55 protein-coding genes, 1 tRNA gene and 1 riboswitch (1 of these 57 cut by a window edge) are annotated in these 54,985 nt (G+C 71.0%); of the genes, 23 read left to right on the top strand and 33 right to left on the bottom strand.

Going from position 1 to position 54,985, the window contains the following annotated elements:
* The 3 genes from ACFWZ2_RS25300 to ACFWZ2_RS25290 form a co-directional block, all read left to right on the top strand.
* Positions 1-63, top strand: partial view of a PTS transporter subunit EIIC gene (locus tag ACFWZ2_RS25300; RefSeq protein ID WP_384549297.1) — the end only. The gene continues 1,251 nt to the left of window position 1, outside the view; only the last 63 of its 1,314 coding nucleotides appear in the window; the start codon falls outside the window, past its left edge; its stop codon occupies positions 61-63.
* Between the two features lie 255 nt (positions 64-318).
* On the top strand, positions 319-1,584 hold the full coding sequence (locus ACFWZ2_RS25295) for a PTS transporter subunit EIIC (RefSeq protein ID WP_384549295.1): 1,266 nt from the start codon (positions 319-321) through the stop codon (positions 1,582-1,584).
* 166 nt (positions 1,585-1,750) lie between these two features.
* A complete protein-coding gene (locus tag ACFWZ2_RS25290) occupies positions 1,751-2,659 on the top strand; it encodes a hypothetical protein (protein ID WP_384549293.1) in 909 nt (302 codons plus the stop codon).
* On the opposite strand, the gene ACFWZ2_RS25285 is transcribed toward ACFWZ2_RS25290, so the two are convergent.
* Positions 2,656-3,408: an MBL fold metallo-hydrolase gene (locus tag ACFWZ2_RS25285; RefSeq protein WP_384549292.1), complete on the bottom strand. Its 753-nt coding sequence runs from the start codon at positions 3,406-3,408 to the stop codon at positions 2,656-2,658. The two genes, ACFWZ2_RS25290 and ACFWZ2_RS25285, sit on opposite strands and share 4 nt — an antisense overlap.
* Positions 3,409-3,616: 208 nt before the next feature.
* Between ACFWZ2_RS25285 and ACFWZ2_RS25280 the strand changes: the two genes are divergently transcribed.
* On the top strand, positions 3,617-4,078 hold the full coding sequence (locus ACFWZ2_RS25280; RefSeq protein ID WP_384549290.1) for a type II toxin-antitoxin system PemK/MazF family toxin: 462 nt from the start codon (positions 3,617-3,619) through the stop codon (positions 4,076-4,078).
* Between the two features lie 90 nt (positions 4,079-4,168).
* Here the strand turns inward: ACFWZ2_RS25280 and ACFWZ2_RS25275 are convergent, their stop codons facing one another.
* From ACFWZ2_RS25275 to clpS, 10 genes are all read right to left on the bottom strand, one after another.
* Complete coding sequence (locus ACFWZ2_RS25275) at positions 4,169-5,122, bottom strand: PLP-dependent cysteine synthase family protein (RefSeq protein WP_384549288.1); 954 nt, start codon at positions 5,120-5,122, stop codon at positions 4,169-4,171.
* 12 nt (positions 5,123-5,134) lie between these two features.
* On the bottom strand, positions 5,135-5,413 hold the full coding sequence (locus ACFWZ2_RS25270; protein ID WP_098242789.1) for a MoaD/ThiS family protein: 279 nt from the start codon (positions 5,411-5,413) through the stop codon (positions 5,135-5,137).
* 118 nt (positions 5,414-5,531) lie between these two features.
* Positions 5,532-5,642, bottom strand: a complete 111-nt coding sequence (locus ACFWZ2_RS25265) for a putative leader peptide (protein ID WP_317987168.1) — start codon at positions 5,640-5,642, stop codon at positions 5,532-5,534.
* A 66-nt stretch (positions 5,643-5,708) separates the two neighbouring features.
* Positions 5,709-6,503 carry an ABC transporter ATP-binding protein gene (locus ACFWZ2_RS25260; RefSeq protein WP_384549285.1) on the bottom strand — a complete coding sequence of 265 codons (795 nt, stop codon included), beginning with the start codon at positions 6,501-6,503 and terminating at the stop codon, positions 5,709-5,711.
* Positions 6,500-7,501 carry a FecCD family ABC transporter permease gene (locus tag ACFWZ2_RS25255; RefSeq protein ID WP_384549397.1) on the bottom strand — a complete coding sequence of 334 codons (1,002 nt, stop codon included), beginning with the start codon at positions 7,499-7,501 and terminating at the stop codon, positions 6,500-6,502. The genes ACFWZ2_RS25260 and ACFWZ2_RS25255 overlap by 4 nt, the downstream gene beginning before the upstream one ends.
* 86 nt (positions 7,502-7,587) lie before the next feature.
* Positions 7,588-8,550, bottom strand: coding sequence for an ABC transporter substrate-binding protein (locus tag ACFWZ2_RS25250; protein ID WP_384549283.1), 963 nt, complete (start codon positions 8,548-8,550; stop codon positions 7,588-7,590).
* Positions 8,551-8,594: 44 nt separating this feature from the next.
* Positions 8,595-8,745, bottom strand: a riboswitch (cobalamin riboswitch).
* A gap of 22 nt (positions 8,746-8,767) precedes the next feature.
* Positions 8,768-9,190 carry a Mov34/MPN/PAD-1 family protein gene (locus ACFWZ2_RS25245; RefSeq protein ID WP_384549281.1) on the bottom strand — a complete coding sequence of 141 codons (423 nt, stop codon included), beginning with the start codon at positions 9,188-9,190 and terminating at the stop codon, positions 8,768-8,770.
* A 135-nt stretch (positions 9,191-9,325) separates the two neighbouring features.
* Positions 9,326-10,813, bottom strand: a complete 1,488-nt coding sequence (locus tag ACFWZ2_RS25240; RefSeq protein WP_384549279.1) for an amino acid permease — start codon at positions 10,811-10,813, stop codon at positions 9,326-9,328.
* Between the two features lie 361 nt (positions 10,814-11,174).
* Positions 11,175-11,777 carry a DUF2017 domain-containing protein gene (locus ACFWZ2_RS25235; RefSeq protein ID WP_384549277.1) on the bottom strand — a complete coding sequence of 201 codons (603 nt, stop codon included), beginning with the start codon at positions 11,775-11,777 and terminating at the stop codon, positions 11,175-11,177.
* Between the two features lie 11 nt (positions 11,778-11,788).
* A complete protein-coding gene (clpS, locus tag ACFWZ2_RS25230) occupies positions 11,789-12,103 on the bottom strand; it encodes an ATP-dependent Clp protease adapter ClpS (RefSeq protein WP_384549275.1) in 315 nt (104 codons plus the stop codon).
* A gap of 90 nt (positions 12,104-12,193) precedes the next feature.
* Here clpS and ACFWZ2_RS25225 point away from each other — a divergent pair, with 90 nt between their 5' ends.
* On the top strand, positions 12,194-13,522 hold the full coding sequence (locus ACFWZ2_RS25225; protein ID WP_384549273.1) for a nicotinate phosphoribosyltransferase: 1,329 nt from the start codon (positions 12,194-12,196) through the stop codon (positions 13,520-13,522).
* Between the two features lie 86 nt (positions 13,523-13,608).
* A complete protein-coding gene (locus ACFWZ2_RS25220) occupies positions 13,609-14,193 on the top strand; it encodes an isochorismatase family protein (RefSeq protein ID WP_384549271.1) in 585 nt (194 codons plus the stop codon).
* A 32-nt stretch (positions 14,194-14,225) separates the two neighbouring features.
* Here ACFWZ2_RS25220 and ACFWZ2_RS25215 read toward each other — a convergent pair whose 3' ends face one another.
* Both ACFWZ2_RS25215 and ACFWZ2_RS25210 read right to left on the bottom strand, forming a co-directional pair.
* Complete coding sequence (locus ACFWZ2_RS25215) at positions 14,226-14,570, bottom strand: hypothetical protein (protein WP_384549269.1); 345 nt, start codon at positions 14,568-14,570, stop codon at positions 14,226-14,228.
* 147 nt (positions 14,571-14,717) lie between these two features.
* Entirely contained in the window at positions 14,718-17,084 is a 2,367-nt protein-coding gene (locus ACFWZ2_RS25210) for an immune inhibitor A domain-containing protein (RefSeq protein ID WP_384549395.1), read from the bottom strand.
* 539 nt (positions 17,085-17,623) lie between these two features.
* Here ACFWZ2_RS25210 and ACFWZ2_RS25205 point away from each other — a divergent pair.
* Positions 17,624-17,908, top strand: a complete 285-nt coding sequence (locus ACFWZ2_RS25205) for a hypothetical protein (RefSeq protein WP_384549267.1) — start codon at positions 17,624-17,626, stop codon at positions 17,906-17,908.
* Positions 17,909-17,955: 47 nt separating this feature from the next.
* Here the strand turns inward: ACFWZ2_RS25205 and ACFWZ2_RS25200 are convergent, their stop codons facing one another.
* Together ACFWZ2_RS25200 and ACFWZ2_RS25195 are read right to left on the bottom strand one after the other, a co-directional pair.
* Positions 17,956-18,660 carry an RDD family protein gene (locus tag ACFWZ2_RS25200; RefSeq protein ID WP_384549265.1) on the bottom strand — a complete coding sequence of 235 codons (705 nt, stop codon included), beginning with the start codon at positions 18,658-18,660 and terminating at the stop codon, positions 17,956-17,958.
* Between the two features lie 101 nt (positions 18,661-18,761).
* Positions 18,762-20,234, bottom strand: a complete 1,473-nt coding sequence (locus ACFWZ2_RS25195; protein ID WP_384549263.1) for an RDD family protein — start codon at positions 20,232-20,234, stop codon at positions 18,762-18,764.
* Positions 20,235-20,502: 268 nt separating this feature from the next.
* Here ACFWZ2_RS25195 and ACFWZ2_RS25190 point away from each other — a divergent pair, with 268 nt between their 5' ends.
* Positions 20,503-20,988, top strand: a complete 486-nt coding sequence (locus tag ACFWZ2_RS25190) for an SsgA family sporulation/cell division regulator (RefSeq protein WP_384549261.1) — start codon at positions 20,503-20,505, stop codon at positions 20,986-20,988.
* A gap of 49 nt (positions 20,989-21,037) precedes the next feature.
* Here the strand turns inward: ACFWZ2_RS25190 and ACFWZ2_RS25185 are convergent, their stop codons facing one another.
* Complete coding sequence (locus ACFWZ2_RS25185) at positions 21,038-22,459, bottom strand: FAD-binding oxidoreductase (protein WP_384549259.1); 1,422 nt, start codon at positions 22,457-22,459, stop codon at positions 21,038-21,040.
* Between the two features lie 108 nt (positions 22,460-22,567).
* Between ACFWZ2_RS25185 and ACFWZ2_RS25180 the strand changes: the two genes are divergently transcribed.
* Positions 22,568-24,088 (top strand): tetratricopeptide repeat protein, encoded by a 1,521-nt coding sequence (locus tag ACFWZ2_RS25180; RefSeq protein ID WP_384549257.1) that lies wholly within the window; start codon positions 22,568-22,570, stop codon positions 24,086-24,088.
* Here ACFWZ2_RS25180 and nthA read toward each other — a convergent pair.
* From nthA to hppD, 4 genes are all read right to left on the bottom strand, one after another.
* Positions 24,085-24,672: a nitrile hydratase subunit alpha gene (nthA, locus tag ACFWZ2_RS25175; RefSeq protein WP_384549255.1), complete on the bottom strand. Its 588-nt coding sequence runs from the start codon at positions 24,670-24,672 to the stop codon at positions 24,085-24,087. The genes ACFWZ2_RS25180 and nthA overlap by 4 nt on opposite strands.
* On the bottom strand, positions 24,669-24,947 hold the full coding sequence (locus tag ACFWZ2_RS25170; protein WP_384549253.1) for an SH3-like domain-containing protein: 279 nt from the start codon (positions 24,945-24,947) through the stop codon (positions 24,669-24,671). Before ACFWZ2_RS25170 ends, nthA begins: the two co-directional genes overlap by 4 nt.
* Positions 24,940-25,221, bottom strand: a complete 282-nt coding sequence (locus tag ACFWZ2_RS25165; RefSeq protein ID WP_384549251.1) for a hypothetical protein — start codon at positions 25,219-25,221, stop codon at positions 24,940-24,942. The genes ACFWZ2_RS25170 and ACFWZ2_RS25165 overlap by 8 nt, the downstream gene beginning before the upstream one ends.
* Before the next feature lie 98 nt (positions 25,222-25,319).
* Positions 25,320-26,477, bottom strand: a complete 1,158-nt coding sequence (gene hppD / locus ACFWZ2_RS25160) for a 4-hydroxyphenylpyruvate dioxygenase (RefSeq protein ID WP_384549249.1) — start codon at positions 26,475-26,477, stop codon at positions 25,320-25,322.
* A 121-nt stretch (positions 26,478-26,598) separates the two neighbouring features.
* Between hppD and ACFWZ2_RS25155 the strand changes: the two genes are divergently transcribed.
* The 6 genes from ACFWZ2_RS25155 (at position 26,599) to ACFWZ2_RS25130 (ending at position 31,656) form a co-directional block, all read left to right on the top strand.
* On the top strand, positions 26,599-27,069 hold the full coding sequence (locus ACFWZ2_RS25155) for an Lrp/AsnC family transcriptional regulator (protein WP_055549677.1): 471 nt from the start codon (positions 26,599-26,601) through the stop codon (positions 27,067-27,069).
* An 81-nt stretch (positions 27,070-27,150) separates the two neighbouring features.
* Positions 27,151-27,798: an ABC transporter permease gene (locus ACFWZ2_RS25150; RefSeq protein ID WP_384549393.1), complete on the top strand. Its 648-nt coding sequence runs from the start codon at positions 27,151-27,153 to the stop codon at positions 27,796-27,798.
* Positions 27,791-29,089: a betaine/proline/choline family ABC transporter ATP-binding protein gene (locus ACFWZ2_RS25145; RefSeq protein WP_384549247.1), complete on the top strand. Its 1,299-nt coding sequence runs from the start codon at positions 27,791-27,793 to the stop codon at positions 29,087-29,089. Before ACFWZ2_RS25150 ends, ACFWZ2_RS25145 begins: the two co-directional genes overlap by 8 nt.
* On the top strand, positions 29,086-30,000 hold the full coding sequence (locus tag ACFWZ2_RS25140; protein ID WP_384549245.1) for an ABC transporter permease: 915 nt from the start codon (positions 29,086-29,088) through the stop codon (positions 29,998-30,000). The genes ACFWZ2_RS25145 and ACFWZ2_RS25140 overlap by 4 nt, the downstream gene beginning before the upstream one ends.
* On the top strand, positions 29,997-30,965 hold the full coding sequence (locus ACFWZ2_RS25135) for a glycine betaine ABC transporter substrate-binding protein (protein ID WP_384549243.1): 969 nt from the start codon (positions 29,997-29,999) through the stop codon (positions 30,963-30,965). Before ACFWZ2_RS25140 ends, ACFWZ2_RS25135 begins: the two co-directional genes overlap by 4 nt.
* A gap of 73 nt (positions 30,966-31,038) precedes the next feature.
* Entirely contained in the window at positions 31,039-31,656 is a 618-nt protein-coding gene (locus ACFWZ2_RS25130; RefSeq protein ID WP_384549241.1) for an ArsR/SmtB family transcription factor, read from the top strand.
* Between the two features lie 148 nt (positions 31,657-31,804).
* On the opposite strand, the gene ACFWZ2_RS25125 is transcribed toward ACFWZ2_RS25130, so the two are convergent.
* The 4 genes from ACFWZ2_RS25125 to ACFWZ2_RS25110 form a co-directional block, all read right to left on the bottom strand.
* Complete coding sequence (locus ACFWZ2_RS25125) at positions 31,805-32,611, bottom strand: S16 family serine protease (RefSeq protein ID WP_384549239.1); 807 nt, start codon at positions 32,609-32,611, stop codon at positions 31,805-31,807.
* A 105-nt stretch (positions 32,612-32,716) separates the two neighbouring features.
* The gene (locus tag ACFWZ2_RS25120; RefSeq protein WP_384549237.1) at positions 32,717-33,358 is read right to left on the bottom strand and encodes an IclR family transcriptional regulator; all 642 of its coding nucleotides are present in this window, start codon (positions 33,356-33,358) and stop codon (positions 32,717-32,719) included.
* 328 nt (positions 33,359-33,686) lie between these two features.
* On the bottom strand, positions 33,687-35,486 hold the full coding sequence (locus ACFWZ2_RS25115) for a DEAD/DEAH box helicase (RefSeq protein ID WP_384549235.1): 1,800 nt from the start codon (positions 35,484-35,486) through the stop codon (positions 33,687-33,689).
* A gap of 124 nt (positions 35,487-35,610) precedes the next feature.
* Positions 35,611-37,056, bottom strand: coding sequence for an MFS transporter (locus ACFWZ2_RS25110; RefSeq protein WP_384549233.1), 1,446 nt, complete (start codon positions 37,054-37,056; stop codon positions 35,611-35,613).
* 195 nt (positions 37,057-37,251) lie between these two features.
* On the opposite strand from ACFWZ2_RS25110, the gene ACFWZ2_RS25105 reads away from it, so the two are divergent.
* The 3 genes from ACFWZ2_RS25105 (at position 37,252) to ACFWZ2_RS25095 (ending at position 39,569) form a co-directional block, all read left to right on the top strand.
* The gene (locus ACFWZ2_RS25105; RefSeq protein ID WP_384549231.1) at positions 37,252-37,848 is read left to right on the top strand and encodes a hypothetical protein; all 597 of its coding nucleotides are present in this window, start codon (positions 37,252-37,254) and stop codon (positions 37,846-37,848) included.
* 222 nt (positions 37,849-38,070) lie between these two features.
* Positions 38,071-38,733, top strand: a complete 663-nt coding sequence (locus ACFWZ2_RS25100; RefSeq protein ID WP_384549229.1) for a hypothetical protein — start codon at positions 38,071-38,073, stop codon at positions 38,731-38,733.
* Between the two features lie 293 nt (positions 38,734-39,026).
* Entirely contained in the window at positions 39,027-39,569 is a 543-nt protein-coding gene (locus ACFWZ2_RS25095) for a GtrA family protein (RefSeq protein WP_384549227.1), read from the top strand.
* A 32-nt stretch (positions 39,570-39,601) separates the two neighbouring features.
* On the opposite strand, the gene ACFWZ2_RS25090 is transcribed toward ACFWZ2_RS25095, so the two are convergent.
* Entirely contained in the window at positions 39,602-40,174 is a 573-nt protein-coding gene (locus ACFWZ2_RS25090; RefSeq protein WP_384549225.1) for a TetR/AcrR family transcriptional regulator, read from the bottom strand.
* A 79-nt stretch (positions 40,175-40,253) separates the two neighbouring features.
* Between ACFWZ2_RS25090 and ACFWZ2_RS25085 the strand changes: the two genes are divergently transcribed.
* From ACFWZ2_RS25085 to ACFWZ2_RS25075, 3 genes are all read left to right on the top strand, one after another.
* Positions 40,254-40,451: a hypothetical protein gene (locus ACFWZ2_RS25085; RefSeq protein WP_384549223.1), complete on the top strand. Its 198-nt coding sequence runs from the start codon at positions 40,254-40,256 to the stop codon at positions 40,449-40,451.
* A 97-nt stretch (positions 40,452-40,548) separates the two neighbouring features.
* Positions 40,549-42,171 carry a class I adenylate-forming enzyme family protein gene (locus ACFWZ2_RS25080; RefSeq protein ID WP_384549221.1) on the top strand — a complete coding sequence of 541 codons (1,623 nt, stop codon included), beginning with the start codon at positions 40,549-40,551 and terminating at the stop codon, positions 42,169-42,171.
* Positions 42,172-42,285: 114 nt separating this feature from the next.
* Positions 42,286-42,357: transfer RNA gene (locus ACFWZ2_RS25075), tRNA-Cys, on the top strand.
* Positions 42,358-42,443: 86 nt separating this feature from the next.
* Here the strand turns inward: ACFWZ2_RS25075 and ACFWZ2_RS25070 are convergent.
* From ACFWZ2_RS25070 to ACFWZ2_RS25040, 7 genes are all read right to left on the bottom strand, one after another.
* A complete protein-coding gene (locus ACFWZ2_RS25070; protein WP_384549219.1) occupies positions 42,444-43,013 on the bottom strand; it encodes an AAA family ATPase in 570 nt (189 codons plus the stop codon).
* A gap of 42 nt (positions 43,014-43,055) precedes the next feature.
* The gene (locus ACFWZ2_RS25065; protein ID WP_384549217.1) at positions 43,056-45,356 is read right to left on the bottom strand and encodes a xanthine dehydrogenase family protein molybdopterin-binding subunit; all 2,301 of its coding nucleotides are present in this window, start codon (positions 45,354-45,356) and stop codon (positions 43,056-43,058) included.
* Positions 45,353-47,263: a 2Fe-2S iron-sulfur cluster-binding protein gene (locus tag ACFWZ2_RS25060; protein WP_384549215.1), complete on the bottom strand. Its 1,911-nt coding sequence runs from the start codon at positions 47,261-47,263 to the stop codon at positions 45,353-45,355. Before ACFWZ2_RS25060 ends, ACFWZ2_RS25065 begins: the two co-directional genes overlap by 4 nt.
* Positions 47,260-48,165, bottom strand: a complete 906-nt coding sequence (locus ACFWZ2_RS25055) for an FAD binding domain-containing protein (RefSeq protein WP_384549213.1) — start codon at positions 48,163-48,165, stop codon at positions 47,260-47,262. The genes ACFWZ2_RS25060 and ACFWZ2_RS25055 overlap by 4 nt, the downstream gene beginning before the upstream one ends.
* 343 nt (positions 48,166-48,508) lie before the next feature.
* A complete protein-coding gene (locus ACFWZ2_RS25050; RefSeq protein WP_384549212.1) occupies positions 48,509-50,134 on the bottom strand; it encodes a beta-N-acetylhexosaminidase in 1,626 nt (541 codons plus the stop codon).
* 97 nt (positions 50,135-50,231) lie between these two features.
* Positions 50,232-50,540, bottom strand: a complete 309-nt coding sequence (locus tag ACFWZ2_RS25045; RefSeq protein WP_384549210.1) for a DUF3039 domain-containing protein — start codon at positions 50,538-50,540, stop codon at positions 50,232-50,234.
* 15 nt (positions 50,541-50,555) lie between these two features.
* Positions 50,556-51,731, bottom strand: coding sequence for an MFS transporter (locus tag ACFWZ2_RS25040; protein ID WP_384549208.1), 1,176 nt, complete (start codon positions 51,729-51,731; stop codon positions 50,556-50,558).
* A 123-nt stretch (positions 51,732-51,854) separates the two neighbouring features.
* On the opposite strand from ACFWZ2_RS25040, the gene ACFWZ2_RS25035 reads away from it, so the two are divergent.
* Positions 51,855-52,748, top strand: coding sequence for a LysR family transcriptional regulator (locus ACFWZ2_RS25035; protein ID WP_384549206.1), 894 nt, complete (start codon positions 51,855-51,857; stop codon positions 52,746-52,748).
* Here ACFWZ2_RS25035 and ACFWZ2_RS25030 read toward each other — a convergent pair.
* Complete coding sequence (locus ACFWZ2_RS25030; protein WP_384549204.1) at positions 52,721-53,329, bottom strand: YqgE/AlgH family protein; 609 nt, start codon at positions 53,327-53,329, stop codon at positions 52,721-52,723. The two genes, ACFWZ2_RS25035 and ACFWZ2_RS25030, sit on opposite strands and share 28 nt — an antisense overlap.
* Before the next feature lie 244 nt (positions 53,330-53,573).
* On the opposite strand from ACFWZ2_RS25030, the gene murA reads away from it, so the two are divergent.
* A complete protein-coding gene (murA, locus tag ACFWZ2_RS25025) occupies positions 53,574-54,920 on the top strand; it encodes a UDP-N-acetylglucosamine 1-carboxyvinyltransferase (protein ID WP_384549202.1) in 1,347 nt (448 codons plus the stop codon).
* The last annotated feature ends 65 nt before the right edge of the window (positions 54,921-54,985 follow it).

Genomic DNA, 54,985 nt, shown 5'->3' with positions numbered 1-54,985 from the left:
ACTCCGGGACGCGAACCGGAGGAGGAGGCAGAGGCCTTGGACCGGGAGCAGACCAAGGCGTAGATCGTCGCCGCGGGGAGCCTCCCCGCCCCTCCCACAAGGCCCTCGGACCCCAGGTCCGGGGGTCTTTGGTCTGTCATATCCGGATATGGCTCAGCCCACAGGAATCGCGGGTTCCTTACGTCACCTTCACCGTGCTACAACAGGTCTACACCACTAATTGGTGTAGACCACGCGGCCTTCTGCCGCGTCCCCCCGGAGACGCCGCCGTCCCCCACTTCCTTGTCCCAGGCGGCGCCTTGCCCACTGGAGGAAGTTGTGTCCACGGCCAGTGCCGCCCCCGCGGCCGACAAGAAAAAGGGCGCCGGCGTGATGGCTGTGCTGCAGCGCATCGGCCGCAGCCTGATGCTGCCGGTCGCCGTGATGCCCGCCGCCGCGCTCCTGGTCCGGCTCGGCGCCGACGACATGCTCGGCCGGGAGTCCTTCCCGACCTGGGTCACCAAGATCGCCAGCTATATGTCGGCCGGCGGTGGCGCGATCATCGACAACATCGCGCTGCTGTTCTGCGTCGGCATCGCGATCGGCTTCGCCAAGAAGTCCGACGGCTCCACCGGCCTCGCGGCCGTCGCGGGCTACCTGGTCTTCCAGAAGGTGCTCGCCACCTTCACCGACAGCAACCTGCCGAAGGTCCAGTCGGTCGTCGACGGCAAGATCGTCGAGAACGCCGCCCCGGTCAACGCCGGTGTGCTCGGCGGTGTGGTCATGGGCATCGTGGTGGCCCTGCTCTACCAGAAGTTCTACCGGACCAAGCTCCCCGACTGGGCGGGCTTCTTCGGCGGCCGCCGTCTCGTCCCGATCCTGTCGTCCTTCGCGGGTCTGGTCCTCGGCATCGTCTTCGGTCTGATCTGGCCGGTGCTCGGCGCGGGTCTGCACAACTTCGGTGAGTGGCTGGTCGGTTCGGGCGCCGTCGGCGCGGGCATCTTCGGTGTCGCCAACCGCGGTCTCATCCCGATCGGCATGCACCACCTCCTGAACTCCTTCCCGTGGTGGCAGGCGGGCGACTACAACGGCAAGCACGGCGACATCCCGCGCTTCCTCGAGGGCGACCCGACCGCCGGACAGTTCATGACCGGCTTCTTCCCGATCATGATGTTCGCGCTCCCCGCGGCCTGCCTCGCGATCACGCACTGCGCCCGTCCCGAGCGCCGCAAGGTCGTCGGCGGCATGATGTTCTCGCTCGCGCTCACCGCGTTCGTCACGGGCATCACCGAGCCCATCGAGTTCACCTTCATGTTCATCGCGCCGGTCCTGTACGCGATCCACGCGGTGCTCACCGGTGTCTCCATGGCCCTGACCTGGGCGCTCGGCATGAAGGACGGGTTCGGCTTCTCCGCCGGATTCATCGACTACGCGCTGAACTTCGGCGCGGCCACCAAGCCGATCGGGCTGGCCCTTGTGGGCATCTGCTTCGCGGCGCTCTACTACGTGGTCTTCCGCTTCGCGATCACCAAGTTCAACCTCCCGACGCCGGGCCGCGAGTCCGACGAGGAGCTCGCGGAGCTCCAGAAGGCCGAGGCGAAGTAGCCTGCGGCTGAGCTGAACAGGGCGGAGGGCCCGGGCGTTGGTGACCAACGCCCGGGCCCTTCTCTGTGCGCCGTCCCGTAGCGTCGGCTGCGCGGGGGCTCCGCCCCCGGACCCTTGCTCCTCAAACGCCGGAGGGGCTAGATATCGCCGGAGGGGCTAGATTTCCATGACCACCACCCGCATCCTCGACCTCGACCGTGAACGTCTCGCCGCTCTGCGCGGCCGGGAGCTGACCGCCGCCGTCGCCGCCGCCGAAGGCCGCACGATGGTCGCCGAGGTCTTCGCCGACCGCGCCGCCCTGATCCCGATGCCGGGGATGCCCGGCGTGCACAACGCCGAGCTCGTGGCGTCCTTCGGTGCCGACATCGTCGTACTGAACCTCATCGAGCGGGCCTGGGACGGCGAGCGCCTCGAACTGCCGGGGCTCGGCACCTTCGACTCCATCGCCGGCCTCGCCGCGTACATCGGCCGCCCCGTCGGCATCAATCTGGAGCCCGGCGACGTCCCCGAGATCCGCCGCGCCAAGCCCGAGTACGCCAAGCGGCTGATCGACATGGGTGCGGCGATGCTCTGCCTGACGGCGAACCCGGGCACCGGAGGGTCGTACGAGGGGCTTGCGCGGGTCACCGAGGAGCTGCGCGGCGGCCTCGGCGACGACGTGGCGCTGTGGAGCGGCAAGATGCACCACGCGGGGCACCCGGAGCGGGTGACGGTGGACCGGCTCACGTCGCTGGTGGACGCGGGCGCCGACGGCGTCGTGCTCCCGCTGCCGGGCACGCTGCCGGGCGTCACCAAGGAGCTGGCCGCCGAGGCGGTCGCCGCGGTGCAGGACGCGGGCGCGGTGGTGATGGGTGCGATCGGCACCAGCCAGGAGGGCAGCCACGCGAACGTGGTGCCCCAACTCGCCCTGACCGCAAAGGAGGTGGGCATCGACGCCCACCACTTCGGCGACTCGTTCCTGCCCGGGATGTGCGACCCCGAGGTCATGTACGACTACTCGGTGGCGATCCGCGGCCGCCGCCACACGTGGAACAGGATGGCGCTGGGGGGCCGGGGGTACCGGCGTACCAGCTAGATCTCGTAGACGGCGCCGGGGGCCGCGAGGGCGGTGGGTCCTTCGAAGACCGCGCGGGCGTCGGCGAGGTTGACCTGGGGGTCCGTCCACGGCGGGATGTGGGTGAGCAGCAGCCTTCCCGCCCCCGCGCGCCGGGCGGACTCGCCCGCCTCGCGGCCGTTGAGGTGCAGGTCGGGGATGTTCTCCTTGCCGTGCGTGAAGGCCGCCTCGCAGAGGAACAGGTCGGTGCCCGTGGCGAGTTCGTCGAGGATGTCGCAGGTGCCCGTGTCCCCGGAGTACGTCAGGGAGCGCCCCTCGTGCTCGACGCGGATGGCGTACGCCTCGACGGGGTGGCAGACCTTCTCGGTGCGCACCGCGAACGGGCCGATGTCGAACGAGCCCGGCTTGACCGTGTGGAAGTCGAAGACCTCGCTCATCGAGGAGGCGGAGGGCGTGTCCGCGTACGCGGTGGTCAGGCGCTGTTCGGTGCCCTCGGGTCCGTAGACCGGGATGGGGGCGCAGCGGCCGCCCTCGTGCCGGTAGTAGCGCGCCACGAAGTACGCGCACATGTCGATGCAGTGATCGGCGTGCAGATGGCTGAGGAAGATCGCGTCGAGGTCGTAGAGACCGATGTGGCGCTGCAGCTCGCCGAGGGCGCCGTTGCCCATGTCGAGCAGCAACCGGAAGCCGTCGGCCTCGACGAGGTAGCTCGAGCAGGCCGATTCCGCGGAGGGAAACGACCCCGAGCAGCCGACGACGGTGAGCTTCATGAAGCTGGGACCTCCGCGCTGGCAGGAGACTGACAAGGGGAGCTGGGGGTGTGCGGTTCGTCGAGCGTAAGGCGCAAAAGGCCTGGTCGCTCCTCCGTCGCGGGCCGTTGTGGGGGAACTCACCTGCGGTGTCACCGGTTCGGGGGGCTCGTGGGAGCTCTGGGGAAGCAGCGGGCGGCGCGGGCGAAGCGCCGGTACCGTCGATCGTATGGACACGTCCTGGTGGCTCGCGCTGGCCGCCGTCGTGGTGCTCGCGCTCGTCGTCACGCTCGTCGACGGGTGGGGCCGCGGGCCCCGTAAGCGGAGCACCCGGCCGCCGCGGGGGCCGCGCGGGCCGCGGCGGACCGGGGGGCGGCTGCCCGCGCCGCGGCCCGCGGAGATCTGGTGGGCCCGGGTGCCGTACGAGGACGGGCCCGGCGGCAAGGATCGGCCCTGTCTGGTGCTGTCCGTGCACGGGGAGAGCGCGCTGGTCGCGAAGATCACCAGCAAGTACCACGACGAGCGGGCGGGCGTGATTCCGCTGCCGCCGGGGTCGGTGGGGGACGCGCAGGGGCGGCCCAGCTTCTTGGAGACGGACGAGCTGCGTGACGTTCCGCTGTGGGAGTTCCGGCGCAGGGCCGGGGTGGTGGATCCGGTTCTCTGGGATCAGGTCAGATATCTCGCGGGATAGCCGAAGCGCCGGACGGGCTGGGATGTCCAGCCCGTCCGGCGCTTGAGGACGAACTCGGCGGAGCCGGTGATCGACCGCGCTCCGGGGCGGCTAGGCCCAGAGCTGCCCCTGCAGCGTCTCGATTGCCGCCTCGGTCGTCGGGGCCGTGTAGACCCCCGTCGACAGGTACTTCCAGCCGCCGTCGGCGACGACGAAGACGATGTCCGCCGACTCCCCCGCCGCGACCGCCTTCTTGCCGACGCCGATCGCCGCGTGCAGTGCGGCGCCCGTGGAGACGCCCGCGAAGATGCCCTCCTGCTTGAGGAGTTCGCGGGTGCGCGTGACCGCGTCCGCCGAGCCGACGGAGAAGCGGGTGGTCAGGACGGAGGCGTCGTACAGCTCGGGGACGAAGCCCTCGTCGAGGTTGCGCAGGCCGTAGACGAGGTCGTCGTAGCGCGGCTCGGCGGCGACGATCTTGACGTCGGGCTTGTGCTCGCGCAGATAGCGGCCGACGCCCATGAGCGTGCCGGTGGTGCCGAGGCCCGCCACGAAGTGGGTGACCGAGGGGAGGTCGGTGAGGATCTCCGGGCCCGTCGTGGCGTAGTGGGCGCCCGCGTTGTCGGGGTTGCCGTACTGGTAGAGCATCACCCAGTCCGGGTGCTCGGCGGCCAGCTCCTTGGCGACGCGTACGGCGGTGTTGGAGCCGCCCGCCGCCGGGGAGGAGATGATCTCGGCGCCCCACATGGCGAGCAGGTCGCGCCGCTCCTGGGAGGTGTTCTCCGGCATGACGCACACGATGCGGTAGCCCTTGAGCTTGGCCGCCATGGCGAGCGAGATGCCGGTGTTGCCGGAGGTCGGCTCCAGGATCGTGCAGCCGGGCGTCAACCGGCCGTCCTTCTCGGCCTGTTCGACCATGTGGAGGGCCGGGCGGTCCTTGATGGAGCCGGTCGGGTTGCGGTCCTCCAGCTTGGCCCAGATCCGGACGTCGTCCGAGGGGGACAGTCGGGGCAGGCGGACGAGCGGCGTGTTGCCGACCGCGGCGAGCGGGGAGTCGTAGCGAGGCATCCGGGATCGGGCCTAGACCATGCCGCCGGCCACGGCCGGCAGGATCGTGACGCTGTCGCCGTCGGCGAGCTTGGTGGAGATGCCGTCGAGGAAGCGGACGTCCTCGTCGTTCAGGTACACGTTCACGAAACGACGCAGCTTGCCGTCGTCGACGATGCGCTCGGCGATGCCCGCGTGCCGCGAGTCGAGGTCGGTGAAGAGCTCGGCGAGGGTGTCTCCGCTGCCCTGGACGGCCTTCTCGCCGTCGGTGTAGGTGCGGAGGATGGTCGGGATGCGGACCTCGATGGCCATGGCTGAGGGCTCCTGTCGGGGGGCGGAATGCGGGTGGCGGGCGCGCGGCGGCCCTGATCCTTGCGGTGGTGCGTACGAGGGTGCGACGCCGCGGCACACGGCCGTGCGGCGGAACGGTTCAGCGGGAACAGATCGCGCTGGCGAGGCGGCACAGGTCGACGTGCAGGCGCGCGACAAGCAGCACGGGCGGTGCGCTCTTCGTCTCTTCGCTCACGTCATGAGGAACCATGCGGTCATCGTATCGATTCCCGGTCCGGATCCCGGAATGTGATCTCAGCTGGTGGACGGAATCCGCTCAGGATGCGGGCGGCGGCAGATAGACGACGGTCGGCGCACCGGTCACCGGATGGGTGCTGACCTCGGCCGTCACTCCGTACACGGTGGCGAGCAGCTCGGCCGTGAGCACCTCCTTGGGCGCCCCCGAGGCGACCAGGCGGCCGCCGTCCAGGACATAGAGGCGGTCGCAGTAGTACGCGGCCAGGTTCAGGTCGTGCAGGGCGAGCAGGTTCGTCGTGCCCAAGTCCCTTACCAGGGAGAGGATTTCGAGCTGATAGCGGATGTCCAGATGGTTGGTGGGCTCGTCGAGCACGACGAGGGTGGGGCGCTGCACCAGGGCGCGGGCCATCAGGGCGCGCTGGCGTTCGCCGCCGGAGAGCGAGGGGAACGCGCGGTCGGCGAGCGCGGCGACGCCGACCCGGTCGAGCGCCGCCCGCACGAGCTCCTCGTCGGCCGCCGTGTCCGCCTCCCAGAAGCGCTTGTGCGGGGAGCGGCCCATGGCGACCACCTGCCGGACGGTCAGCTCGAACGCGGCCTGCCCGTCCTGCGGCACGGTGGCCAGGCGCCGTGCGCGCGCCTTCGCGGGCATCGCCACCAGGTCGTCGCCGTCCAGGAGGGCGCGGCCGTGGGTGGGGCGCAGGGTGCCGTAGACGCAGCGCAGCAGGGTCGTCTTGCCGCTGCCGTTGGGGCCGACGACGCCGACGGTCTCGCCGGGTGCGGCGGTCAGGTCGACGCCGTCCACCAGGAGCCTGCCGCCCACTTCGTACGAGAGGGACTCGGTGCGCAGTTCACCGGCGGGCGGTGACTGGTTCATGCCGGGACTCCTTCGGTACGCCGCCGCAGCAGCCACAGGAAGAACGGGCCGCCGGTCAGCGCGGTGAGCACGCCGACCGGGATGTCCTGCGGCGCGGCGACCGTGCGCGCGGCGAGGTCGGCGACGACCAGGAACACCGCGCCCATCAGCGCCACCACCGGGAGCAGCGGGCGGTGCGCGGCGCCGACCAGCATGCGGGCGGCGTGCGGCACCATCAGGCCGACGAAGCCGATGGCCCCGCTGTACGCCACGAGGACGCCGGTCAGGAGCGAGGCGAGGACGAAGACGGCGGCGCGGAAGCGGGCGGTGTCCAGGCCGAGGACGGTGGCACCCTCCTCGCCGACGAGCAGCAGGTCGAGGGGGCGGGCCAGCGCCATCAGGAGGGCCGTGCCGGCGACCAGGGCGACGCAGGGCAGGGCGAGCATGTCCCAGCGGGCGCTGCCGAGGCCGCCGAGCGTCCAGTACAGGACTTCCTTGAGGTGGTCCGCGCTGTCCGCAGTGACCAGGATGAGGCTGGTCAGGGCGGTCAGGATGTACGAGACGGCGACTCCGGCGAGGATCAGGCGGCCGGTCGCGAACCCGCCGCCGCTGCGCGCCAGGGCGTAGACGAGGACCAGCGCGATCAGTGCGCCCGCGAAGGCCGCCGCGGGGATGGTGACGGTCGTCGCGAGCGCCGAGCCGACGCCGAAGGTGCCGCCGAGCACGATCGCGCCGACCGCGCCGACGGAGGCGCCCGAGGAGACGCCCAGCAGGAACGGGTCGGCGAGGGGGTTGCGGACGAGGGCCTGCAGGACGGTGCCGATGACCGCGAGGCCCGCGCCGACGGTGGCGCCCAGCAGGACTCTGGGGAGTCGGACGTCCAGCACGATCGTGCGGAACGGGGAGGGTTCCGCGTTCCCCGTGAGGATCTCGATGACGTTCCCTGGCGGGATGCGTACGGAACCGAGGGCCAACCCGGCGACGATCGCTGCCGCGAGGGCTGCGGTGAGCGCCGTCAGGATCACGAGGTGCTGTCCCCGTGACCTGCGCCCATCGCCCTTCGGGCTCGTCCTCAAACGCCGGACGGGCTGGACACCCTGCGCCTTCACAGCTGCGCCGCCAGCTTCTTCACCGCCTCTGGTGCTCGTACTCCTGTGACCATGTCCGAAAGGGGAAGCACCGCGAAGCGCTTGTTCTTGATGGCGGGGACGTCGGCGAGGGCCGGGTCGTCGAGGAGGCGCTTCTTCTTCTGGGCGACGGACGTGGCGCCGTAGTCGAGGATGACGATGGTCTCCGGCTTGCGGTCCACGACCGTCTCCCAGGAGGCGTCGGCGAAGGACTTGTCGACGTCGGCGAGGACGTTGCGGCCGCCCGCGCGCTTGATGATGTCGTTGCCGATGCCGCGGCCGCCCACGGTGAACGCCGTCTTGTCGCCGCTGTCGTAGACGAAGACGGACCGGGGCTTCTTGCCCTTCAACTGCTCGGTCGTGGCGGCCAGTTCGCGCTCGGCGCCGCGGACCCACGTGTCGGCCCGATCCCGCACCCCGAAGGTGGCGCCGACCTCGCGGACCTCGCGGAAGACGTCGTCCATGGTGACGGGGCGCTTCGCGCAGCCCTCGATGTTCAGGCGGCTCTTGATGCCGGACTTGGCGAGCGCGGGGCGGCCGCGGCCGTCGCCCGCGAGGAAGGCGCTCGAGTAACCGCCGTACACGAAGTCGGGGTTGGCGGCGAGCAGCTTCTCGTACGAGGGGTACTCCTTGGCGATCACGGGGATGGCCTCGTACGCCTTCTCGTACTTCGGCAGGACCTTGTCGTCGAGGTAGGCGGTGCCCGCCATGCGGTCCCGCAGGCCCAGTTCCAGCATCACTTCGGTGGCGTGCTGGTTCATGGTGACGGCGCGCTCGGGAGGTGCGTCGTACGTCGTCCGCACACCGCAGTTGGTGACGGTGTACGGGAATCCGGCGGCCTTGGCGGCGGGCTTCGCGTCACCGCCGGAGTCCGGCGAGGAGCACGCGGCGAGCGGGACGAGCAGGGCCGCGGCGGCCAGGGCGCGTATCGGGCGGGGCATGACTGGTGCTGCCTCCTCCAGGGGATTTCCGCGTCCCCTGCGTCGTGTGGAGAAAGGCGGCAGGTCAGTTCCTGACTTCCCCGCCCCGGCACGTGGCAAGGGGGTGGGGTCACAGTGGCGGGACCGTGCCGGGCTTGCACCGGCTTCCTGTTCCTGCCGCCTCAAAATGGGGGTCCCCCCTGCTCATTAAGAGCTTGGGGGCGATCGTGGGTCAGTATCAGTATGCCTGGACGACCTGCACGTCTTCCTCGGTGACCTCGCCGTCCACGATCCGGAACGAGCGGAACTGGAAGGGACCCGCGTCGTCGGTGTCCGCGGTGGAGACCAGGACGTAGTGCGCGCCGGGTTCGTTGGCGTACGTGATGTCGGTGCGCGAGGGGTACGCCTCGGTCGCCGTGTGCGAGTGGTAGACGATCACCGGCTCCTCGTCGCGGTCGTCCATCTCGCGGTAGAGCTTGAGCAGGTCACCCGAGTCGAACTCGTAGAACGTGGGCGAGCGCGCGGCGTTCAGCATCGGGATGAACCGCTCGGGCCTGCCGGTGCCCGCGGGACCCGCGACCACGCCGCACGCCTCGTCGGGGTGGTCCTGGCGCGCGTGCGCGACGATCTGGTCCTGGAGGGCCTGGGTGATGGTCAGCATGGCAGCCAGGATAAGCAGAGGGGCCCCCGCGTACCGAAGTGTGGTACGCGAGGGCCCGAATGCTGGACAGGGGCCTTGGGGAGCCGCTCAGTCCTCGGTGACATCAGCCCTTGAGGACATCAGTCCTTGGCGACATCAGTCCTTGGTGACGGAGACGCTGTCGGAGACACCGGTCTTCCGCTTGTTGAAGGCCGCGGCCTGCGGGTTGCGGCGCTTGAGGACCTGGTAGGCGACGACCAGGATCGCGGCCCAGACCGGCGCGGCGTACAGCGAGATCCGCGCGTCCTTGTCGACGCCCATCATCACGATGACCATGCCGATGAAGGCGAGCGCGAACCAGCTGGTGAACGGGGCGCCCGGGGCACGGAAGGTGGACTGCGGCAGCTCGCCGCGGTCGGCCTTGCGGCGGTAGCGGATCTGGCAGGCCAGGATCATGATCCAGGCCCACATGCCGGAGATGGTCGCGAAGGAGACGACGTAGTTGAACGCCTCGCCCGGCCACTGGTAGTTGATCCAGACGCCGAACAGCATGAACGCGGCGGAGACCGTGGTGCCGATCAGCGGCAGGCCGTTCTTCGTGAGCTTGGTGAAGAACTTCGGGCCCTGGCCGTTGAGCGCCAGGTCGCGCAGCATGCGGCCGGTGGAGTACATGCCGGAGTTGCAGGAGGAGAGCGCGGCGGTGAGGACCACGAAGTTCACGATGGCGGCGCCGACGCCGAGGCCCATCTCCTCGAAGGCCTTCACGAACGGCGAGACGCCGGGCTTGAAGGAGGTCCACGGGACGACCGACAGGATCATGATCAGGGCGCCGACGTAGAAGACGGCGATGCGCCACGGCACGGTGTTGATGGCCTTGGGCAGGACGGTCTTCGGGTCCTTGGACTCGCCCGCGGTGACGCCGACCAGCTCGACGGCGAGGAAGGCGAACATCACGATCTGCAGGGTCATCAGCGTGGAGCCGATGCCGTTCGGGAAGAAGCCGCCGTCGTTCCACAGGTGGCTGACGGACGCGGTGTCACCGGCGTCGGAGAAGCCGATGGTGAGGATGCCGATGCAGATCAGGATCATGCCGATGATGGCGGTGACCTTGACCATGGAGAACCAGAACTCGAGCTCACCGAAGAGCTTCACGGAGATGAGGTTCGCGCCGTACAGGATGACCGTGAAGATCAGGGCGTACGCCCATTGCGGCACGGAGCCGTGTGTCCAGTACTGCATGTACTGGGCGGCCGCGGTGACTTCGGTGATGCCGGTGACGACCCAGAAGAGCCAGTACGTCCAGCCGGTCACGAATCCGAAGAACGGGCCCATGAATTCACGCGCGTACTCCGAGAAGGAGCCGGACACGGGCCGGTACATGAGGAGCTCGCCGAGCGCCCGCATGATGAAGAAGATGACGAGGCCCGCGATGGCGTACGCCAGGATGAGGCTCGGTCCGGCCTTGTGGATGGCCTTGCCCGCGCCGAGGAACAGGCCGGTGCCGATGGCACCGCCGATCGCGATCATCTGGATCTGCCGGGCCCCGAGCCCGCGCTGATATCCCTCGCCCTCGCCGGACGAGCCCTGCACGACCCCATTGCCGCCGTGCTCGTCGTGCTGCTCTTCGACCTGCACTGAGGTCATGGTGACGCCTTTCTCCATGCTGATCCGCGCCCGCACATCTGCGTTGTGGCTGCGGATCAGGTCCTGATCCCCCCGGATATGGATGGAGTGCTGCCGACGGTCTGCCGGCCCGAGCGCCCCCGGCGACATGGGTGGCGTCACCGAGTGGTCGTGAAGATTTATCACGGGGGCAACAGTGATCGATTGAGCCACGTGTGGCGCACACCACTAGGAGAAGCGGACAAACTTCCCTTGGCGCTCCATAAGAGGGCAATGCCGTGACGCGATCGTTATTTGGATTTGAGCGTCCGCTGAGCGAACGGCACCCGAAGGGGCATGAGGAACCGCGCGACCGGCCAAAACGCGCCCCGTGCTGGAGAACTCAGCCGAGCAGCGTCCCGACCAGCGTCTCCTGCAGTCCGCCGAGCCACAGATAGGCCATCACCATCGGCTTGCGGGGGTCGGAGTCGGGCAGCCGGAACAGCAGATCCGCGTCCTCCTCGTCGGTGACCTCCAGGCGCGTGCCGATCGCCAGACGGAGGTCGTTGAGGGCGCCGAGCCAGTGCCGCGACTCCTCGACCGACAGCTTCAGGACAGCTCCGCCCTCGCCCGACGCCGTCATCGAGTCGAGGGAGCGGATCACCACGAGGGCGTCGTCGCGCTTCTTGGCGCGCAGGTCGTTCTCGGTGAAACGCCTGAACTCGGCGGAGTGCGCCCGCAGTTCCTCCGGGTCGTCCGCGCCGTGCTCGCTGCCGGGCCCGCCGTACGCGTCGGGCAGCAGCCGCATCATCACCGGGTCGGTGGGCGGCTCGCTGGGACCCTCGGCGAACAGTTCGGCGAGCGGGTCGTCGGAGGGCTCACCGCCCGGTCCGGGGCCGATCAGCTCCAGGAGCTGCACGGCGAGGGAACGGACGATGGAGATCTCGACCTCGTCGAGCGCGACGGCGGCGCCGCCCCCGGGGATCGGTTCGAAGTGTCCTGGCATCGGCTGCGTCGCTACTTCCGGTCCTGCTGGAGGGTGGCCCACAGGCCATAACCGTGCATGGCCTGTACGTCGCGCTCCATCTCCTCGCGGGTACCGCTGGAGACGACGGCACGGCCCTTCTGGTGCACGTCCATCATGAGCTTCGTGGCCTTGCCCTTCGAGTACCCGAAGTACGTCTGGAACACATACGTCACGTAACTCATCAGGTTGACCGGATCGTTGTGCACGAGCGTGATCCAGGGGACGTCCGGCTCGGGAACGACGAAGACCTCTTCGTCCGATTCCGGGCGGGTGATCTCTGCGGGAGCCGTACTCACGTGTCCCATGCTGCCATCCACAGGGGGGCCTCGCACAAATGGCCTCCTCGGGGGCGAGGAAATCGTCAGAGTGACGAAATTGGGGGTAGCATCCCTCGTATGAACACAGCGGACCTTGGCCTGCCGGTGGATGTTCCGTCGACAGCGCTCTTCACGGACCAGTACGAGCTGACGATGCTGCAGGCCGCCCTGAAGGCGGGCACGGGTGACCGGCGTTCGGTCTTCGAGGTCTTCACCCGCAGACTGCCCGAAGGACGGCGCTACGGAGTCGTGGCCGGAACGGGCCGGGTTCTCGACGCCGTCGAGAACTTCCGCTTCGACGCCGACGTCATCGGCTTCCTGCGCGAGCGCGGCATCGTCGACGAGGCGACCCTGGAGTGGCTCTCCTCGTACCGCTTCAGCGGTGACATCTGGGGCTACCCCGAGGGCGAGGTCTACTTCCCCGGCTCGCCGATCCTGCGGGTCGAGGGCTCCTTCGCGGAGTGCGTGCTCCTGGAGACCGTGATCCTCTCCATCCTCAACCACGACTCCGCGATCGCGGCCGCCGCGTCGCGCATGTCGTCGGCCGCCGGGGACCGCCCGCTGATCGAGATGGGCGCACGCCGCACCCACGAACTGGCCGCCGTCGCCGCGGCCCGCGCCGCCTACGTCGGAGGCTTCGCGACCACCTCGGACCTCGCGGCCGGCTTCCGCTACGGCATCCCCACCGTCGGCACCAGCGCCCACGCCTTCACACTCCTGCACGACAACGAGCGCGACGCGTTCCGCGCCCAGGTCGACTCGCTCGGCCGCGGCACGACCCTGCTCGTCGACACCTACGACGTGACCGAGGCCGTCCGCACCGCCGTCGAGATCGCCGGGCCCGAGCTGGGCGCCGTCCGCATCGACTCCGGCGACCTGCTGCTCGTCGCCCACCGGGTGCGCAAGGAGCTGGACGAGCTCGGCGCCCCCCACACGAAGATCGTCGTGACCTCGGACCTCGACGAGTACGCCATCGCGTCCCTCGCCGCGGCGCCCGTCGACGCGTACGGCGTGGGCACCCAGCTCGTCACCGGATCCGGGCACCCCACCTGCTCCATGGTCTACAAGCTGGTGGCCCGCGCCCACTCGGGCGACCCCAAGGCCCCCCTCGAACCCGTCGCGAAGAAGTCGCTCGGCGCCAAGACGTCCATGGGCGGCCGCAAGTGGGCCGCGCGCAGGACCGACGAGCACGGCGTCGCCGAGGCCGAGGTCGTCGGCACCGGGCCCGTGCCGACGGCGCTCGCCGACCGGCAGCTCCTGGTCGAGCTGGTCAAGGGCGGCGAGGTCGTCGCCCGCGAGCCTCTCGACGCGGTCCGCGACCGGCACGCCGCCGCGCGTGCGGGGCTTCCGCTGTCCGCGACGCAGCTGTCGCGGGGCGAGGCGGTCATCCCCACCGAGTACGCCTGATCCGGCGCCGGACGCTTCAATTGCCCCTTCCCGCAACCTACTTGAATTCCCTACGCTCGTAGTCTCCCAGCCGAAGGACACCCGCCATGCGCCGCGCACTGATCGTCGTCGATGTGCAGAACGACTTCTGCGAAGGCGGCAGCCTCGCGGTGGCCGGCGGTGCGGACGTGGCCGCCGCCATCACCGAGCTCATCGGCCAGGCCCCGGCGGGCTACCGGCACGTCGTGGCCACCCGCGACCACCACATCGACCCCGGCGGCCACTTCTCCGCGAGCCCGGACTACGTCGACTCCTGGCCGCCGCACTGCGTGGCGGGCACGGAGGGGATCGGCTTCCACCCGAACTTCGCCCCGGTCGTCGCCTCCGGCGCGATCGACGCGGTCTTCGACAAGGGGGCGCACTCGGCGGCCTACAGCGGGTTCGAGGGCGTCGACGAGAACGGGGTCTCCTTGGCGGAGTGGCTGCGGGAGCGGGAGATCACGGAGGTGGACGTGGTGGGGCTTGCCACGGACCACTGCGTGCGGGCCACCGCTCTGGACGCGGCCCGGGAGGGGTTCAGGACGACGGTTCTCCTCGACCTGACCGCGGGGGTCGCCGAGGCGACCACGGAGGCGGCGGTCGCCGAGATGCGCTCGGCGGGGGTCGAGCTCGTCGGGAAGCCCGTCGTGTGACCGAATCGGGACTCCGCCCCGGACCCCGCTCCTCACACGCCGGAGGGGCTGGTATTCACGCCGGAGGGGGCGGAATTCTGCCTCTTCAGCGCCCTGATCGGGTGCCACAGCTCCCTGGAGTCGTCCGGCGCCGCGCGCCATATCAGGCCGTCCGGATGGTGCAGGACCGCCGTGATCTCGTCCGGCGTGGGCGGCTCCGCGTTGCCGCGGAGGTAGACCGCCCGCAGGCCCAGGTTCCGCAGGCGTGTCAGCGCCCTCGCCCGGTTCACCGCGTGCACGATCATGCGGACCGTGCCGCCGCCCGGCGACGGGCTCGGCAGCGTCAGGGCCACCACCACGCTGCCGTTCGGCAGCTTGCAGAAACCTCCTGCGGACATGGTTCGTCACACCCCCGTGAGACATCGCACGGGGTCCCTGGCCGGACCCCGCGTCAATAAGAAATCCACAGCACGCACCTAAACACGATCGGCCGCCGCCCGCTAGAGGGCGACGGCCGATCATGGTTTGACCTGCGGAAACGCTAATTACTTGGTGGAGGGACCCACCTGGACCGTGATCGTCGAGCCGTCCTTGGGCTGCTTGATGATCTTGATCTGAGTGTTGGTGTCAGTGACCTTGACACTTCCCGTGGGGTTCTCCTTGTACCAGTAGGTGCCCTTGCGGTCGTCGAAGACCGGGACGCCCTTCTGGGACTTGATCTTCAGCGCGACGTCCTTGTCGTGGAGCGTGAACTTGTCGGTCGCGAACTTGCTGAAGGGCGCGTCGAACGGCTGGATCTTGTTGCGCAGAACCGTGCCGTCCTGCCACTTCAGCGGCTTGGCGTGGGCGTCGACCGGAAGGATCAGACCCTCGCCGGGGTGCTGGCTGGTGTTGTTGTCCTTCTGCGCGGTGTCCCACTGCCAGACCATCAGGCCGGTCTGGTACGGGTAGTGCTCGACCCAGTCGGGGCGGGCCTTCGAACCGAAGTTGTACGGGCCGACCTTGAGGGTCTTGTCGTAGGACACGTACTGGCGGTTCTCGGCGAGGTAGTACTGGTCGTACTTCTTGGTGAAGGACTCGCCGATGCGCGAAAAGCCCTTCGCCGTCCAGCCGTTGTCGTCGCCCTCGGCGCCGTCCTCGAAGAGCTTGGCGCCGTCCGCGGTGATCGCGAGGGAGTCGGCGGCGAAGCCCTTGCCGCCCGCGCCGCCGTCCGTGGAGTAGCGGAAGCGGATGTCGAACTTCTTGCCCGCGTAGGCGTCGAGCGGGAAGACCAGCTTCTTGTACTTGGCGGACGCACCGGTCAACGCGGGCTTGTCACCGGCGTCGCGGGGGATCGGCTTGCCGTCCGCGGTGCCGTCGATCGGCGTCCAGTTGGCGCCGTTGTCCGTCGAGACCTCGGTGTAGAGCCAGTCGTAGTTGGCCTCGATGTCCCACCAACCGTCAAGGGAGAGCTCGGCCTTGGACTTGCCGGTCAGGTCGACCGACCGCGTCAGGGTGTTCTTGAGGTCGTCGCCCTGGTCGCTCCACCACTGCTTGGCGCCCTCGGTGGGCTTCGCGACGGTGGTGGTGACGGACTTCTTCGGCAGGTCGACGACGAGCGCCTGGCGGTGGCGGGTGTTGTACTCCGCGACGCCCAGCTTGTGCTCGGAGGTCGTGGCCGCCTTGGCCTTGGCGTAGTCGAGCCAGCCCAGCTGGAACTTGTCCCAGGCGGTCATGTCGCCCGGCAGGTCACCGATGGAGTCCTTGCCGGTGCCGAGCCAGGAACCGGCCGACATCAGCGACCAGAAGCCGACCGAGTTCTCGCCCTTGCCCGTGGTGTCGTACAGGTCGGGCAGGCCGAGGTCGTGGCCGTACTCGTGGGCGAAGACGCCGAGGCCGCCGTTCTCCGGCTGCATGGTGTAGTCGCCGACCCAGATGCCCGAGTCGCCGATCTGGGTGCCGCCGGCCTTGTTGTCCGCGGGGCCGGTCTTGCCCGCGTCGTTGCCGTACGCGTACCAGCGGTGCGCCCACAGGGCGTTCTCGCCCTCGACGCCGCCGCCGGCCGACTCGTCCTCGCCCGCGTGGACGATCTGGAAGTGGTCGATGTAGCCGTCGGGCTCGTTGAAGTTGCCGTCGTTGTCGAAGTCGTAGCGGTCCCACTGGTCGTACTTGGCGAGATCCGTCTTGATCTGCTCGTCCGTACGGCCCTTGGCCTTCTGGTCCTTGGCCCAGGCGGTCACGCCGTCCTTGACCGCGTCCCAGACGTTCGGGCAGTTGGTGTCGCCGCAGTAGTTCGAGCCGTAACGGGCCTCGTTGTAGTCGACCTTGACCCAGTCGGAGACCTCACCGTCGACCGAGTAACGGCCGGAGGAGGTCTTCTCGTAGTAGGTCTTCAGGGACTCCTTCTGCTTGCCCTTGGAGTCCTTGCCCTTCCCGAAGTACAGGTCCTGGAAGTGCTGCTGGTTGTAATCCGCCTGCCAGGCCGTGCTGTTGTCCTTGGCACGGTCCGGCTTGGCTATCTTGTTGTGCAGCGGGCCCGGCTTGCCGCCGTACTTCTTGACCGGCTGCTCCGGACCCTCGGGGCCGTCCGGGTCGTACATGGTCGTGTCGTCGACCTTGTCCCCGAACTCCACCAGGATCGTGAAGATCTTGTCGGTCTTCTCCCGGCCGAGCTCGACGTACTTCTTGTCGTCGAGCTTGACGACCTGGGAGCCGCCCTTCTTCTGGACCTTGGCGTCGCCCGCGACGACCTGCTGCAGGGCCGCCTTGCGCTGCTGCGCCTGCTGCTTGCTGAACGGCCCGTCGAGGTCGTGGTCGACCTGGGCCTTGGCCCGCGACGGATCCTGCCGGTCGACGGCAGGCGCCCCGCCCGAGGTGCCGCTGTCGTCGGCCGACGCCGCTGCCGCCGAGAACGTCGCGGCGGCCGCGGCCATCGCCACGGCCACCGCGGTGGCTCTGAACGTCCGTGTTCTGACTGTCACTTGATGCTGTCCTCCCCCGCGCCCGCGCGAAAATGGCGGACCGAAATTCCCGGTCGGAGGAGGTCCGCGCGCGATGTACGCGTCACAAGTGACGACATTCGACCGGAAGTACGGGAGAAAAGACAGACCTTGACTTGAACAGGCCAAGTGCACTATGCAGACCCCGGGATCCGGTATCCGGACACGGGGCACTCCCCCACGGAAATCATCAACGGGCGCGCCATAACGTCCACTTGATGGACGCCATGAACCCGTGCGCCCCCTGTGCTCCGGCACCGTGGGTTAGGTCACGCTTACCACCCGTTCCCGTCGGGCATGCAGCGGAATAGAGTCAATCGACGGTGCGCTACCGCGCGTGGCGGCACATCCCAAGTCGCCGCCGTCGAGCCCCCTTTGATTCGTATACAGCCGTTCATACATCCGCATTCACCCCCATGGCCAAAAGCGTGGGGGGATCACTGCCGAGGACGGATCACGTCATGCCTCGTCCCATGCCTCGTCCGACCACCGCACAGATCGCCTACGGTTCCGTGACCGTCGTCTTCTCCACCCTCGCCATGCTGCTGCTCTCCCAGACCAGTTCCGGGGTCGGCATCGCGGTGATAGCCCTGGCCGCACTCGGCCTCGGCTTACTGGTGGCGCTGACGGTCCCGCTCCCCAAACCGGCGAATCCCGCCGCCCGCACCCTGCCCTCCCCCGCGCCCGCCGAGGAGCGCGTGCCGGCCCAGCGTGCCGTGCTCGCCGACTCCGTGGTGAGCGAACCGGCGGGCCCGTAAGTAACGAACCCGCCGGATCCAGTGCCGCCGCACCCCCTTGACGTCGGCTAGGTGCTGACCACCACTGTCTTCGCGGCCTTGTCGTGCAGGCCCTGCTTGTAGGGCTTGTCGAAGAAGCTCCAGCCGCCGCTGATCGCCGTCCAGATGCAGGCGCAGCAGAACGCGAACGGCAGCCAGAGGACGGCCGCGCGGGCCAGCGCGGTCTGCATGCTGGGCGTCGCCCCGTCGTTGAGGTTCGCGACGCGCATGCCCAGCCACTTCTTGCCGAGCGTCTGCCCGGTCTTGGAGATCATGAAGGTGTCGTACGCGATGTAGAGCACGGCGGCCAGCAGGGACTGGCCGAACGACTTGCCCGTGTTCATCTTGTCCGGGTCGATGTCGTACTCCGCCGTGCCGAAGAGCCAGGACAGCAGGCCTACGACGATGCCCACCAGAATCATGTCGATGATGCGGGCGAGCACACGCTTTCCGCTGTCGGCCAGGGGCGGCATCCCGGCGAGGGGATCCGGCCCGCCGTAGCCGCCGGGTCCACCGGCCGAGCCATAGGGGTCGCCCCCGTAGGGCGGGGGCGGCGGCGGGGTGCCGTAGGGAGAGCCGCCGCCGTCACCCGGGGGCGGGCTCCCGTAGGGGGATCCGCCGCCGGGCGGCGGGGAGTCGTACGGGGAGCCGCCGCCCTGCGGGGGCTGCTGCGGCGGCTGTTTCTTGAACGGATCGTCGTCCGGGGGCGGGTATTGCGGCGGTTCGGTGCTCATGGCCCGAGTCGACCGCGACGGCCCCGGCTCCGCATCCGGCGAGCGGCTGACCGGGTTACCCGGCGCGCCGCCGCCCCGTCACCCCACGGCGTGCCTTGCCGTCATCCCGCCACGAACGTGTTGGCCGCCTTGTCGTGCCAGCACTGCTTCCAGGGCTTGTCGAAGAGGCACCACAGCACTCCCACGACCCCGATCACGAGCACCCCCGGCACGCTGTACACCAGCCAGCGCCGCAGCGCCGCCCCGAACGTCGGCGTCGCGTGCTCCTCGATGTCCCGCACGTCGAGCCCGCACACCTTCTTGCCGAGGGTGCGGCCCCACTTGGCGGTGGGCAGCGCCTCGTACACGACGCCGAAGAGCAGCAGGACGGCGAGGATGATGCCGAGGTAGCCCGAGGTGGTGCCGTCGAGCAGCCAGACCGTGGTCTTCTCGCCGGACAGCTTCGCCGCGTCGATCTTGCTGTCGATGTGGTCGGCGGCCTTGGTGCCGAGCGGCAGTGCGGCGGCACCGGTGACGGCGACGAGGACGACCGTGTCGATGAGCCGCGCGGCGAGACGCCTGCCGAGCCCGGCGGGCCTGGCCGACGCCTGGTTCTGCGCCATCGCGAGGAACGGGTCGCTGGCCACCGGCTTCCACGGCACGACGGGCTGCCCGTCGCCCTGCGGCGTCGCGGCCGGGGTGGCACCGGCGAGCTGGTGGACCTGCTGCGCCCAGGACGGCGAGCCGCCGCCGGGGCCCGCGGTGACGGGCGAGGGGGCGCCGCCCTGCTGCGGCACGGAGGGCTGGGGGTGCGCGGCGTTCGGCTGAGGCTGGGCCTGCGGCGCGGGGGCCTGCGCAGGCGTGGCCGTCTGCGGCGGCACGGAGGCCTGCGCGGACTTGGGCCGCAGCGCGCGGATCGCCATGGTGCCTTCGGTGCCGCCCGAAGCGGCGGGCGCGGGGCTGACCGGTCCCGTCGGCCGACGGAACGTCACTGTGCCCTCGGTGGCGGGCGGTTTGGGGGCGCCGGGCTTGATGGCGCGGATCGCGACGGTGCCGGGGTTGCTCTGGTCCTCCGACGGCTCCGCAGGCTTGGCGGGCGTGGCGGGCTTGGCGGGTCCGGCAGCCTTGGCGGGTTCGGCGCCCGCCGCCGCGTCCGTGCGCGGCGCGCTGTCGCTGGGCACGCGCGGGTCGGCCTGTCCCGGGGCGCCCCAGGACACCCGGCGCTCCGCGTCGCCGCCGAGTCCGGCCTGCCGGGTGGCGTCGGCCTGCCAGGCGGACGCGGGCTCGGGCCTGGTGCCGTGCTGCGCGGAGTCGGCGGCGGGCTCGGCGGCGGGCTCGGGGTCGGGTTCGGCGGCGGGCTCCTCGTCGAAGAAAACGGGGCCCGTCTCCTCCGCGGGCGCGGGCGTCGCGGGCGGGGCCGCGGCGGCCACGCCGGGCGGGGCCGGCAGGGGTTCGCCGTCGGTCGGCGCGGGACGGCTCGTACCGGGCACCCAGGCGGCACCGTTCCAGTACCGGACATATCCGGGAATGGACGGGTCGGGGTAGTAGCCTTCGCGGGGCCTGTCGTCGCCTGGGGCCGGAGTTGGGGCGCTCATGTCCGTCGTCCCGTATCTGCTCGGGGGTCTTTTAAGGGCTCCACATCTATCAGACCTCCGTGTCCCACTGGGCCGCTCCCGCCCTACGGACCACTTTCCGGGCACGCTCCCCACACATCCCCCGCCGGGCCCGCACCCCCTGCCGGGCACCTCTGCAAAGTCGTACGAAGAAATTTTCCAGAACCCGCGTAATGCTCCGGGGATCTCGCGCTCTCCACTCGTACGGGTCCGCTCCCAGGGCCCCGCACGAGGAAAGGAAGCACACGACATGCACTCCGTGGTGGAACGCGAGCTGGAGCTCAAGCTGGTCCTCTCGCCGGAACGGGCCATCCCCGTCCCGGCCCGCCTCACCTACCGCACCGACGATCCCTACGCCGTCCACATCGCCTTCCACATCGGCTCCGAGCACCCGGTGAACTGGACGTTCGCCCGTGAGCTCCTGGTGGAGGGGGTGTTCAGGCCGTGCGGTCACGGTGACGTGCGGGTCTGGCCGACGAAGGTGGAAGGGCGCAGCGTCGTCCTGATGGCGCTCAGTTCGCCGGACGGCGACGCGCTCCTCGAAGCGCCGGCCGCGGCCGTGTCCGCCTGGCTGGAGCGGACGCTGCGGGTGGTCCCTCCGGGCTCTGAGTCCGAGCAGCTCGGCATCGACGACGGCCTCGCCGAGCTGCTCGCACCCACTCCGGGCCGCGGCCACGGGGACGAGCTGTGGCTGTGCGACCCGTGGCCCTCGGACGAGTCCAAGGACGGTGAGTGAACTCCGCCGCCACGGGGGCGGGAGCGGAGAGAGAACCTCACGAGGAGAGTCAGAACAGTTTGCCCGGGTTGAGGAGTGAGTGCGGGTCGAAGGCCGCCTTGACGGCCTGCTGCATCTCCACTCCCACCGGGCCGATCTCGCGTGCCAGCCATTCCTTCTTCAGGACCCCGACGCCGTGCTCGCCGGTGATGGTGCCGCCGAGTTCGAGGCCGAGGGCCATGATCTCGTCGAAGGACTCGCGGGCGCGCCTGGCCTCGTCGGGGTCTGCCGCGTCGAAGCAGACGGTGGGATGGGTGTTGCCGTCGCCCGCGTGCGCGCAGACCCCGATGGTCAGACCGTACTTCTCGCCGATGCGCTCGACGCCGTCGAGCATGTCGGCGAGCCTGGTGCGCGGCACGCACACGTCGTCGATCATCGTGGTGCCCTTGACGGCTTCGAGCGCCGTGAGGGACAACCGCCGCGCCTGGAGCAGGAGTTCCGACTCGGCGGCGTCCTCGGCCGGGACCACCTGGGTGGCGCCCGCGGCCTCGCAGAGCGCGCCGACGGCGGCGAGATCGGCCGCGGGGTCCGTGCTGTCGAAGGCGCACAGGAGCAGCGCCTCGGTGGTCTCGGGCAGGCCCATCTGCGCCAGCGCGTTCACGGCCTTCACCGTCGTACGGTCCATCAGTTCGAGGAGCGACGGGACGTGGCCGCCCGCCCGTCTCCCACCACCGCCCTTCTGCGGAAGCGCTTCGCGCCTTGTTGTTTCCATGATCCTGCACACGGCGTCGCAGGCGGCCTGCGAGGAGCCGAACTCGGCGGCGAGGACCAGCTGTTGCGGCGGCTGCGGCTTGAGCGCGAGGACCGCCCGTACGACGATGCCGAGGCTGCCCTCGGAGCCGACGAAGAGCCGGGTGAGGTCGTATCCCGCGACGCCCTTGGCCGTGCGGCGTCCGGTGCTCATGAGGCGCCCGTCGGCGAGGACGACGTCGAGCCCGAGGACGTACTCGGCGGTGACCCCGTACTTCACGCAGCACAGGCCGCCGGAGGCCGTGCCGATGTTGCCGCCGATGGTGCACGTCTCCCAGCTGGAGGGGTCCGGCGGGTAGTAGAGACCGTGTTCGTTGACCGCGCGGGAGAGGGTGGCGTTGACGACGCCCGGCTCGACGACCGCGATCCGGTCGACGGGGCTGATCTCCAGGATGCGGTCCATCTTGACGAGGGACAGCACGATGCAGCCCTCGGTGGCGTTGGCGGCACCCGACAGGCCGGTGCGAGCGCCCTGCGGGACGACGGGGACGCGCAGCGCGGTGGCGGTGCGCATCACGTGCTGGACCTGTTCGACGGTGCGCGGCAGGACGACCACGGCGGGCACGCCCGCGTCGCAGAAGCTCGCCATGTCGTGGGCGTACGAGGACGTGATGTCCGGGTCCGTGAGGACCGCCGCTGCGGGCAGGCCCTCCTGGAGGAGTTCGATGAGTGTGCGGCTCATGATCACAGCCTTGCACCCGGGGCCATCGGTGTGAACCCGTGTGCGACGCCGTTCCAGGCCGCCGGGATGTGCTCTTCGTATTGAAGGCATTGCCGCACAGTGAGCGTCATGGAGCCTTCCAAGTCCGCCATGAAGCCTTCGGTGAAGCGTGTGCTGATCGCGTCCGTCGCGGCGAGCGCGGTGCTCGGCGGCGTCCTCGTGCTGCTGCCCCCGGACGGCGGGGACGCGGCGCCGCCCGCGCTCGGGCCCGCCGGGCGCGCGATGGTGGCCGTGGGCGCGGGGGTGCCCGCCGCGCTGCCCGATCTGGCGGCGCTCATCGGCGAGCGCGAGACGCATCTGCGGACGCACCCCGGCGACGGCCAGTCCTGGGCGGTGCTCGGCTCGGCCTATGTCGCGCAGGGCACGCGGACCGCCGACGTCGCGTACTACCCGAAGGCCGAACAGGCCCTCCGCACCTCGCTGAAGACCGGTCCGCAGGGCAACGCCGAGGCCCTGACGGGACTCGCCGCGCTCGCCAACGCACGGCACGACTACCGCACGGCGAGGAAGTGGGGCGAGCGGGCGGCCAGGCTGGCGCCGAAGCGGTGGACGTCCTACCCCGCGCTGATCGACGCCTACACCGGGCTCGGCGACACCAAGGCCGTCGGCAAGGCCCTCGCATCGCTGCAGGAACTGGGCTCGGGCGCCGCGGTCATGACGCGGGCCGGGCAGGTCTACCGCGACCGCGGCTGGCGCGAGGACGCGAACGCCGCGCTCACCGACGCGGCGTCGCTCGCCGACGCCCCGGCCCTGAAGGCGGCGTGCCTGCACCGGGTCGCCGAACTCGCCTGGGAGCGGGGCGAGCCGACGGAGGCGCTGCGGTACTACGACGCGGCGCTGGCGGCCGACCCCGACCACCACCCCTCGCTGGCGGGCCGGGGCCGCGCCCTCGCCTCGCTGGGCCGCTCCTCGGCGGCGCTGCAGGCGTACCGCGCGGCGCTCACCAAGCAGCCGATGCCCGAATACGCCCTGGAACTGGGCGAGTTGTACGAGTCGCTGAAGCTCGGCCCGGCGGCCCGCGCCCAGTACGACGCGCTGCGGGCCCGGGTGCGGCAGGAGGGTGCGGGCGGGGTCAACAACGAACGCATCCTCGGCCTGTTCGAGGCGGACCACGGGGACGCGGACGCGGCGGTGGAGCGCCTCACCGCCGAGTACAAGCGGCACGGCAGCCCGGCGACCGCCGACGCGCTCGGCTGGGCGCTGCACCGCTCCGGCGACGGCGAGGCGGGCCTGAAGCTCGTCACGAAGGCGATGGAGAAAGGCCCGCGCAGCGCCCTCTTCGCCTTCCACCGCGGCCAGATCGAACGGGAGTTGGGCTACTACGGCGCGGCCCGCCGCCACCTCGGTGAGGCCCTGCGGATCAACCCCTACTTCTCCCCCCTCGGCGTACCGGCGGCCAAGGAGTCCCTCGCCGCACTGGGCGAGCCGCCGGAGGGCGGCCCGGAGGAGATGTACGCGCCGCGCCCGGCCATGCCTCGCGGCCAGGCGGTAGCGCCCCGTCAGGGGCGCGGGGAACTGCGCGACAAGCCCCCACCGGCCCGCGGCCGGGGCACGACCGCACCACCCACCGCCCGCCCGGCGGGGCGCTAAAGCACGGCCGTGCCGATCAGCCCGTTCCGGGTCACCCGGGCCGCCAGTTCCTCCTCTGTCAGGGCCTCCGTGCCAGAAGGCCGCCGAGGCAGCACGAGATAGCGCGTCTCCGCGCTGGAGTCCCACACCGTGACCCCCACCCCTTCAGGCAGCTCCACCCCGAACTCCCGCAGAACCGCACGAGGTTCCCGCACGACCCGCGACCGGTACGCCTCGCTCTTGTACCAGCTGGGCGAAGGCCCGAGCAGCCGCACCGGATAGCAGGAACAGAGCGTGCACACGACGACGTTGTGGGTGTCCTGCGTGTTCTCGACGACGCGCAGCCGCTGCGGCTGAACTCCCCCCGCGGAGAAGCCCAGTTCGGTCACGGCCGTGGTGCCGTCGGCGAGCAGCCGCCGCCTGTACGCCGGGTCCGTCCAGGCCCGTGCGACGACCCGCGCGCCGTTCAGTGGGGTCGCGCCGTCGAGGAAGGCGTCGAGCATCTCGTCGAGTGCGGCGCCGACGACGATGCCGCGGTCCTCCAACAGGGTTTCAAGACGCCGGACTTGGCGCGAGATCAGCGCGTCCGCGTGTGTGCCGCTCATGGCGTCCCGTCCTCCAGATAGCTTTCCCACAGGTCGAGTACGACATGGTGGTCGCCCTCGCCCCACAGCTCGCGCGCCGCGAACCGCACCGCGTACACCTGCTCGACGGGCGCGTCGTCGCGCCCCTGCGAGCGGACGTCGGCCAGCGGGTGGCGGCCCTCGGGCTCGACGATCACGCCGCGTTTGCCGCGGGCGTAGCGCGGCAGGCGGGTGTGGTGGGGCGGGTCGTGGTGCACGGTGCGCACCCGGGCGCCGGGCCGGAAGCGGTCAGTCATCGAGTTCCGCCAGCGCGACGACGCCCTTGCGGTCCAGGAGCGTGCGGATCGCGTGGAACCACCGCTCGTAGTACGAGGCCGCCAGATACGCGGACGGCTCCATCGTCTCGATGGCGTCCCTGAACTCGTCCAGGTTGTAGACGCCTTCACGTACGAGCGCACTGTTCAGCGCGAACACCCGCGCCTCCCAGTCGGCGTGGAAGGGCTCGGTGTCGTCGCTGGTGTCGAGCGGCCCGAAGCCCTGCATGCCACCGACGTCGTTGATCCTGGCCATGACCGCACACTAGCCGCACCGGAACGCGAAATCGCCGGACAGGTCAAGCCTGTCCGGCGATTGAGGACGAGCTGGGCGCAGCCCGCGACTGGCCCGCGCTACAGATTGCCCCGCTTCTCCTGCTCCCGCTCGATCGCTTCGAAGAGCGCCTTGAAGTTGCCCTTGCCGAAGCCCATCGAGCCGTGCCGCTCGATCATCTCGAAGAAGACGGTCGGGCGGTCCTGGACCGGCTTGGTGAAGATCTGCAGCAGGTAGCCGTCCTCGTCGCGGTCGACGAGGATCTTCAGCTCGCGCAGGGTCTCGACGGGCACCCGGGTCTCACCGGCCCACTCGCCGAGGGTGTCGTAGTACGAGTCGGGGGTGTCCAGGAACTGCACGCCCGCCGCGCGCATCGTGCGCACGGACTCGACGATGTCGTTCGTGGCGAGCGCGATGTGCTGGACGCCGGCGCCGCCGTAGAACTCCAGGTACTCGTCGATCTGCGACTTCTTCTTCGCGATCGCGGGCTCGTTGATCGGGAACTTCACCTTCAGGGTGCCGTCCGCGACGACCTTCGACATCAGCGCGGAGTACTCGGTCGCGATGTCGTCGCCCACGAACTCCTTCATGTTCGTGAAGCCCATGACCTTGTTGTAGAAGCCGACCCACTCGTTCATCTTGCCGAGTTCGACGTTGCCGACGCAGTGGTCGATGGCCTGGAAGGTGCGCTTGGCCGGGGGCTCGACGACCGGCTTCGCGGTGACGAATCCGGGCAGGTATGGACCGTCGTAGTCGACGCGCTCCACGAGCGTGTGCCGGGTCTTGCCGTAGGTGGCGATGGCGGCGAGCACGACGGTGCCGTTCTCGTCCTTGACCTCGTACGGCTCGGTGATGCCGCGGGCGCCGTGCTCGACGGCGTAGGCGTACGCGGCGCGCGCGTCGGGCACCTCGATGGCGAGGTCGACGACGCCGTCGCCGTGCTCGGCCACGTGCGACGAGAGGAAGTGGCCCCATTCGGTGGCGGGCTTGATGACGGAGGTGAGGACGAAGCGGGCGGCGCCGTTCGTGAGCACGTAACTGGCGGTCTCGCGGCTGCCGTTCTCCGGTCCGGAGTAGGCCACGAGCTTCATGCCGAAGGCGGTGGAGTAGTAGTGCGCCGCCTGCTTGGCGTTGCCCACGGCGAAGACGACCGCGTCCATTCCCTTGACCGGGAAGGGATCGGCCTCGCGCGCGGTGTCGGGGGTGGTGTGGGTGGGGTTCGCGGAAGTAGCTGCCATGGCCCGAGGCTCCCGCCGATCCACAAGGTGCGCAATAGTTGGCGTTTTCACTGGTCAATCTGCATAGCGACATACCAGTATGGCCGGGCTATCTGTACATCATGACCATCCAGGAGGCGGCATGGCGATCGATCATTTGGACGGCAGGCTCATCGTGCTCCTGGCGCGTGAGCCGCGTATCGGGGTTCTTGAGGCGTCCCGGCGGCTCGGCGTCGCGCGCGGCACGGTGCAGGCCCGGATGGACCGGCTTCAGTCGAATGGAGTCATCCGTGGATTCGGCCCCGAGGTCGATCCCGCCGCGCTCGGCTACCCGGTCACGGCGTTCGCGACGCTGGAGATCAAACAGGGTCAGGGCGCGGACGTACGCGCCCACTTGGCGGGCGTGGCCGAGGTGCTCGAACTGCATACGACCACGGGGCACGGCGATATGCTCTGCCGCCTCGTGGCCCGGTCCAACGCGGATCTCCAACGTGTGATCGACCGGGTCGTGGGTTTTGATGGCATCGTCCGGGCCTCCACGGCGATCGTCATGGAAAACCCCGTTCCGCTGCGGATCATCCCGCTGGTGGAGCAGGCGTCCGAAGACCCCTGAGTCACAGCAGGCCCATGAGTCACGGAAGACCCTGAGTCATCGACCCGTGAGTCCCTTCGGAAGAACGAGGTGAGCACTTCAGTGAATTTCTGGGACTACCTCGGCAACCGTCACCAGCAGCTCCTGACGGACGCGTACCAGCACGCCAGCGCCGTCTTCCAGTGCATGGTCGTGGCGACCGTCATCGGCGTACTGATCGGCGTCTTCACCTACCGCAGCGAGTGGGCGGGCAACCTGGCCACGACCACCACCTCCACCATCCTGACCATCCCCTCGCTCGCCATGATCGGTCTGCTGATCCCGGTCGTGGGCCTCGGTGTCGCACCGACCGTCATCGCACTCACCCTGTACGGACTCCTGCCGATCGTGCGCAACGCGATCGTGGGCCTGCGCGGCGTCGACCCCTCGCTCGTCGACGCGGCGAAGGGCATCGGGATGTCCAGGATCGCCCGGCTCTTCAAGGTGGAACTGCCGATCGCCTGGCCGCCCATCCTGACCGGCATCCGGGTCTCCACGCAGATGCTGATGGGCATCGCCGCCATCGCCGCGTACGCGTCCGGGCCCGGCCTCGGCAACGAGATCTTCCGCGGCATCGGCTCGCTCGGCTCCAAGAACGCGCTCAACCAGGTGCTCGCGGGCACGCTCGGGATCATCATCCTCGCGCTGCTCTTCGACGCCGCGTACGTCCTGATCGGCCGGCTGACGATTTCGAGGGGTATCCGTGTCTGAGACCACCGCACGCGAGACGGCGCAGGACGAGGCGGCGGACGCCTCCGGCACGTCCGGCTCCTCCGGTACGTCCGGGGCGACCATCGAGCTGGAGAACCTCACCAAGCGCTATCCGGGCAGCGGCGAACCGGCCGTCGACAGCGTCAGCATGGAGATCAAGGCGGGCGAGATCGTCATCTTCGTCGGCCCGTCCGGCTGCGGTAAATCGACCACCCTGAAGATGATCAACCGGCTGATCGAGCCGACCAGCGGCCGCATCCGCATCAACGGCGAGGACGTCACCGACATCGACCCCGTGAAGCTGCGCCGCAAGGTCGGCTACGCGATCCAGTCCTCCGGACTCTTCCCGCACATGACGGTCGCCCAGAACATCGCCCTCGTACCGAAGATGGTCGGCTGGGGAAAGTCGAAGATCAAGTCCCGGGTCGAGGAGATGCTCGACCTCGTCGGGCTCGACCCGGGCGAGTTCCACGGCCGCTATCCGCGCCAGCTCTCCGGCGGACAGCAGCAACGCGTGGGCGTGGCAAGGGCGTTGGCCGCGGACCCGCCCGTACTCCTGATGGACGAGCCGTTCGGCGCCGTCGACCCGATCACCCGCGACCACCTCCAGGACGAGCTGATCCGGCTCCAGCACGAGCTGCACAAGACCATCGTCTTCGTCACCCACGACTTCGACGAGGCCATCAAGCTCGGCGACCGCATCGCCGTCCTGCGCGAGCGCTCGCACATCGCGCAGTTCGACACCCCGGAAGCCATCCTCACCAACCCCGCCGACGACTTCGTCTCCGGCTTCGTGGGCGCGGGCGCGGCCCTCAAGCGCCTCAACCTGACCCGCGTACGCGACGTGGAGATCGCCGACGTCCCGACGGTGACCATCGACGACCCGCTCCAGGACATCTTCAACAAGCTGCGCGCGGGCGGCACCAACGAACTGCTCCTCCTCGACAAGCGCGGCCGCCCCTACAAGTGGCTGCGGCGCGGCGACCTGATGCGCGCCAAGGGCTCGCTGGCCCGCGCGGGCACCCTCGTGCACGACACGGTGACCCGCGACGCCACGCTGCGCGACGCCCTCGAAGCGGTCCTCACGGACAACGCGGGCCGGGTCGCGGTGACCGGGCGGCGCGGCGAGTACACGGGCGTCGTCGACATGGAGACGCTGATGAACTCCGTCCACGAGATGCTGGAGGCCGACCGCCTCGAAGCCGTGGAGCACCAGCACGAACTGGAGGAGCAGCGCGCCCAGTTGACCCACCAGGAGCAGGAAGGCGACGGAGGGGAGACCAAGGCATGACTCCCCCGCCGCTGCCCGGGGACACACCCCGGATCCCCGACCGCAAACCGTCGCCCAAGGACACCTCGCAGAGCCGCCCCGAGGGCGAGCACGAGGTCAAGGGGCTCGCCTTCCGGGACGTCGGCGAGGCCGAACAGGAGGCCCCGCCGCCCGCGTCGCCGGACAAGCAGCCGCCCCGCGTCACCTGGCAGAAGCTCACCTTCCTGCCCGCCGTGCTCGCGGTGATCCTGCTGCTGACCTGGTGGTGGTTCCATCAGGCGGACCTCGACTCGATCTCCAGGAACGCCCTCGCGGACGGCAACGTCTGGCTCCGGCTGCGTCAGCACATCCAGCTCACCGCGATCTCGACCTTCTTCGTCCTGATCATCGCGATCCCGCTGGGCATCCTGCTGACCCGCAAGCGACTGCGCAAGGCGGCCCCCGCGGCGATGGCGCTCGCCAACATCGGCCAGGCCACCCCCGCGATCGGCCTGCTCGCGCTCCTGGTGATCTGGCTCGGCATCGGCGAGAAGGCCGCCCTGATCGGCATCATCATCTACGCCGTACTGCCCGTCCTCTCCAATACGATCGCGGGCCTGAAGGCGAACGACCCCACCCTCCTCGAAGCCGCGCGCGGCATCGGCATGTCGGCGATGGGAGTGCTCGGCAAGGTCGAACTCCCGCTGGCCGTACCGCTGATCCTCGCGGGCGTCCGCACGGCGCTCGTCCTCAACGTCGGCACGGCCACCCTCGCCACCTTCGGCGGTGGCGGCGGCCTCGGCGACCTGATCACGACGGGGATGACCAACCAGCGCATGCCGGTCCTGATGCTCGGCTCGATCCTGACGATCGCGCTCGCGCTCCTGGTGGACTGGCTGGCCTCCCTGGCCGAACTGTTCCTGCGTCCACGCGGTCTGGAGGTGCGGTCATGAGGATCACCACGCGTACGGCCGTCGTCGCGACGGCGGTCGGAGCGCTGCTCGCCGGGTGCGGACTCACCAGCGGCAGCCCGATGGTGGACGACGTCAAGCCCGGCTCGATCGGCAAGGGGCTGCCCCTGAAGGGCGCGGACCTCACCGTCACCTCCAAGGAGTTCACCGAGCAGCTGATCCTCGGCGCGATCATGGGCATCGCCTTCCAGGCGGCGGGCGCGGACGTGCTCGACCGCACCGGCATCCAGGGCTCCATCGGTGCGCGCGAGGCGGTCAAGGGCGGTGACGCGGACGCCATGTACGAGTACACGGGCACCGCCTGGATCACCTACCAGGGCAACTCCGATCCCATCGACGACCCGCAGAAGCAGTGGCAGGCCGTGCACGACGCGGACCTGAAGAACGGCATCACCTGGCTGCCGCCCGCCGCACTCAACAACACGTACGCGCTCGCGATGAACCAGAAGAACGCGGCGAAGTACAAGACGAAGACGCTCTCCGACGTGGCGGCGCTCTCCAAGTCCGACCCGAATGCCGTCACGCTCTGCGTGGAGAGCGAGTTCGCTTCGCGGGACGACGGTCTGCCCGGCATGCAGAAGGCGTACGGGATGAAGGTCCCGGCCTCCAACATCACCAAGATGGACACCGGCATCATCTACACGCAGGCGTCCAAGGGCACGTGCACCTACGGCGAGGTCTTCACCACCGACGGCCGCATCAAGGCGATGGACCTCACGGTGATGGCGGACGACAAGCACTTCTTCCCCAACTACAACGCCGCGCCCGAGATCAACAGCAAGTCCCTGGAGAAGTACCCCGAGATGGCGGAGGTCCTCGACCCCATCACCAAGAAGCTGAACAACACGGTCGCGCAGGACCTCAACTCCAAGGTGGACGTGGAGGGTCAGGACCCTCATGAGGTGGCCAAGGACTGGTTGGTTCAGGAGGGGTTCGTGAAGGAGTAGCCGATTCTGGCGGGGCGCCTTCGACAGTTCCAAAGACTCCGTTGCAAAGAAACCGTTGCAACGGAGTCTTTGCATGCCTACGCTGACGGGCATGACGGAAGAGCCGCAGCCCCGCAAGGTCCATCACCTCAACCCGCGCTCGCTGCGCGGGCTCGCGCATCCGCTGCGGATGCGACTGCTCACCTCGCTGCGGCACGACGGCCCCGGCACCGCGTCCCAACTCGCCGCCCGCCTGGGCGAGTCGAGCGGCGCAACCAGCTACCACCTGCGTCAGCTCGCGGAGTACGGATTCGTCGAGGACGATCCCGAGCGGGGCAAGGGGCGGGAGCGGTGGTGGCGCTCCACCCACCAGGGCACCTGGACCGACGAGGGCCTCCTGCGCAACCCGAACCCGGAAGTGCGCGGCGCGCTCGACACCCTCTTGCACGAGTACGCGACGCAGCGCTCACAGGAGGTGTCCACCTGGCTCGGCACACGGCACGAGTGGTCACAGGAGTGGATCGAGGCCGCGGACACCAGCGACTTCACGCTGACGCTGACACCCGCACTCGCCTCCGAGCTGAGCCACAGAGTCCATGAACTCATCGAGAGCTACCGGGCGTTGGCGCCGGAGCCGGACACCCCGGACGTGGCCAAGGTGCGCGTCCACTCCCACGTCTTCCCGACCCGCCCGAGGGGCGAAAGCGACTGAAAGGGACGAGCCATGCACCCCGACATCCACCTGATCCTGCACCACACCCGCGCCACCGAGCTCCACCAAGCGGCGCCGCCCTTAGCGCAGCGCCACCCGCTCCGTGCTCAACTCGGCTGGACCCTGGTCGAGTTGGGCCTTCGTCTCGTCAGCAGCTCGGGACCTTCTCGCCCTTCTCCAGGGCCCGCAGCGAGTCGACCGTGCCCGACAGTGTCTTGACCGGGATGAGCCGCAGCCCCTTCGGAAGTTCGGCCTGGGCGTCCGAGCACTCGGCCTGAGGGACGAGGAAGACCGTCGCGCCGTCGCGCCGCGCGCCCTGCGTCTTCATGGAGACGCCGCCGACCGGGCCGACCGTGCCGTCGGCCTTGATCGTGCCGGTGCCCGCGATGCTGCGGCCGCCCGTGAGGTCGCCGCCGCTGCCGTCGCCGTCCAGCTTGTCGATGATGCCGAGGGCGAGGAACAGGCCCGCGCTGGGCCCGCCGATCTTGCCGAGGTCGGCGTCGACCTTCACCTCGTCGGTGTCGTCCACGCCGTTGGCCTTCAGATAGGACAGCGCCGCCTTCGTGGCGTCGTCCTGCGATTCCTTCATGTCGCCGAGATTGTGCTTCTCGACTTCCTTCTCGTTGTCGCCGACCGGGTAGACCGCCTCCTTGGGCATCACCGCCCGGTCGGTGCGGAACCAGCCGTCGACCACGTCGCCCAGGTGCACGTCCATCTGCGGCCCGGTCGCCACGATGGTCGTCATCCGCAGCTCACCGTCGGTCTTCCGGGTCGGCGCCCCGGTGATCGTGAGGACCGGCTTGCCCTCGTGCTCCCCGAGCACGTTCGCCGTGCCGCCGGGCTGGGCCACGGCGAACGGCAGCGGCGCGAGCCCCGCGACGGCGATCAGGGCCGCGACGGGCAGGGCGCAGACGGCGAGGGCCTGGGGGCGAGTGAGGCGCGCGAGGGAAAACACAGGGTCAATCTAACGTGCGGGGATATGAAGCCCGTCCGGCGATTGAGGACGAGCTCGGCGCAGCCGGCGATGACAGCACCCCGTGGCCGGTCCGCCCGCGCGGCCTCAGCGCAACGCATCAGCTACCTCGCGCGCCGCGTCGACCACCCGCGGCCCCACCCTCTCCGGCACCGAGTCCGACAGCATGACCACGCCCACGCTGCCCTCTATGCCGGTCACGCCGACCAGGGGCGCCGCGGCCCCGCTCGCGCCCGCTTCCAGTTCGCCGTGCGTGAGCGCGTACCCGGGGTCGGTCACCAGGCCCTGGCGGGCGGCGAGGATGGCGCGGCCCGCGGCGCCGCGGTCCAGGGGGTGCCGGAAACCCGTGCGGTAGGCGACGTGGTAGTCCGTCCAGGTCGGCTCCACCACCGCGACGGCCAGCGCTTCCGTGCCGTCGACCAGGGTCAGGTGGGCCGTGGCGCCTATGTCCTCGGCGAGCGAGCGCAGCGCGGGCAGCGCGGCCTCGCGGACCAGGGGGTGGACCTGGCGGCCCAGGCGGAGCACGCCGAGGCCGACGCGGGCGCGGCCGCCCAGGTCGCGTCGTACGAGTGCGTGCTGTTCGAGCGTGGCGAGCAGGCGGTACACCACGGTGCGGTTCACACCGAGCTTGTTGGACAGCTCGGTGACCGTGAGCCCATGGTCGGTGTCGGCCAGCAGCTTGAGGACGCGCAGTCCTCGGTCGAGCGTCTGGGAAGTCTCCGCGGTCACGACGCCCACTCCTTAGGTGAGGGTCGACGGCCCCTTTACGCGGCGGTTGCGCCGCCGGTCCCGTGGGCGACGCGCGTCAGAGGCCGCCGGTCGGTACACCGGCTGCGCTCCGCGGCGGCGCTGCCACGGGGCGTGTGCGTTGCGGGGACAGTAGCGAGGCCGTCCCGCTGAGCGGAAGACTTCGTCCAGAATCCGGGCACCGCGGCGCCCCTAGCGCCCCCACTTGCCCCGTTACGCGGGGCGCACCACGTCAGGGGCTTGCACCACCTCGGCACAAGCCCTCCGCACTCGGAACACGCCGCTCCCGGCACCCGCCGGTACCGGGCGGTCACTTCATGCGGGTCGCCCACTCCTGGACCTTCGCGATGCGCTGCCGCAGCTGCCCCGCCGTGGCCTCGGCGCTCGGCGGCCCGCCGCAGGTGCGCCGCAGCTCGGTGTGGATCACGCCGTGCGGCTTGCCGCTCTGATGGACGTACGCACCGACCATCGTGTTGAGCTGCTTGCGGAGTTCGAGGAGTTCCTTGTGGGAGACCACCGGGCGCCGCTCGGCGGGGAGTTCGAGGAGATCGGCCTCGGTGTCCGGCTTCTTCTTGCTGTGGGCGATCTGCCGGGCCTGCCGCTTCTGCAGCAGCATCTGCACCTGGTCGGGTTCGAGGAGTCCGGGGATGCCGAGGTAGTCCTGCTCCTCCTCGCTGCCCGGGTGCGCCTGCATGCCGAACTCGGCGCCGTCGAAGAGCACCCGGTCGAAGACGGCCTCGGATTCGAGCGCCTCGAAGGAGAACTGTTCCTGTTCCCCGGTGTCCTCGTCCTGCTGCTTGTTGGCCTCGTCCATCTCCTGCTCGGACTCGGCGTAGGGGTCCTCCTCGCCGTCCTTCTTCGGCTTGTCGAGCACGTGGTCGCGCTCGACCTCCATCTCGTTGGCGAAGCCGAGCAGGTCGGGGACGGTGGGCAGGAACACGGAGGCGGTCTCGCCGCGCCGCCGCGAACGTACGAAACGGCCGACGGCCTGGGCGAAGAAGAGCGGCGTGGAGATCGTCGTCGCGTACACGCCCACCGCGAGGCGCGGCACGTCGACGCCTTCGGACACCATGCGGACCGCGACCATCCAGCGGTCGGTGCCCTCGCTGAAGTCGTCGATGCGCTGGGAGGCGCCGGTGTCGTCGGAGAGGACGACGGTCGCCTTGGTCCCGGTGATCTCGCGGATCAGCTTGGCGTAGGCGCGCGCGGAGTCCTGGTCGGAGGCGATGACGAGGCCGCCCGCGTCGGGGATGGCCTTCCTGACCTCGGTGAGCCGCTTGTCGGCGGCCTTGAGGACGTTCGGCATCCATTCGCCGCGCGGGTCGAGGGCGGTGCGCCAGGCCTGCGAGACGGCGTCCTTGGTCATGGGCTCGCCGAGCCGGGCCGCGATCTCGTCGCCCGCCTTCGTGCGCCAGCGCATGTTGCCGGAGTACGAGAGGAAGATGACGGGCCGCACGACGCCGTCGCCGAGGGCGCTGCCGTAGCCGTAGGTGTAGTCGGCGGAGGAGCGCCGGATGCCGTCGTTTCCTTCTTCGTACGTGACGAAGGGGATGGGGTTGGTGTCGGACCGGAAGGGCGTACCGGTCAGCGCGAGGCGGCGGGTGGCGGGCTCGAAGGCTTCGAGGCAGGCCTCGCCCCACGACTTGGAGTCACCGGCGTGGTGGATCTCGTCGAGGATGACGAGGGTCTTGCGCTGCTCGGAGCGGTTGCGGTGCAGCATCGGCCGCACGCCGACGCCCGCGTACGTCACGGCGACGCCCTGGTACTCCTTGCTGAGCGGGCCCGCGCTGTACTCCGGGTCCAGCTTGATGCCTATACGGGCGGCCGCCTCGGCCCACTGCTTCTTCAGGTGCTCGGTCGGCGCGACCACGGTGACCTGCTGCACGACGTGGTGGTGCAGCAGCCAGGAGGCGAGCGTGAGCGCGAAGGTCGTCTTGCCGGCGCCGGGGGTGGCGACGGCGAGGAAGTCTCGCGGCTGCTCCTGGAGGTACCGCTCCATCGCGCCCTGCTGCCAGGCACGCAGCTTGTTGGCGGTGCCCCAGGGGGCACGGCCGGGGAAGGCGGGAGAGAGGTGGTGGGAGGAGTTGGCGGCGGCGCTGGTGGTAGTCACGGTCTCCGGGTTCGCAGGTCGGCGGCACGTATGACAACCGGGCCACCTTACCGGTGATGTGTTGACGTACCCGTGAGTTCGAGGCGGGTGCCGGGGCGGGTGCGACGGGTGTCACACGGACGCGTCAGCCCGTCCGCTCCCGCAGCCGGGTCCCCACCCACGCCCCCACCAGGGCGACCGCCGCCATCGGCAGGAAGACGGCGACGAAGGCGGCCGGATGGGACCCGGCGGCCTCCCCCGCCCCATGTGTCGCGCCGACCGTGCCGCCGCCGAGCGCGGCGAACGCGGCGCCTCCCGCGGCGAGCAGGATCACGTTCGAGAGGCCGTCGGAGATCTGGAGCGCGGCCGAGTTGGATCCGGCGTCCTCGGGCGGCGAGAGCCGCAGGAGCAGCACGCTGGTCGAGGCGATGACCATGCCCATGCCGAAGCACCCGAAGCCCCACGCGACCCCGACGATCCACACGGGCACGGCCTCGATCAGGACGCTCGGCGCGGTGGCGACGGCCGCGGCGACGAGCACCATCCCGAAGGAGACGAGCCGCCCCCGGTACGGCTCCATGCGCGGCCGCGACTGGACGTACGACCCGAGGGCCCAGGTCGCACCGCCCACGGCGAGCGAGAGCCCGGCCATGGTGGGGCTGAGCCCCCGCTGGGTGACGAGCATCAGCGGCACGAAGGACTCGGCGGCGATGAAGGACCCGGCGGCCACCCCGCGCAGCAGCACCACGGACGGCAGCCCGCGGGCGGCCCGATACGTCCCCTTGGGCAGCAGCCCGAGGACGGCGGGCACGAGGACGGCGGCACCGGCCGCGGCGGGCAGCAGCGAGAGCCACTTCAGGTCCTGCCCGGCGTACTGCAGAAGCCCCGCCCCCAGCGAGATCCCCAGCGCGAGGCGGATGCGCCGCCGGTCGAAGGCGGCGACGGGCGCGGACGGGTCCACCGGCCCCGACGCGGTCCGCCGGATCGCGGGCAGCGCGAGGGCGAGCGGCGCGAGGACGAGGACCGGGATGCCGACGAAGACCCAGCGCCAGCCGAGGTGTTCGGTGACGGTCCCCGAGACCAGCGGCCCGACGACCGAGGGCACGACCCAACTCGCCGCGAACGCCGCCATGATGGACGGCCGCAGGTGCTCCGGGTAGGCCCGGCTGACGATCACGTACAGCGCGACGATCACCAGACCGCCGCCGAGTCCCTGCACGGCCCTGCCCAGGATGAACAGCCACATCGCCGCGGCGGTCCCGCTCAGCAGCAGCCCCGCCGCGAACAGACCGATCCCCGTGGCGAGCGGCCCGAGCGGGCCCCGCCGGTCGGCCCACTGCCCGCTCAGGACCATGCCGAACAGGCTGGTCGTGAAGTACCCGGAGAACGCGAAGGCGTACAGCGAGACGCCGTCGAGCTCGCGCGCCGCGACGGGCATCGCGGTCCCTACGGCGGTCGCCTCGAAGGCGATGAGCAGGACGACGGAGACGATGCCGACGCTGAGGGCGCGATAGGGCTTGCCGAGGACACCGCCGGTTCCCTTCGGGGCGGGCGGGGCTATGGAATCGGCGGCGACGCCAGTCTCGGTCATGCAGGTCAGCGTAAGAGGCGTGAGTGGCTTGTGCCCCTGTCCGGAGGCGGTGGACTTCTGGTCCCTTGGTCGTACGACCGGTGGTGCGTGATCCGCAGGTCGGTTGCCGCCTCCCCCGCGCGACGGAGCCGCACCCCGCGACGTGGAACCGGCGGGCGATCCCCGGACAGGCCCCTGATTGACAGCCTTCGAGCCATGACGACAACGACGACATCCCTCACCACACCGCCCCCGCCTGTCGGCCGCTTCCGCACCGCCTGGCGCGCGGCGCACGACCCCGTGCCGGGCGTCCCGCGCTGGGCCAGGAACGCCGCGTACGCCATCCCGTTCGTCGTCCTGCCGTCGAGCATCTGGCGGCTGGGCGCGGCGTTCTCCCCGGACGCCGACGGAAAGGACGGCAACCTCCCCTCGTGGCTCCCCGGCGAGGTGTACGTCGTCCTGCTCTCGCTCCTGTCCGAGCTGCTCGCGTTCACCGCGGTGGGCCTGGTGGCGAGGTGGGGCGAGGTGTTCCCGCGCCGGATCCCCCTGCTCGGCGGCCGCAGGGTCCCGCCCCTGGCCGCGGCGGTCCCGGCCGCGCTCGGCTCGCTCGCCCTGACGGCGATGTGGACGGCGGTGGTGGTCGCCGACGCCTCGGGCGTCACGATCCGCGGCGACAAGTCCCCCTCGGACTACCCCGGCAATCAAGGCGGTTGGGACGGGGTCCTCTTCTACGCCGGTTATCTGCCGCTGCTGCTGTGGGGGCCGCTGCTCGCCGCGGTGACGGTGGCGTACTGGAAGAGGAGGCGGCGGTAGGTCAAACCGGCAGGGGGCTCGCGGATGACGCACAGCCGTGAGGTGATCTACGGCGCACCGTTACAAGACCGTCAACTGACCGCAATGGCGGGTGATTTACCTTTATTCAGCACTCGCCGGACAGCACAGGACAAAAGTTCTGAACCGTACGGATCCACCGGACCAGTGGGTCCGCGCCGGGCGAGAGCACACCATCGCATCGTGAAGGGGAACACCGCCGTTATGCGCACCATCACCCACCGCCGCAGCGCCCTGCGTACCGCCACCATCTCGGTCATCGCCGGTACGGCCCTGCTGGCTCCGGCCGCGGCGGCCCTGGCGAGCGCGCCCGCCCCCGAGCGCCCCGCCGCCGTACAGCCCGCCGCCGCGAAGGCCACGAAGATCGACATCGGTGCCGGTGTCCTCATCACGGTCAAGGGCGGCAAGCCGTACTACGACGGCAAGGTCATCAAGCCGGGCCAGACCGTCGACAACGGCATATACGTGCACCTGAGCGCCGACGGCAAGCGCCTGTTCAGCAAGACGCAGGGCGGCGGCACGCCGTACACGATCTGGGACGTCAAGACCGGCAAGCGGCTCGGCTCGCAGAAGACCAGCCCCACCGCGAAGGCGAAGGCCGCGCTGACCGCCAAGCCGTCCGCGACCTCCGTGAAGGCCTGGCAGGAGCTGCGCGTCAGCGGCAAGGCGACGGGCATCAAGGCCGGCAGCAAGGTGAGCCTGCAGCAGAAGCAGCGCGGCACCTGGAAGACGCTGCCCGCCAGCACGACGGTCAACAAGTCCGGCGCGTACTCGCTGCGCGTCAAGCTCGGCCTGAAGGGCAAGAACGACCTCCGCGTGAAGAGCGGTGCCACCCTGTCGCCGGTCTTCAACGTCACCGTGCGCTGAGCGCCCCACCGGAAGAACGGCGCCGAAACCGCAGTGGTGCCACCGCGGCCCCCGGTGGCACCACACCCCGCACCCCTGACTCGCTCAAGAAATCCAGCCCCTGCGTCGGGCCACTGACCTGCACCTTCACGACCCGTCTCCCATCATGGCGCCACATGCGACGCACGTGGCGCCAATTAAGGCTCGCCAGTGGTGCCATCCGCGTGCCATAGTGGCACCACTGACAGCGCGCTCCTCGGCCTCGCAGCGAGGGGCGCGCGTTTCGCGGAGTGAGCCTTCAAAGGGGTCGGACCATGGAGACAGCGCACAGCCAGGAGCAGTCGGCACCCGGCGCACCCGGCGCCTTCGCCGCCTTCGCCCGCTTCGTGCTCTGCGGCGGCGGGGTGGGGATCGCCTCCAGCTTCGCCGTGGCCGCCCTCGCCTCCTGGCTCCCCTGGGCCCTCGCCAACGCGCTGATCACCGTGGTCTCCACGCTGCTCGCCACCGAGCTGCACGCCCGCTTCACCTTCGGCGCGGGCGGCCGCGCGACCTGGCGCCAGCACACGCAGTCAGCCGGGTCCGCGGCGGCCGCGTACGTGGTGACCTGCGTGGCGATGGCCGTCCTGCAGCAGCTGGTGGCGGCGCCCGGCGCCGTGCTGGAACAGGTCGTCTACCTGTCCGCGTCCGCCCTCGCCGGTGTCGCGCGCTTCGTGGTGCTGCGCCTCGTCGTCTTCGCCCGGAACCGCGGCCAGGCCGCGCACTCCGCGCCCTCCGCACACCCCGTACGCCCCGTACCGGCCACCGTGGCCCGCACGTCGGCCCCCACCGGGCCCGCGGCGCTCACCCGCGCGGCCTGACCCTCACCACTCCCCCGGAGCGAACGCCCCGCTCAGCGCGCGAGGTCGCCGAGTCCCCGCAGCCCTTCCAGGACTTCGGCGGCGCTCGGCGCGGCGGCCGGGTCACTCAGGTGCTGGATCATCACGCCCGACATGAGGGCGAGTTGGACGCTGCCGAGAGTGCGTACGGATGTCTCCGCCACCTCGCCCTCGGGAACGCCGTCGAGGAGCGCGGCCAGGCCGCGGCGGCCCCGCGCGGTGCCCTCGGCGAGCGCGCCGCGCAGCTCGGGCCTGCGCCGGGCCTGCATGAACAGCTCCATCGAGGCCAGCCACAGGTCGGGGTGGGCGGTGAAGTCCGCGATGAGGCTCTCCCACATCCCCTCGAAGTGCCGCTTCGAGGAGCCGTCCGCGTCACGGACGAGGGCCCGCGCCATCGAGTCGCCCCACTCGTCGAGGATCTCGAACAGCGCCTGGTTGAGCAGGGCTTCGCGCGAGCCGTAGTGGTAGCCGATGGCGGCCGTACTGACGCCGGCCGCGGTCGCGATGTCGCGGACGCCGGTGCGGTCGTACCCCTTTTCCCGCAAGCACGCCTTGGCGCCCGCCAGGAGGGCTTCGCGGTTCCCCATGGGCGGCAAGCTACCACCCGCGTCCGGAGGGGCCGGGGCTCGTCCCGGCCGCCTCTTCGGCCTGGACCCGTTCCAGAACGTGAAGCCTCAACAAGCCCGGTTCCGGGACCGCTTGCTCACCACCTGGACCGGCTTCGCCGCCACGGGCCGCACGAACTGGCCAACCTTCCGCGGCACCGGCACCGACGGATGCGTACAGACCCTGACCTCGGACGACTGGAATCGCGCCGACTTCACGAGGGACCACAACCAGCTGTTCTGGAAGCGCCACGGCTGACGGGAGCCGCCCGCCGGAACGCCGGACTCCGTCGGCCGATGGCCGAAGGTGACCCCCGCGGCACCAAACCTTCCGGGTGGCATGTTTGCATGTGCTGATGATCATCAACGAACAGGGCACGGCCGTCTCACGGACGTACGTGGACCGCATCCTGGAGCACTGGCACGAGAACGAGGACGCCGAGGCGCTCGCCCAGGGCACGCAGCGGCTCACCAGGGGGGAGGCCCGGCGGCGGCTGTTCAGGCTGGGGCACGCGCTGCGCGGGCAGGGGCTCGGGCCCGGCGACGGGGTGGGCCTGTTCCTGGCCAACCGCGTGGACTCCGTCCTGGTGCAGCTCGCCGTCCATCTCATCGGCTGCCGCGTCGTGTTCCTGCCGCCCGAGCCGGGACCGGGCGAACTCGCCGCGCTGGTCGAGCAGTCCCGGGCCCGCGTCGTGGTCACCGACCCGCTCTTCGCCGAGCGGGCCGCCGACGCGGCAGGACGCAGCGTCCACGCCCCGCAGCTGCTCAGCCTCGGTCCCTGCGAGCAGCCGTGCGCGGACCTCCTCGCCCTGGCCGCCGAGTGCCCCGAGGAGCGCCCCGACGGCGTGCCCGTCCCCGGAGCGGACGAGGCCGTCACCGTCCTCTACACCGGCGGCACCCTGGGCCGCCCCAAGCTCGCCGCGCACAGCCACCGGCTCTACGACACGCTCCTCGACCTGGTGGACGACAGCCCGCAGGACTCCGGCTCCGCGTTCTTCCCCGCCATGGCCGCGGACACGGACCGGGTGCTCGCCGCCACCCTGCTCACGCACGGCAGCGGCCATCTCACCTCGATCCAGGCGCTGGTGACGGGATCCGCCCTCGTCGTACTGCCCGAGTTCGATGCGGGCGCGGCGCTCGCGGCGCTGCGCGACGAGCGGATCACCACCACCATGTTCGTACCGCCCATGCTGTACGCGCTCCTCGACCACCCGGAGTGCGTGCCGGGCGTCCTGCCCGCGCTGCGCCGCATCGTCGTCGGCGGCGCCGCCTCGTCGCCGAGCCGGCTGCAGCAGGCCGTCGAGGTCTTCGGGCCCGTGCTCAGCCAGGGCTACGGACAGTCCGAGGCGCTCGGCATCACCGCCTTCGGCGCCGACCTCGCCGCCGAAGGAACCCGGCGGCCCGAACTCTGGCGCAGCTGCGGCCGCGCGATATCCGGCGTCGAGATCGAGATCCGCACCGAGGACGGCACGGCGGCGCTGCCCGTACGACAGGTCGGCGAGGTGTGCGTCCGGGGCAAGTCCGTGATGCTCGGCTACTACGAGGACCCGGAGCGCACCGCCGAGGCCGTGCGCGACGGCTGGCTGCGCACCGGCGACATGGGCTACCTCGACGCCGATGGATACCTCTATCTCGTCGACCGCGCCAAGGACATCATCGTCACCGGCAGCACCAGCGACAACGTCTACTCCAGGGTCCTCGAGGACTTCCTGCTCACCCTGCCCGGGGTGCGCAACGCGGCGGCGCTCGGCGTGCCCGACGAGGAGTACGGGGAGGCCGTGCAGATCTTCCTCGCCACCGCCGAGGGCGCCGACGTCGTCCCGGAGGCGGTCGGCGCCGCGGTCAGCGCCGAGCTGGGCGAGCTGTACACGCCCCGGAGGACGATCCTCCTCGACCGCCTGCCGACGACCAAGGTCGGCAAGGTGGACAAGAAGGCGCTGCGCGCGGCGTGGAACAGCGGGGCACTGGGCACGCCGTAGGCGGCGTGAGCCCCCGTTCATGAACGGCACGTGGCAGTCCCGTTGCAGAGACCCGTGATCGCTTGAGGCGCCCGCCGGGCCCCCGCTACGTTCAAGAGGTCAGGTCGACGACTTGGCCGTGTGCCCGAGTGGTTGAGGGGCTGGACTGCAAATCCAGTAACGCGGGTTCGATTCCCGCCACGGCCTCTGGCGGTGCGATGGCGCCGCACCGCGGCAGTGAGCCGGGCCCTTTGCCGTAATGGCAGAGGGCCCTCGGCCGTTACGGCTCCTTCCTAGTTCACCCGCGCCTCGTCGAGCCGTGCCAGGATCGCGTCCACCGTCTGATCCACCGTCAACTCCGAGCTGTCCAGCCAGAGTCCGATCCGCGGGGTCGTCTCGCGCAGGCCGGTGTCCAGGTCCTCGACCGTCCACGCGCCGTACCCCGTCTTGCCGCGCCCCGCCTCGCGGGCGGCGACCGCGTCGGGGCGCGGGGCGAGCACGACGACGTGGGCGGGGCGGGTCCTGATCAGATCGACGTACGTCTTCAGGGGCGGGCCCAGGATGACGTCCTGGACGACGACGGTGAAACCGGCGTCGGCGTACGCGTCGGCGGTCGAGGCGGAGAGCCGGTAGCGGAGCAGGAGTTGGGCCTCGGCCTCGCCCCCGGCATCGGGTCCGTAGTCGACGCCGCCGGAGACGATCATCCGGCGGTAGACGTCACCGCGCACATGCACGGCCTTCGTCAGGCGCTCCGCCAGCGCCTGCGCCACCGTGGACTTTCCGGACGCCATGATGCCCGTGATGACGATGACGCCACCGGGGTCGGAGGTGACGGGCGGGTCGGAGGGAGCAGGGGTAGCCATGTCTCCCATCGTGCCAGCGCACCCGGCACCACCGCCTCCGGATTACTGGGCCACCGCCGCCTGCGGCCGGATCGGCAGCCGGTTGACCGGGCGCCCCGTGGCCGCGCGGACCGCGGAGGCGACGGCCGCCGGTGACGTCACGACCGGCACCGCGCTGGCCGCCTTCGCGCCGAACGGGGCGACGACGTCCCGCTCCTCGACCAGCTTCACGATGCGGATGTCCGGGGTGTCCAGGGCGGTGGGCAGCGCGTATCCGGTGAGGTCGGGGTGGCGGACGATGCCGCGCGGGGTGCGCAGGTTCTCCGTCAGCGCCGCGCCCACGCCCTGGGTGACGCCCGCCTCGATGCGGACCTTCAGCTGGGCGGGGTTGAGGATGCGGCCCACGTCCTGGGCGACGGCCAGTTCGACGACCCGGACCGAGCCGATCTCGATGTCGACGTCGACCACCGCGCGGATCGCGCAGAACGCCATGCCCACGAAGGCGTCGCCCTGCCCCGCCTCGTCGAGCGGCTCGGTCGGGTGCGGACGGCACTGCGCCGTCGCCCACAGCTCCTTGCCGTCCATGGCCTCGGTGACGGTGGTGGAGAGCACCCCGTCGTACGAGGTGATCTTGCCGTCGGTGATCTGGAGCAGCTCGGTGGACATGCCGAACTTGTGGGCCAGCGGCTGCAGGAGCTGGGTGCGCACCATCTTCGCCGCGCGCTCCACCGCGCCGCCCGACACCCAGGTGTGGCGGCCGCGGCAGCTCGGGCCCGCCGGGGGCTGGTCCGTGTCGACGGGGGCGACCCGCACGTCCTCGATGCCCAGCGTCTCCTGGACGATCTGGCGGGCCAGCGTGGTGAAGCCCTGGCCGGTCTCGACGGCCGCGCAGATGACCGTGGCCGCGCCGTCGTGGACCTTCACGGTGGCCGTGGAGACCTCGTCCGCGCCTTCCGCGCCCAGGAGTTGGACCATGCCGAGGCCGTAGCCGACACCGCGCCGCACGGCCGCGGGTTCGCCCGCGCCCTCGGGCCCGCCGGGCAGCAGCCACTCCTCCTCGGGGGTGTCCTTGGGCAGCTCGGGCAGCGGGAAGTCCCGTACGGCGGCGAGGAGTTCGGCCACCGGGGCGGGGCAGGTCACCGTCTGCCCGGTGGGCAGGATGTCGCCGGTCGCCATGACGTTGCGCATCCGCAGCTCGGCCGGGTCGATGCCCAACTTCTTGGCGATCTTGTCCATTTGGGCTTCGTACGCCGCGCACACCTGCATGGCGCCCTCGCCCCTGACATGGCCGGAGGGCGGGTTGTTCGTACGGACGGCCCAGCCCTCGATGAAGGCGTTCGGGACGACGTAGGGGCCGCAGGCGAAGGAGACGGCCGCGGCGAGCGCCTCCGACGAGGTGTCCGCGTACGCGCCCGCGTCCAGCAGGATCTGCGCCTCGACCTTCACCAGCCTGCCCTCGGCGTCCGCGTGGTGGCGGTAGCGGAGCAGCGTGGGGTGCCGGTGCGCGTGGCCGAGGAAGGACTCCTCGCGGGTCGCGGTGAGCTTGACCGGGCAGCCGGTCCGCAACGCGAGGAGACCCAGCGGGAGTTGGAAGCCCGCGTCCTCACGGTCGGCGGTCGCACCGGGCACACCGGTGACGACGATCTTCACCTGGTCCGGCGCGAGGCCGTAGCAGGCGGCGGCCCTGTCCCGGTCGGCGTGCGGGTCGGTGGAGGCGGTGTACAGCTCCACTCCCCCGTCCGGGCGCGGCACCGCGAGCCCGGCCTCCGCGCCGATGGGCGCCGGGTCCTGGCGGCCGATGCGGTACAGCCCCTCGACGACCAGCTCGCCCGCCGCCTCCGGGTCGCCGTGCCGCAGCGGGATGTGCCGGATCAAGTTGCCGTCGGGGTGCAGGGGTTCGGCCTCGAAGGCCTTCTCCGGGTCGGTGACCGGTTCGAGCACCTCGTACTCGACGATGATCGCGGCGGCCGCCATGCGCGCGGTGTCGGGGTGGTCGGCGGCCACGGCGGCGATGGGCTCGCCGTGGTGGCGCACGACATCGGCGGCGAAGACCGGGCGGTCCGCCGTCCTGCGGCCGTGCAGCGCGTCGCCCGGCACGTCCTCGTGCGTGATGACGGCGCGGACGCCGGGCATCTCGCACGCGTGCGTCGTGTCGATGGAGACGATGCGGGCGTGCGCGTGCGGGGAGCGCAGGACCGCCGCCCAGAGCAGGCCCTCGGCCCACAGGTCGGAGGCGTAGGGGAAGGTGCCCTCGGTCTTGGCGCGGCACTGCGCGGAGGGCAGCGACGAGCCGATGCCGTGCGGGAGTTGCTCGGGTCCCGGCGGTGCGACGGGCGTGGTCGCGGTGGTGGCTTCGTTGCTCACGCCTGTCCTCCGTCCCGGCCGTAGGGGCCCTGTGGTCCTTCGGGCCCTTCGGGTCCTTCGTACGTCCCGTCGTGCGCCGTCGGGTGGATCCCGCCCGCGCCGGGTCCCGCCTGGTGCGGGATGCGGGCCTCCTCGGCCTGCTCGGCCCGCTCGCCCGAGGGATCGGCGGCCGCGGCGGCCGCCTCGCGCCCGGCCACCACGTCGCGCACGGCGTCGAGCACGCCCCGGTAGCCGGAGCAGCGGCAGAGGTTGCCGCACAGCGCGCGGCGGGTCTCCAGGTCGGTGGGGGCGGGGTTGCCCTCAAGGAGGTCGTGCAGGGTCATGGCCATGCCGGGTACGCAGAAGCCGCACTGGACCGCGCCGCAGGCGGCCAGCGCCCGCTGCACGTCGGACGGCTGCCCGTCCACGGCGAGGCCCTCGACGGTGCGGACCTCGCTGCTCGCCGCGGTCGCCGCGGGCACCAGGCAGGAGGCCACGAGACGGCCGTCCACCTGGACGTTGCACGCCCCGCACTCGCCCTGCGAGCAGCCGTCCTTGGCACCCGCGAGACCGAGCCGCTCACGCAGCACATAGAGCAGGGACTCGCCGATCCAGGCGTCGGTGACGGGCCGGTCGGCGCCGTTCACCCGCAGGACGTACGAGACGAGGGGGTGGTCGTCGTGGAGGGGGACGGAGACGGCGGCCGGTTCGCCGGGATCGGCTTCGGGCGCGGGCTCGGACTCGGGCGTGGCCTCGGGCGCGGGCTCGTGGGCCTCGGGAGCGTCGAGAAGCTCTTCGGTGACGGGCTCGGCGGTGGCGGTTTCCGCGGCGTCGGCGTCGAGGGTGGGCTCGGGCTCGACCACCGGCTCGGCGGGCTCGGGCTCGGGCTCGGCGGCCACCGGTGCGACGGGCTCCGGAGCGGACACGGGCTCCGGCGCCGATACGGGCTCCGGGGCCGACTGAAGCTCCGGCTCCGGCGCCCGCTCCGTGAACTCGTCCTGTACGTCGGGCTGTTCGGGGGCGGGCTCGACGGCGGACTGTTCAGGGACAGGCTCAACGGCGGGCTCGGCCGCCTGCCGCTCGGCCGCGCTCGGCACCCGCACGGCCCGCAGCAGCTGCGTCTGCTCGAACCGGCTCTCCGGGGCGCGGCTCTCCGGGGCATGGCCCTGCTCGGGCCCGGCCTGGGGCTCCGGTTCCGGCTGCGGCTCGGGCTCGGGCGCCGTCGCCCGCTCCGGCTCCCGGACGGGCGCCTGCTGGGCCTGCGCGCCCCACGGCGCACCGGCTCCCGCCCCCGTCGCCCACGGCGCGGCCGCGCCGCCGGGCAGGGTCGCGGGCGGCGTGCCGCCCCACGTGGCGAGCGACGACGTCGTGAACTCGCCCGATTCATCCGGAAGATCACCGTCGGCGACCGGGATCGACCACTGTCCCGTGACGTCGGACGCGGGGGCGGCGGCATGCGGCTGCTCGTACCCCTGCGCGTAGCCCTGCTCCGCGGCGTTCGCCTCGGGGAAGCTCCACTGCCCGGTCGCCCGGGGGTCGTACGCCTGATCCTGCACGGGCTGGTCGGGCACATGCTGGTTCTGCACGGGCTGACCCTGCACAGGCTGGTCCTGCGGAGCATGCTGGGCCTGCTGGGCCTGCGCCGCGCCCGCCTCGGGCCAGCGCACCGCCTGACCGCCGCCGGCCACGCCCGTGATCTCGGGCGGCATGACCCACGCGCCCGTCGCCGCCGGGTCGGTGGCGTCCGCCGCGGTGGGGGTGACCGTTATCTGCGGCGGCACATAGCCGTGCCCGGGCGCGGCGAGCGGGACGTCCAGCATGCCCTCGGGGAGCTGCACGAACGCCGTCGCGTCCGAGTCGTACTCGCCCTGCGGATGCGGCTGCCAGCCGCCGTTGGCCAGGTTCTCATCGTGCCGGTCGTCGCTCACGACAGCGCCCTCCCCAGTGCTCGTCGGGCCAGTGCGGCGACGGTGCGCCGCAGGTGCAGTACGCCGGGCGGCAGCGGCTGTTCGGTGCCGTCGGCCGCCGGGGCCTGTTCGGGGATGCACGCGGCGGCGACGTACTCACCGAAGGCGGTCACCGCCTCCGGCACCAGGCTGCCCCGCTCGCCGTCCCAGTCGATCAGCGAGGCGACCCACTGCTCCGCCTCCAGGGGGCGCAGCGGCATCGGTGCTATGGCGCCGACCGCGCAGCGCACCCCGCGGCGCGCGGGGTCGAGGACCAGCGCGACGGACCCGGTGGCCCGGCCCGGTCCCGTGCGTCCCGTCGCCTTGAGGAAGACCTGGGGCGCGTGCAGCAGCGGCACGCGGACGAAGCCGATCAGCTCGCCGGGGCGGAGCATCTCCATGCCCGCGAGCAGGTGCGAGACGGGGACCTCACGGCGGGTGCCGCCGGGTCCCGCGATGATCAGGACGGCTTCGAGTGCGGCGAGCACGGGCAGTGTGTCGCCGGTCGGGGCGGCCGACGCGATGTTCCCGCCGAGGGTGCCCGCGTTGCGGATCTGCGGCGGTCCCGCGGCGCGCGCGGCGGCGGCGAGCGCCGGGATCAGCGCGGCGAAGTCGGGGCGGCCCATGCGGGCGTGGGTGAGACCGGCGCCGAGCAGCGCGTGGCCGTCCTGGTACTGCCAGCCGCGGATCTCGCTGATGCGGCCGAGGCCGACGAGGGCGGCGGGCCGCAGCTGGCCCGAGTTGACCGAGGCCATCAGGTCCGTGCCGCCGGCGACGGGCACGGCGGCGGGCATGGCGGCGAGTGCCGCCACTGCCTCGTCGAGCGTGGCGGGCAGCTTCACCGACTGCGGTGCCTGTGCCGCCTGCGGTGCGTGCGTGGTCAAAACCGGCTGCCCCTTCCCGATGCCCGGCCGTGTACTTCACGTACTCGCCGTTCGCGGTGCTCGCGACGTTTCCGACGTCTCACCGTTACGCCTGTTCCGCCGTACGGTACGTGCTCACAACCCGGACGTGGCAACTCTGGCACATCTTCCCCGGGCCCCGACGCGGGGGTCCGCTAGGAGGCATTCGTCCGCAGACCAGGGGGATATGCCGTTTTCGCACGCCCTCACCGGTCGGCGTCGATTGCCCCTCTCCGGTGACTGATGGGCGGCTTCTTCCGGACGCCGCTCCCGGCGGCCCACGCTCTCAGCGCGGACCGCCGGGAGCACGCACCCGGCCGTGGCCTCACACGTTTGGGGGCGCCCCCTCGATCGGGCGTCCGAGCACACCCGGTCGCCGGTGTCGCGGCAGCGGACCGGACGGCGGACGGTAGTCGACGCCGAGGGCCTCAAGTCGCGGGTAATGCGTGGCCATTCGCCGCTCGAAGTCCGCGAAGTCCCGCTCGGCGGAGGCCGGGAGCCTGCGCCAGGCCACCTCGGCGAAGGCGGCGAGGCGCGGGAACACCTGGTAGTCCACGCGTCCCTGGTGCTCCATCACCTCGGTCCAGACGTTGGCCTGGGTGCCGATGACGTGCTCGGCCTCCGCCCCGGTCAGCTCCGGGGGAATGGGCTCGAAACGGTAGACGTCCTCCAGGGTGCGGACGTAGGCGATGGGCATCGGCTCGTCGGGGCTGCCGTCCTCGCGGAAGTTCAAGTACACGTGCTGCTCGGGGCACATGACGACGTCGTGGCCGGATTTGGCCGCCGCGATGCCGCCCTGGTAGCCGCGCCAGGAGGAGACGGTGGCGCCTTCGGCGAGGCCGCCCTCCAGGATCTCGTCCCAGCCGATGAGCCGCCGCCCGCGCGCGGTGAGCCAGCTGTCGAAGTGGCGGATGAACCAGCTCTGCAGCTCGTCCTCGTCGGCCAGGCCCAGTTCCTTGATGCGGGCCTGCGCGGTGGGCGAGGCCTTCCACTGGTCCTTGGGGCACTCGTCGCCGCCGACGTGGATGAAGGTGGAGGGGAAGAGGTCGAGGATCTCCTCGAAGACCCCTTCGTAGAACCGGAGTACCTCCTCGGTCGGGGCGAGGATGTTCTTGCTGACGCCCCAGGAGTCCCAGACCGTCATCGCCTCGGTGTCGACGACGTCCTTGTTGCCGAGCTCCGGGTACGCGGTGATCGCGGCCTGCGAGTGGCCCGGGATGTCGATCTCGGGGACGACGGTGATGTGCAGGGATTCCGCGTACGCGACGATCTCGCGGATGTCGTCCTGGGTGTAGTAACCGCCATGCGGGTGCTCCGTCCACAGGGGCGACGCGCGGTGGCCCCACCTGGTGCGGGAGCGCCAGGAGCCGACCTCGGTGAGCTTGGGGTGGCGCTTGATCTCCACGCGCCAGCCCTGGTCGTCGGTGATGTGGAAGTGGAAGACGTTGAGCTTGTGTGTGGCGAGCAGGTCGAGGTAGCGCAGCACCCCGTCCTTCGGCATGAAGTACCGGGAGACGTCGAGCATCATGCCGCGCCACCCGAAGCGGGGCGTGTCCTCGACGACGCCCGCCGGGACGGAGTGCTCCGCGCCGGGCCGCAGCCGCGCACGCCGGAACGCGTCGGGGCCGAGGAGTTGACGCAGCGTCTGTGCGCCCCAGAAGACACCGGCGCCCGCGCCGCCGAGGATCTCGACGCGGTCGCCCGTGATGGTGAGCCGGTACGCCTCCGGCTCCAAGGAGCCGTCGACGCGCAGGGAGACGGCGGCGTCCGCGCCCTCGGCCGCGGGGCGGAGCGGCAGTCCGAGCGCGCCGCCGAGCGTGGCGCGCAGCCACTGCTCGGTGGACTCGGTGCCGGGTCCCGCGGAGAGGGTGGTGGACGCGTCGATGACGAAGGAGGAGCCCTGAGTGGCCTCGGCGCGTGCGGGCGCCGGGATGAGTTGCTCGAAGGTCATGGCGCCCAAGCTGCCATGCGATTGCACAACGCAAAAGGGGCGTTGCGGCAGGCGCAACGCCCCTCACTGCGAGGACCGGAAAAGGGACCGGAAAGGACTACTTCTTGCCGCCCTTGCCGCCCTTGCCGCCGTCCTTGTCCTTGTCGCCGCCGGCGCCCATGGACTCGTAGATCTCCTTGCACATGGGACAGACGGGATACTTCTTCGGGTCGCGGCCGGGGACCCACACCTTGCCGCAGAGCGCGACGACGGGCGTGCCGTCCAGCGCGCTCGCCATGATCTTGTCCTTCTGGACGTAATGCGCATAGCGCTCGTGGTCGCCGTCACCGTGCGACACCTGCGGCGTCGGCTCTACGAGGGTCCCCGTACCTGCCCCGCGCTCGGGCTCGGGCTCAAGAGTGCTCATAAGGGCCAAGGGTACCTACGCCCGCGGCGCCCCGGCATAGCCCTGCGCCCGCACCGGTTCGCGGCCCGCCGCGCGCCCGGCGAGGTGCAGCACGAGCCCCGCGGCGGCGACCACGGCCGCCGCCCACGGCAGCTGCCGGGGTGCGAGTCCCGCGGAGAGCGCGAGCCCCGCGGCACCCGAACCGACCGCGCTGCCCAGGTAGAGCGCGGAGTTGTTCAGGGCGAGGGCGACCGTGCCGCGCTCGGCCCGCAGCGCGAGCAGGCGGTGCTGCTGCGGGACTTGGAGCGCCCAGCCCGCCGCGCCCCAGACGACGAGCGCGGGAAAGGCGGCGGCACCGAGGAGCGGCAGCGCCCCCTCGGCGACGACCAGCGCCACGAGCACACCGCCCACAAGGGTGACCGCCTTGCCCGTACGGTCCACCAGCGGACCCGCGAGAACGCTGCCGAGCACCCCGCCGACACCCCACGCCCAGAGGTACGGGGCGACATCGGCATCGCCCACGCCGCCCGCGGAGTCGAGCACCGGCGCGAGATACGTGTAGAGCCCGAGGCTCGCGACGGCCGCGAGGAAGGAGACCCCGACGACCGGCACGACGCCCCGGTCGGTGAGCGCGGCGAGCCGCTCGCGCACCGGCACCGGCGGGTCCGCGGGCACGGCGGGCAGCAGCAGCGCGAGCCCCGCGAGGGCGAGCGCCCCGAGCCCCGTCACGCCCCACATGGTGGCGCGCCACCCGGCGTGCTCGGCGAGGAGCACCCCCAGCGGGACGCCGAGCACCGTGCCCGAACTCATCCCGCCCATCACCAGCGCGAGCGCCCTGCCGCGCCGCTCCTCGGGCACGAGCGCGGCGGCCGCCGCGGTGGACAGCGCGGAGTAGACCCCGGCGCCGACGCCCGCGACGGCACGGGAGAGCAGCAGCACCGCGAGCCCGGGCGCGAGGGCGGTCAGCGCGTTGCCCAGGGTGAAGACGCCGAGCGCGCCGATGATCAGTGCCCGCGGGCGTACGCCGGTCAGCACCCCGGCGACGAGGGGCGCGCTCACCGCGTAGGCGAGCGTGAAGACGGTGACCATCTGTCCCGCGAGCGAGACGGTCGTCCCCAGATCCCCGGCGACGACCGGCAGCAACCCGGCCATCACATAGGCGTCGAGCCCCAGCGTGAAGGCCCCCACCATCAACAGCCACACCTTGCGCATGCGACTCGACTCCCTTGCTTCCGCACGCCACTTCCCCCGGCACGTCCACCGGCGGACCCGGACCGTAGGCACCCTCCGGATCCCGGGGGAAATGTGTGCGGGGCGCACTTATGCTCGGGCGGCATGGATCACGTACGCACCGCGGACCGCACGCGCACGGACGCCGTCGAACTGCGGCACCTGCGCGGATTCCTCGCCGTCGCCGACGAGTTGAGCTTCACGCACGCCGCCGACCGGCTCCGCGTCGGACAGCCCGCGCTCACCCGGACCGTGCGCGCCCTGGAGGAGAGCCTCGGGACGCGCCTCCTGGAACGGACCACGCGCCACGTCGAACTCACCGACGCGGGACGCCGCCTGCGCGACGACCTCGCCCCGCTCCTCACCCGCATCGACACCACCCTGGCCACCGCCGCGGGCGCCGGACCGCCCCTGCTCCGGCTCGGCTTCACCTCGGTCCTGCCCGAGGCGTGCGCCCCGCTCACCGCCGCCTTCGAGGCGGCCACCGGCGCGGGCGTACGCCTGGTCAGGCGCGACGCCCAGCTCGCGGGCCTGGCGTCGGGCGCCTGCGACGTGGCGGTCGTGCGCGGCGACATCCCGCAGGACAGCCCGGTGCGCTCGCGCGTCCTGCTGCGCGAACCCCGCACCGCGGTCGTCGCCCGTGACGCGGCGGAGCTCGCAGGCCGCCGCGTCGTCGACTGGTCGGAACTCGCCGGACTCCCCCTGGTCGTGAACACCGTGACCGGCACGACCCGCCCCGAACTGTGGCCCGAGGACCGGCGCCCCCGGCTCGCCTGCACCGCCGACAACTTCGACGAGTGGCTCGAGGCCGTCGCGGCGGGCCACGGGGTCGGCGTGGCCCCCGAACCGGTGGCCCGCAGGCACGCCCACCCGTCACTGCGCCGCGTACGCCTGAAGAACGCGCCGCCCGTGACGGTGCGTCTGGCGATCCCCGCGAGGGACGCGCACCCGCTGGCCGAGCGCTACCTCGATCAGTTCAGCGACGGGTCGTCCGGATAAGTGGCCACCATCGCAAGATCACTGCGCTGGCGCCGCAGCACCGCGCGCCACAGCCGCTCCGGGTCGGGCGACGAGACGTCGCCGGGCTCCGACTCGACCACGTACCAGGCGCCCTCGCCCAGCTCGTCCTCCAGCTGCCCCGGGCCCCAGCCCGAATAGCCCGCGAAGATCCGCAGCGAGCCGAGCGCCGAGGCGAGCAGCTCCGGCGGGGTCTCCAGGTCCACGAGGCCGATCGCCCCGTGCACCCGGCGGAAGCCGATGGGTTCCCCCTTGGCGGCGCGGCGCCGGGAGGCCGGGGTGAGTCCCTCCTCGCCGGGGATCACCGCGACGCCGAGCGCCGAGTCGAGCGAGACGGGTCCGCCCTGGAAGACGACGCCCGGTGCTCCCGCCAGGTCGCCCCAGCCCTCCAGGATGTCGGCGACGTCCACCGGCGTCGGGCGGTTCAGGACCACGCCGAGCGAGCCCTCCTCGTCGTGGTCGAGGAGCAGCACCACCGCGCGGTCGAAGTTCGGGTCCGCCAGGGCCGGCGTGGCCACGAGCAGCCGCCCTGTGAGCGAGGACACCTCGGTCATGGACGACATGATCCCGCATCTTCGCCCTGTGCGGGGAGCCAATGGCCGTACGTGAGCCAACGCAGTTCAGGGCGCATGAGCGCACCCGGAGCGCACATGCGCGGCAGTGACCCGGAGTGTCCGGTTCCGCACGGTTCGTGTTGTGGCGAACTCATGACGTGTTCTGCACGCCCTCAGCCTTACGGAAGGGGGGTACGCGGCCATTACGCTTGCCCTTTGGCCCCCCCGTCCATCCAATCGGAACGCGAGATTCATGACCGTCACCGGCATTGACGATGTACTGCTTGTCCACGGCGGCACCCCGCTTGAGGGCGAGATCCGTGTCCGCGGCGCGAAGAACCTCGTGCCCAAGGCCATGGTCGCCGCGCTGCTCGGCAGCGCTCCGAGCCGGCTGCGCAATGTCCCCGACATCCGGGACGTCCGAGTCGTACGCGGCCTGCTGCAGCTGCACGGCGTGACGGTCCGCCCCGGTGAGGAGCCGGGCGAGCTCATCATGGATCCGTCGCACGTCGAGAGCGCGAACGTCGCCGACATCGACGCCCACGCCGGCTCCTCGCGCATCCCGATCCTCTTCTGCGGCCCGCTCCTGCACCGCCTCGGGCACGCCTTCATCCCCGGCCTCGGCGGCTGCGACATCGGCGGCCGGCCCATCGACTTCCACTTCGAGGTGCTCCGCCAGTTCGGCGCGACCATCGAGAAGCGCGAGGGCGGCCAGTACCTGGAGGCCCCGCAGCGCCTGCGCGGCACCAAGATCCGCCTGCCGTACCCCTCCGTGGGCGCCACCGAGCAGGTCCTGCTCACCGCCGTGCTCGCCGAGGGTGTGACCGAGCTCTCGAACGCCGCGGTCGAGCCGGAGATCGAGGACCTGATCTGCGTCCTGCAGAAAATGGGCGCGATCATCGCCATGGACACCGACCGGACCATAAGGATCACCGGTGTCGACAGCCTCGGCGGCTACAACCACCACGCGCTCTCGGACCGCCTGGAGGCCGCCTCGTGGGCTTCCGCGGCGCTGGCGACCGAAGGCAACATCTACGTCCGCGGCGCCCAGCAGCGCTCGATGATGACGTTCCTGAACACCTACCGGAAGGTGGGCGGTGCCTTCGAGATCGACGACGAGGGCATCCGCTTCTGGCACCCGGGCGGCTCGCTCAACGCGATCGCCCTGGAGACCGACGTGCACCCCGGCTTCCAGACCGACTGGCAGCAGCCGCTGGTCGTCGCCCTGACGCAGGCCGCGGGCCTCTCCATCGTCCACGAGACGGTCTACGAGTCCCGCCTCGGCTTCACCTCTGCGCTCAACCAGATGGGCGCGCACATCCAGCTCTACCGCGAGTGCCTCGGCGGCTCCGACTGCCGCTTCGGCCAGCGCAACTTCCTGCACTCGGCGGTCGTCAGCGGCCCCACCAAGCTGCAGGGCGCCGACCTGGTCATCCCCGACCTGCGCGGCGGCTTCTCCTACCTCATCGCGGCCCTCGCGGCGCAGGGCACGTCCCGCGTCCACGGCATCGACCTGATCAACCGCGGCTACGAGAACTTCATGGCCAAGCTCCAGGAACTCGGCGCGAAGGTCGAGCTGCCGGGCAAGGCGGCGCTGTAGTCGCCATCTTTTGGCTTTTGTAGCTTTTGGCGCCACGCAGAAGGGGCGGTCACCCACCGGGTGAC

The sequence above is a fragment of the Streptomyces sp. NPDC059002 genome (assembly GCF_042740435.1).
Taxonomy (GTDB): domain Bacteria; phylum Actinomycetota; class Actinomycetes; order Streptomycetales; family Streptomycetaceae; genus Streptomyces.
The sequence above is the reverse complement of the archived record's forward strand: the minus strand, read 5'-3'. Positions and strand labels throughout refer to the sequence as shown.

Bases quoted from the DNA above. Each gene is read 5' to 3' on its own strand.
- clpS (WP_384549275.1), bottom strand. From the start codon at position 12,103: ATGGGACACGTGAGTACGGCTCCCGCAGAGATCACCCGCCCGGAATCG.
- ACFWZ2_RS25240 (WP_384549279.1), bottom strand. From the start codon at position 10,813: ATGACCTCAGTGCAGGTCGAAGAGCAGCACGACGAGCACGGCGGCAAT.
- ACFWZ2_RS25155 (WP_055549677.1), top strand. From the start codon at position 26,599: ATGGCGATCGATCATTTGGACGGCAGGCTCATCGTGCTCCTGGCGCGT.
- ACFWZ2_RS25285 (WP_384549292.1), bottom strand. From the start codon at position 3,408: ATGAAGCTCACCGTCGTCGGCTGCTCGGGGTCGTTTCCCTCCGCGGAA.
- ACFWZ2_RS25135 (WP_384549243.1), top strand. From the start codon at position 29,997: ATGAGGATCACCACGCGTACGGCCGTCGTCGCGACGGCGGTCGGAGCG.
- ACFWZ2_RS25260 (WP_384549285.1), bottom strand. From the start codon at position 6,503: ATGAACCAGTCACCGCCCGCCGGTGAACTGCGCACCGAGTCCCTCTCG.
- murA (WP_384549202.1), top strand. From the start codon at position 53,574: ATGACCGTCACCGGCATTGACGATGTACTGCTTGTCCACGGCGGCACC.
- ACFWZ2_RS25210 (WP_384549395.1), bottom strand. From the start codon at position 17,084: ATGGCCGCGGCCGCCGCGACGTTCTCGGCGGCAGCGGCGTCGGCCGAC.
- ACFWZ2_RS25100 (WP_384549229.1), top strand. From the start codon at position 38,071: ATGCGCACCATCACCCACCGCCGCAGCGCCCTGCGTACCGCCACCATC.
- ACFWZ2_RS25245 (WP_384549281.1), bottom strand. From the start codon at position 9,190: ATGCTGACCATCACCCAGGCCCTCCAGGACCAGATCGTCGCGCACGCG.
- ACFWZ2_RS25080 (WP_384549221.1), top strand. From the start codon at position 40,549: ATGATCATCAACGAACAGGGCACGGCCGTCTCACGGACGTACGTGGAC.
- ACFWZ2_RS25070 (WP_384549219.1), bottom strand. From the start codon at position 43,013: ATGGCTACCCCTGCTCCCTCCGACCCGCCCGTCACCTCCGACCCCGGT.
- ACFWZ2_RS25090 (WP_384549225.1), bottom strand. From the start codon at position 40,174: ATGGGGAACCGCGAAGCCCTCCTGGCGGGCGCCAAGGCGTGCTTGCGG.
- ACFWZ2_RS25190 (WP_384549261.1), top strand. From the start codon at position 20,503: ATGCACTCCGTGGTGGAACGCGAGCTGGAGCTCAAGCTGGTCCTCTCG.
- ACFWZ2_RS25275 (WP_384549288.1), bottom strand. From the start codon at position 5,122: ATGCCTCGCTACGACTCCCCGCTCGCCGCGGTCGGCAACACGCCGCTC.
- ACFWZ2_RS25030 (WP_384549204.1), bottom strand. From the start codon at position 53,329: ATGTCGTCCATGACCGAGGTGTCCTCGCTCACAGGGCGGCTGCTCGTG.
- ACFWZ2_RS25225 (WP_384549273.1), top strand. From the start codon at position 12,194: ATGAACACAGCGGACCTTGGCCTGCCGGTGGATGTTCCGTCGACAGCG.
- ACFWZ2_RS25110 (WP_384549233.1), bottom strand. From the start codon at position 37,056: ATGACCGAGACTGGCGTCGCCGCCGATTCCATAGCCCCGCCCGCCCCG.
- ACFWZ2_RS25095 (WP_384549227.1), top strand. From the start codon at position 39,027: ATGGAGACAGCGCACAGCCAGGAGCAGTCGGCACCCGGCGCACCCGGC.
- ACFWZ2_RS25045 (WP_384549210.1), bottom strand. From the start codon at position 50,540: ATGAGCACTCTTGAGCCCGAGCCCGAGCGCGGGGCAGGTACGGGGACC.
- ACFWZ2_RS25180 (WP_384549257.1), top strand. From the start codon at position 22,568: ATGGAGCCTTCCAAGTCCGCCATGAAGCCTTCGGTGAAGCGTGTGCTG.
- ACFWZ2_RS25170 (WP_384549253.1), bottom strand. From the start codon at position 24,947: ATGACTGACCGCTTCCGGCCCGGCGCCCGGGTGCGCACCGTGCACCAC.
- ACFWZ2_RS25200 (WP_384549265.1), bottom strand. From the start codon at position 18,660: ATGAGCACCGAACCGCCGCAATACCCGCCCCCGGACGACGATCCGTTC.
- ACFWZ2_RS25130 (WP_384549241.1), top strand. From the start codon at position 31,039: ATGCCTACGCTGACGGGCATGACGGAAGAGCCGCAGCCCCGCAAGGTC.
- ACFWZ2_RS25280 (WP_384549290.1), top strand. From the start codon at position 3,617: ATGGACACGTCCTGGTGGCTCGCGCTGGCCGCCGTCGTGGTGCTCGCG.
- ACFWZ2_RS25205 (WP_384549267.1), top strand. From the start codon at position 17,624: ATGCCTCGTCCGACCACCGCACAGATCGCCTACGGTTCCGTGACCGTC.
- ACFWZ2_RS25185 (WP_384549259.1), bottom strand. From the start codon at position 22,459: ATGAGCCGCACACTCATCGAACTCCTCCAGGAGGGCCTGCCCGCAGCG.
- ACFWZ2_RS25290 (WP_384549293.1), top strand. From the start codon at position 1,751: ATGACCACCACCCGCATCCTCGACCTCGACCGTGAACGTCTCGCCGCT.
- ACFWZ2_RS25040 (WP_384549208.1), bottom strand. From the start codon at position 51,731: ATGCGCAAGGTGTGGCTGTTGATGGTGGGGGCCTTCACGCTGGGGCTC.
- hppD (WP_384549249.1), bottom strand. From the start codon at position 26,477: ATGGCAGCTACTTCCGCGAACCCCACCCACACCACCCCCGACACCGCG.
- ACFWZ2_RS25220 (WP_384549271.1), top strand. From the start codon at position 13,609: ATGCGCCGCGCACTGATCGTCGTCGATGTGCAGAACGACTTCTGCGAA.
- ACFWZ2_RS25140 (WP_384549245.1), top strand. From the start codon at position 29,086: ATGACTCCCCCGCCGCTGCCCGGGGACACACCCCGGATCCCCGACCGC.
- nthA (WP_384549255.1), bottom strand. From the start codon at position 24,672: ATGAGCGGCACACACGCGGACGCGCTGATCTCGCGCCAAGTCCGGCGT.
- ACFWZ2_RS25105 (WP_384549231.1), top strand. From the start codon at position 37,252: ATGACGACAACGACGACATCCCTCACCACACCGCCCCCGCCTGTCGGC.
- ACFWZ2_RS25270 (WP_098242789.1), bottom strand. From the start codon at position 5,413: ATGGCCATCGAGGTCCGCATCCCGACCATCCTCCGCACCTACACCGAC.
- ACFWZ2_RS25035 (WP_384549206.1), top strand. From the start codon at position 51,855: ATGGATCACGTACGCACCGCGGACCGCACGCGCACGGACGCCGTCGAA.
- ACFWZ2_RS25235 (WP_384549277.1), bottom strand. From the start codon at position 11,777: ATGCCAGGACACTTCGAACCGATCCCCGGGGGCGGCGCCGCCGTCGCG.
- ACFWZ2_RS25265 (WP_317987168.1), bottom strand. From the start codon at position 5,642: ATGGTTCCTCATGACGTGAGCGAAGAGACGAAGAGCGCACCGCCCGTG.
- ACFWZ2_RS25215 (WP_384549269.1), bottom strand. From the start codon at position 14,570: ATGTCCGCAGGAGGTTTCTGCAAGCTGCCGAACGGCAGCGTGGTGGTG.
- ACFWZ2_RS25165 (WP_384549251.1), bottom strand. From the start codon at position 25,221: ATGGCCAGGATCAACGACGTCGGTGGCATGCAGGGCTTCGGGCCGCTC.
- ACFWZ2_RS25050 (WP_384549212.1), bottom strand. From the start codon at position 50,134: ATGACCTTCGAGCAACTCATCCCGGCGCCCGCACGCGCCGAGGCCACT.
- ACFWZ2_RS25195 (WP_384549263.1), bottom strand. From the start codon at position 20,234: ATGAGCGCCCCAACTCCGGCCCCAGGCGACGACAGGCCCCGCGAAGGC.
- ACFWZ2_RS25250 (WP_384549283.1), bottom strand. From the start codon at position 8,550: ATGCCCCGCCCGATACGCGCCCTGGCCGCCGCGGCCCTGCTCGTCCCG.